This is a genomic window from Metallibacterium sp. (genome assembly GCF_054637675.1).
In genome coordinates this window covers 115,344-165,442 of the sequence record NZ_JBTSRB010000001.1, presented here as the reverse complement: position 1 = coordinate 165,442, position 50,099 = coordinate 115,344, and the positions used below count along the sequence as shown (strand labels likewise).

At 67.4% G+C, this 50,099-nt stretch carries 54 protein-coding genes and 3 pseudogenes (1 of these 57 only partly in view); 28 read left to right on the top strand and 29 right to left on the bottom strand.

The features are described from left to right. Positions 1 to 307 precede the first annotated feature (307 nt). On the top strand, positions 308 to 886 hold the full coding sequence (locus ACYDAT_RS00755) for an outer membrane protein (RefSeq protein ID WP_461448204.1): 579 nt from the start codon (positions 308 to 310) through the stop codon (positions 884 to 886). A gap of 199 nt (positions 887 to 1,085) precedes the next feature. On the opposite strand, the gene pyrF is transcribed toward ACYDAT_RS00755, so the two are convergent. Beyond that, positions 1,086 to 1,925, bottom strand: coding sequence for an orotidine-5'-phosphate decarboxylase (gene pyrF, locus ACYDAT_RS00750; RefSeq protein ID WP_461448203.1), 840 nt, complete (start codon positions 1,923 to 1,925; stop codon positions 1,086 to 1,088). 270 nt (positions 1,926 to 2,195) lie between these two features. On the opposite strand from pyrF, the gene ACYDAT_RS00745 reads away from it, so the two are divergent. The 3 genes from ACYDAT_RS00745 to ACYDAT_RS00735 all read left to right on the top strand — a co-directional run bounded on the left by ACYDAT_RS00745 (position 2,196) and on the right by ACYDAT_RS00735 (position 4,102). Beyond that, a complete protein-coding gene (locus ACYDAT_RS00745; protein WP_461448202.1) occupies positions 2,196 to 2,441 on the top strand; it encodes a hypothetical protein in 246 nt (81 codons plus the stop codon). Between the two features lie 246 nt (positions 2,442 to 2,687). After that, positions 2,688 to 3,167: a transposase gene (locus ACYDAT_RS00740; protein ID WP_461448201.1), complete on the top strand. Its 480-nt coding sequence runs from the start codon at positions 2,688 to 2,690 to the stop codon at positions 3,165 to 3,167. A gap of 467 nt (positions 3,168 to 3,634) precedes the next feature. Then, positions 3,635 to 4,102 (top strand): hypothetical protein, encoded by a 468-nt coding sequence (locus ACYDAT_RS00735; protein WP_461440121.1) that lies wholly within the window; start codon positions 3,635 to 3,637, stop codon positions 4,100 to 4,102. A 130-nt stretch (positions 4,103 to 4,232) separates the two neighbouring features. Here ACYDAT_RS00735 and ACYDAT_RS00730 read toward each other — a convergent pair whose 3' ends face one another. Then, positions 4,233 to 4,505, bottom strand: coding sequence for a hypothetical protein (locus tag ACYDAT_RS00730; protein ID WP_461440861.1), 273 nt, complete (start codon positions 4,503 to 4,505; stop codon positions 4,233 to 4,235). A gap of 49 nt (positions 4,506 to 4,554) precedes the next feature. Here ACYDAT_RS00730 and ACYDAT_RS00725 point away from each other — a divergent pair, with 49 nt between their 5' ends. Then, positions 4,555 to 4,911 (top strand): Rieske (2Fe-2S) protein, encoded by a 357-nt coding sequence (locus tag ACYDAT_RS00725; RefSeq protein ID WP_461448200.1) that lies wholly within the window; start codon positions 4,555 to 4,557, stop codon positions 4,909 to 4,911. On the opposite strand, the gene ACYDAT_RS00720 is transcribed toward ACYDAT_RS00725, so the two are convergent. From ACYDAT_RS00720 to ACYDAT_RS00705, 4 genes are all read right to left on the bottom strand, one after another. Continuing rightward, entirely contained in the window at positions 4,912 to 6,753 is a 1,842-nt protein-coding gene (locus ACYDAT_RS00720) for an SLC13 family permease (protein WP_461440124.1), read from the bottom strand. 26 nt (positions 6,754 to 6,779) lie between these two features. Further along, positions 6,780 to 7,484, bottom strand: coding sequence for a tRNA (guanosine(46)-N7)-methyltransferase TrmB (gene trmB, locus ACYDAT_RS00715; RefSeq protein WP_461448199.1), 705 nt, complete (start codon positions 7,482 to 7,484; stop codon positions 6,780 to 6,782). 2 nt (positions 7,485 to 7,486) lie between these two features. Next, the gene (locus tag ACYDAT_RS00710; RefSeq protein ID WP_461440126.1) at positions 7,487 to 8,281 is read right to left on the bottom strand and encodes a thiazole synthase; all 795 of its coding nucleotides are present in this window, start codon (positions 8,279 to 8,281) and stop codon (positions 7,487 to 7,489) included. A gap of 89 nt (positions 8,282 to 8,370) precedes the next feature. Beyond that, a complete protein-coding gene (locus tag ACYDAT_RS00705) occupies positions 8,371 to 11,367 on the bottom strand; it encodes a diguanylate cyclase (RefSeq protein WP_461448198.1) in 2,997 nt (998 codons plus the stop codon). Positions 11,368 to 11,458: 91 nt separating this feature from the next. On the opposite strand from ACYDAT_RS00705, the gene sufT reads away from it, so the two are divergent. From sufT to ACYDAT_RS00690, 3 genes are all read left to right on the top strand, one after another. Continuing rightward, positions 11,459 to 12,019, top strand: coding sequence for a putative Fe-S cluster assembly protein SufT (sufT, locus tag ACYDAT_RS00700; RefSeq protein ID WP_461440129.1), 561 nt, complete (start codon positions 11,459 to 11,461; stop codon positions 12,017 to 12,019). A gap of 159 nt (positions 12,020 to 12,178) precedes the next feature. Further along, complete coding sequence (locus ACYDAT_RS00695) at positions 12,179 to 13,372, top strand: hypothetical protein (protein ID WP_461448197.1); 1,194 nt, start codon at positions 12,179 to 12,181, stop codon at positions 13,370 to 13,372. 71 nt (positions 13,373 to 13,443) lie between these two features. After that, complete coding sequence (locus tag ACYDAT_RS00690) at positions 13,444 to 13,974, top strand: DUF84 family protein (protein WP_461448196.1); 531 nt, start codon at positions 13,444 to 13,446, stop codon at positions 13,972 to 13,974. Between the two features lie 52 nt (positions 13,975 to 14,026). Here ACYDAT_RS00690 and ACYDAT_RS00685 read toward each other — a convergent pair whose 3' ends face one another. From ACYDAT_RS00685 to ACYDAT_RS00650, 8 genes are all read right to left on the bottom strand, one after another. Then, on the bottom strand, positions 14,027 to 14,542 hold the full coding sequence (locus ACYDAT_RS00685) for a hypothetical protein (RefSeq protein WP_461448195.1): 516 nt from the start codon (positions 14,540 to 14,542) through the stop codon (positions 14,027 to 14,029). Between the two features lie 164 nt (positions 14,543 to 14,706). Next, positions 14,707 to 15,027 (bottom strand): ribosome hibernation-promoting factor, HPF/YfiA family, encoded by a 321-nt coding sequence (hpf, locus tag ACYDAT_RS00680; protein WP_461438404.1) that lies wholly within the window; start codon positions 15,025 to 15,027, stop codon positions 14,707 to 14,709. 164 nt (positions 15,028 to 15,191) lie between these two features. Further along, positions 15,192 to 16,706, bottom strand: coding sequence for an RNA polymerase factor sigma-54 (locus tag ACYDAT_RS00675; protein WP_461448194.1), 1,515 nt, complete (start codon positions 16,704 to 16,706; stop codon positions 15,192 to 15,194). A 162-nt stretch (positions 16,707 to 16,868) separates the two neighbouring features. After that, a complete protein-coding gene (gene lptB / locus ACYDAT_RS00670; RefSeq protein WP_461438406.1) occupies positions 16,869 to 17,588 on the bottom strand; it encodes an LPS export ABC transporter ATP-binding protein in 720 nt (239 codons plus the stop codon). Next, positions 17,588 to 18,220 (bottom strand): lipopolysaccharide transport periplasmic protein LptA, encoded by a 633-nt coding sequence (lptA, locus tag ACYDAT_RS00665; protein ID WP_461448193.1) that lies wholly within the window; start codon positions 18,218 to 18,220, stop codon positions 17,588 to 17,590. Before lptA ends, lptB begins: the two co-directional genes overlap by 1 nt. After that, the gene (gene lptC / locus ACYDAT_RS00660; RefSeq protein WP_461438408.1) at positions 18,174 to 18,752 is read right to left on the bottom strand and encodes an LPS export ABC transporter periplasmic protein LptC; all 579 of its coding nucleotides are present in this window, start codon (positions 18,750 to 18,752) and stop codon (positions 18,174 to 18,176) included. Before lptC ends, lptA begins: the two co-directional genes overlap by 47 nt. Beyond that, entirely contained in the window at positions 18,749 to 19,285 is a 537-nt protein-coding gene (locus ACYDAT_RS00655; protein ID WP_461438409.1) for a KdsC family phosphatase, read from the bottom strand. The genes lptC and ACYDAT_RS00655 overlap by 4 nt, the downstream gene beginning before the upstream one ends. A gap of 1 nt (position 19,286) precedes the next feature. Next, on the bottom strand, positions 19,287 to 20,285 hold the full coding sequence (locus tag ACYDAT_RS00650) for a KpsF/GutQ family sugar-phosphate isomerase (protein ID WP_461448192.1): 999 nt from the start codon (positions 20,283 to 20,285) through the stop codon (positions 19,287 to 19,289). A 120-nt stretch (positions 20,286 to 20,405) separates the two neighbouring features. Here ACYDAT_RS00650 and ACYDAT_RS00645 point away from each other — a divergent pair, with 120 nt between their 5' ends. Beyond that, positions 20,406 to 20,642 (top strand): BolA family protein, encoded by a 237-nt coding sequence (locus ACYDAT_RS00645; RefSeq protein WP_461438411.1) that lies wholly within the window; start codon positions 20,406 to 20,408, stop codon positions 20,640 to 20,642. Between the two features lie 63 nt (positions 20,643 to 20,705). After that, entirely contained in the window at positions 20,706 to 21,965 is a 1,260-nt protein-coding gene (gene murA / locus ACYDAT_RS00640) for a UDP-N-acetylglucosamine 1-carboxyvinyltransferase (RefSeq protein WP_461438412.1), read from the top strand. 24 nt (positions 21,966 to 21,989) lie between these two features. On the opposite strand, the gene ACYDAT_RS00635 is transcribed toward murA, so the two are convergent. From ACYDAT_RS00635 to purM, 3 genes are read right to left on the bottom strand one after another with little or no spacing between them, the layout of a single operon-like run. Beyond that, positions 21,990 to 22,718: a DUF3108 domain-containing protein gene (locus tag ACYDAT_RS00635; RefSeq protein WP_461448191.1), complete on the bottom strand. Its 729-nt coding sequence runs from the start codon at positions 22,716 to 22,718 to the stop codon at positions 21,990 to 21,992. A gap of 55 nt (positions 22,719 to 22,773) precedes the next feature. Beyond that, a complete protein-coding gene (purN, locus tag ACYDAT_RS00630; protein ID WP_461448190.1) occupies positions 22,774 to 23,445 on the bottom strand; it encodes a phosphoribosylglycinamide formyltransferase in 672 nt (223 codons plus the stop codon). A gap of 5 nt (positions 23,446 to 23,450) precedes the next feature. Next, positions 23,451 to 24,497 carry a phosphoribosylformylglycinamidine cyclo-ligase gene (gene purM / locus ACYDAT_RS00625; RefSeq protein WP_461448189.1) on the bottom strand — a complete coding sequence of 349 codons (1,047 nt, stop codon included), beginning with the start codon at positions 24,495 to 24,497 and terminating at the stop codon, positions 23,451 to 23,453. Between the two features lie 141 nt (positions 24,498 to 24,638). On the opposite strand from purM, the gene ACYDAT_RS00620 reads away from it, so the two are divergent. The 4 genes from ACYDAT_RS00620 to hda are packed head-to-tail and all read left to right on the top strand — an operon-like array spanning position 24,639 to position 28,066. Next, the gene (locus ACYDAT_RS00620; RefSeq protein ID WP_461448188.1) at positions 24,639 to 25,616 is read left to right on the top strand and encodes a DUF2066 domain-containing protein; all 978 of its coding nucleotides are present in this window, start codon (positions 24,639 to 24,641) and stop codon (positions 25,614 to 25,616) included. 8 nt (positions 25,617 to 25,624) lie between these two features. After that, on the top strand, positions 25,625 to 26,218 hold the full coding sequence (locus tag ACYDAT_RS00615) for a CDP-alcohol phosphatidyltransferase family protein (RefSeq protein ID WP_461438417.1): 594 nt from the start codon (positions 25,625 to 25,627) through the stop codon (positions 26,216 to 26,218). Further along, positions 26,218 to 27,369, top strand: a complete 1,152-nt coding sequence (locus tag ACYDAT_RS00610) for an AI-2E family transporter (RefSeq protein WP_461448187.1) — start codon at positions 26,218 to 26,220, stop codon at positions 27,367 to 27,369. Before ACYDAT_RS00615 ends, ACYDAT_RS00610 begins: the two co-directional genes overlap by 1 nt. Beyond that, positions 27,356 to 28,066 carry a DnaA regulatory inactivator Hda gene (hda, locus tag ACYDAT_RS00605; protein ID WP_461438419.1) on the top strand — a complete coding sequence of 237 codons (711 nt, stop codon included), beginning with the start codon at positions 27,356 to 27,358 and terminating at the stop codon, positions 28,064 to 28,066. Before ACYDAT_RS00610 ends, hda begins: the two co-directional genes overlap by 14 nt. A 36-nt stretch (positions 28,067 to 28,102) precedes the next feature. On the opposite strand, the pseudogene ACYDAT_RS00600 reads toward hda, so the two are convergent. The 6 genes and pseudogenes from ACYDAT_RS00600 to ACYDAT_RS00575 form a co-directional block, all read right to left on the bottom strand. Beyond that, positions 28,103 to 28,195, bottom strand: a pseudogene (locus ACYDAT_RS00600) (hypothetical protein); the annotation flags it as partial. 43 nt (positions 28,196 to 28,238) lie between these two features. Beyond that, positions 28,239 to 29,468: a lipoprotein N-acyltransferase Lnb domain-containing protein gene (locus tag ACYDAT_RS00595; RefSeq protein WP_461448186.1), complete on the bottom strand. Its 1,230-nt coding sequence runs from the start codon at positions 29,466 to 29,468 to the stop codon at positions 28,239 to 28,241. Continuing rightward, positions 29,465 to 30,301: an HlyC/CorC family transporter gene (locus tag ACYDAT_RS00590; protein WP_461438421.1), complete on the bottom strand. Its 837-nt coding sequence runs from the start codon at positions 30,299 to 30,301 to the stop codon at positions 29,465 to 29,467. The genes ACYDAT_RS00595 and ACYDAT_RS00590 overlap by 4 nt, the downstream gene beginning before the upstream one ends. 76 nt (positions 30,302 to 30,377) lie before the next feature. Next, entirely contained in the window at positions 30,378 to 30,902 is a 525-nt protein-coding gene (gene ybeY, locus ACYDAT_RS00585; RefSeq protein ID WP_461438422.1) for an rRNA maturation RNase YbeY, read from the bottom strand. A 6-nt stretch (positions 30,903 to 30,908) separates the two neighbouring features. Beyond that, positions 30,909 to 31,724, bottom strand: a pseudogene (locus ACYDAT_RS00580) (PhoH family protein); the annotation flags it as partial. A gap of 89 nt (positions 31,725 to 31,813) precedes the next feature. Further along, positions 31,814 to 31,973: pseudogene (locus ACYDAT_RS00575) on the bottom strand (PhoH family protein); the annotation flags it as partial. Between the two features lie 76 nt (positions 31,974 to 32,049). Here ACYDAT_RS00575 and ACYDAT_RS00570 point away from each other — a divergent pair. Both ACYDAT_RS00570 and ACYDAT_RS00565 read left to right on the top strand, forming a co-directional pair. Next, the gene (locus tag ACYDAT_RS00570) at positions 32,050 to 32,829 is read left to right on the top strand and encodes an ABC transporter ATP-binding protein (RefSeq protein ID WP_461438423.1); all 780 of its coding nucleotides are present in this window, start codon (positions 32,050 to 32,052) and stop codon (positions 32,827 to 32,829) included. Next, positions 32,826 to 33,629: an ABC transporter permease gene (locus ACYDAT_RS00565; protein ID WP_461440850.1), complete on the top strand. Its 804-nt coding sequence runs from the start codon at positions 32,826 to 32,828 to the stop codon at positions 33,627 to 33,629. The genes ACYDAT_RS00570 and ACYDAT_RS00565 overlap by 4 nt, the downstream gene beginning before the upstream one ends. Positions 33,630 to 33,633: 4 nt before the next feature. Here the strand turns inward: ACYDAT_RS00565 and miaB are convergent, their stop codons facing one another. After that, positions 33,634 to 34,977: a tRNA (N6-isopentenyl adenosine(37)-C2)-methylthiotransferase MiaB gene (gene miaB / locus ACYDAT_RS00560; RefSeq protein ID WP_461438425.1), complete on the bottom strand. Its 1,344-nt coding sequence runs from the start codon at positions 34,975 to 34,977 to the stop codon at positions 33,634 to 33,636. Between miaB and ACYDAT_RS00555 the strand changes: the two genes are divergently transcribed. The 6 genes from ACYDAT_RS00555 (at position 34,958) to ACYDAT_RS00530 (ending at position 39,974) form a co-directional block, all read left to right on the top strand. Further along, positions 34,958 to 36,019, top strand: a complete 1,062-nt coding sequence (locus ACYDAT_RS00555; protein WP_461448185.1) for a lytic transglycosylase domain-containing protein — start codon at positions 34,958 to 34,960, stop codon at positions 36,017 to 36,019. The two genes, miaB and ACYDAT_RS00555, sit on opposite strands and share 20 nt — an antisense overlap. Positions 36,020 to 36,263: 244 nt before the next feature. After that, the gene (gene petA, locus ACYDAT_RS00550; protein ID WP_461438427.1) at positions 36,264 to 36,878 is read left to right on the top strand and encodes a ubiquinol-cytochrome c reductase iron-sulfur subunit; all 615 of its coding nucleotides are present in this window, start codon (positions 36,264 to 36,266) and stop codon (positions 36,876 to 36,878) included. Continuing rightward, the gene (locus ACYDAT_RS00545; protein ID WP_461438428.1) at positions 36,878 to 38,134 is read left to right on the top strand and encodes a cytochrome b; all 1,257 of its coding nucleotides are present in this window, start codon (positions 36,878 to 36,880) and stop codon (positions 38,132 to 38,134) included. Before petA ends, ACYDAT_RS00545 begins: the two co-directional genes overlap by 1 nt. Beyond that, the gene (locus tag ACYDAT_RS00540) at positions 38,127 to 38,867 is read left to right on the top strand and encodes a cytochrome c1 (protein ID WP_461438429.1); all 741 of its coding nucleotides are present in this window, start codon (positions 38,127 to 38,129) and stop codon (positions 38,865 to 38,867) included. The genes ACYDAT_RS00545 and ACYDAT_RS00540 overlap by 8 nt, the downstream gene beginning before the upstream one ends. Positions 38,868 to 38,904: 37 nt before the next feature. After that, positions 38,905 to 39,528 (top strand): glutathione S-transferase N-terminal domain-containing protein, encoded by a 624-nt coding sequence (locus ACYDAT_RS00535; RefSeq protein ID WP_461438430.1) that lies wholly within the window; start codon positions 38,905 to 38,907, stop codon positions 39,526 to 39,528. A gap of 17 nt (positions 39,529 to 39,545) precedes the next feature. Continuing rightward, positions 39,546 to 39,974: a ClpXP protease specificity-enhancing factor gene (locus tag ACYDAT_RS00530; protein ID WP_461448208.1), complete on the top strand. Its 429-nt coding sequence runs from the start codon at positions 39,546 to 39,548 to the stop codon at positions 39,972 to 39,974. 52 nt (positions 39,975 to 40,026) lie between these two features. On the opposite strand, the gene nadC is transcribed toward ACYDAT_RS00530, so the two are convergent. From nadC to ACYDAT_RS00515, 3 genes are all read right to left on the bottom strand, one after another. Then, positions 40,027 to 40,875: a carboxylating nicotinate-nucleotide diphosphorylase gene (nadC, locus tag ACYDAT_RS00525; protein WP_461448184.1), complete on the bottom strand. Its 849-nt coding sequence runs from the start codon at positions 40,873 to 40,875 to the stop codon at positions 40,027 to 40,029. Continuing rightward, on the bottom strand, positions 40,872 to 43,208 hold the full coding sequence (locus ACYDAT_RS00520; protein WP_461448183.1) for a DUF1631 domain-containing protein: 2,337 nt from the start codon (positions 43,206 to 43,208) through the stop codon (positions 40,872 to 40,874). Before ACYDAT_RS00520 ends, nadC begins: the two co-directional genes overlap by 4 nt. Positions 43,209 to 43,289: 81 nt before the next feature. Continuing rightward, positions 43,290 to 43,556, bottom strand: coding sequence for a Trm112 family protein (locus tag ACYDAT_RS00515; protein ID WP_461448182.1), 267 nt, complete (start codon positions 43,554 to 43,556; stop codon positions 43,290 to 43,292). Positions 43,557 to 43,610: 54 nt separating this feature from the next. Here ACYDAT_RS00515 and purE point away from each other — a divergent pair, with 54 nt between their 5' ends. Beyond that, entirely contained in the window at positions 43,611 to 44,126 is a 516-nt protein-coding gene (gene purE, locus ACYDAT_RS00510; RefSeq protein ID WP_461448181.1) for a 5-(carboxyamino)imidazole ribonucleotide mutase, read from the top strand. Positions 44,127 to 44,135: 9 nt separating this feature from the next. Beyond that, a complete protein-coding gene (locus tag ACYDAT_RS00505) occupies positions 44,136 to 45,311 on the top strand; it encodes a 5-(carboxyamino)imidazole ribonucleotide synthase (RefSeq protein ID WP_461438436.1) in 1,176 nt (391 codons plus the stop codon). 59 nt (positions 45,312 to 45,370) lie between these two features. Here ACYDAT_RS00505 and ACYDAT_RS00500 read toward each other — a convergent pair whose 3' ends face one another. Then, complete coding sequence (locus ACYDAT_RS00500) at positions 45,371 to 45,949, bottom strand: superoxide dismutase (protein WP_461448180.1); 579 nt, start codon at positions 45,947 to 45,949, stop codon at positions 45,371 to 45,373. A gap of 120 nt (positions 45,950 to 46,069) precedes the next feature. Here ACYDAT_RS00500 and grxD point away from each other — a divergent pair, with 120 nt between their 5' ends. From grxD to ACYDAT_RS00485, 3 genes are read left to right on the top strand one after another with little or no spacing between them, the layout of a single operon-like run. Beyond that, positions 46,070 to 46,399: a Grx4 family monothiol glutaredoxin gene (grxD, locus tag ACYDAT_RS00495; RefSeq protein ID WP_461448179.1), complete on the top strand. Its 330-nt coding sequence runs from the start codon at positions 46,070 to 46,072 to the stop codon at positions 46,397 to 46,399. Positions 46,400 to 46,404: 5 nt separating this feature from the next. Then, positions 46,405 to 47,163, top strand: a complete 759-nt coding sequence (locus ACYDAT_RS00490; RefSeq protein ID WP_461448207.1) for an SDR family NAD(P)-dependent oxidoreductase — start codon at positions 46,405 to 46,407, stop codon at positions 47,161 to 47,163. 3 nt (positions 47,164 to 47,166) lie between these two features. Further along, positions 47,167 to 47,775 (top strand): YhgN family NAAT transporter, encoded by a 609-nt coding sequence (locus ACYDAT_RS00485; RefSeq protein ID WP_461438439.1) that lies wholly within the window; start codon positions 47,167 to 47,169, stop codon positions 47,773 to 47,775. A gap of 9 nt (positions 47,776 to 47,784) precedes the next feature. Here the strand turns inward: ACYDAT_RS00485 and ACYDAT_RS00480 are convergent, their stop codons facing one another. Further along, on the bottom strand, positions 47,785 to 48,717 hold the full coding sequence (locus tag ACYDAT_RS00480; protein WP_461448178.1) for a serine/threonine-protein kinase: 933 nt from the start codon (positions 48,715 to 48,717) through the stop codon (positions 47,785 to 47,787). A 171-nt stretch (positions 48,718 to 48,888) separates the two neighbouring features. Here ACYDAT_RS00480 and gltX point away from each other — a divergent pair, with 171 nt between their 5' ends. Continuing rightward, positions 48,889 to 50,099, top strand: partial view of a glutamate--tRNA ligase gene (gene gltX, locus ACYDAT_RS00475; RefSeq protein ID WP_461448177.1) — the 5' portion only. The gene runs 190 nt beyond the window's last position; only the first 1,211 of its 1,401 coding nucleotides appear in the window; the start codon lies at positions 48,889 to 48,891; its stop codon lies off the right edge, out of view.

Below are 50,099 nucleotides of genomic sequence, written 5' to 3'. Positions count from 1 at the left end.
GGCTCTAGCCATGCAAGAGTAGGTCACCGCCAAGGTTCCCATCCCCCAACGGGCCGATCTGTCGATCGGCCCGTCGGCTTTGCGGGGTCAGCAAAGGCAGATAGCTCGCGCGCGCAACGCGCGCAGGGCTGTCTTAGGCCTGAATATATAAACCTGCAAGTATTGAAATTAAGCTTGATGAACCTCACTCAAGTGGTTGCGGCGTATCGCGCAGGCAAGCAAGTGAGTGTTCAGCCGTCTGCTGCCAGAGTTCGCCGCCGTCGCGATCCCCACGCGGCGACGCCCCCAACAGAAGATGGAGAATTGCATGAACAAGATCTTTGCTGCCCTTGCCTTGGCTGGTGTGCTTGCGCTACCGATGGTTTCCCATGCCGAAGACAGCGGCCTGTACGTCAATGGTTCAGTAGGTCAGGCCCGGTTCGGCCAGAGCTATTACGGCCGTCATCACATGGGCTATGACGCCAATCTCGGCTATCGCTGGTCAGTAGCCCCAGCGTTTCAAGTAGGAGTCGAGGCGGGTTATGTGAATCTGGGCAACTACGGTGTACGCTCGAATTATCCGGGTATAGCACTGCCGAATGCCACACTGCATGGCTGGACGCTCGGCGGCACCGCCAAGTACGACATCACCAGCAACTGGTATGTCAGCGGCCGTGCCGGGTTGTTGCGTTGGAGCGGCCGCACGGCGGAGCCAATCGGCGCCATTCCGGTCGCTTTCAGTGGCCATGGCACGGGTTGGTATACTGGTGCAGGATTCGGCTACAACTTCAACAGCAACTGGAGCCTGGGCTTGAATTACAACTACTACCACGCCAGCAAGAGTGGCTTTCCGCTGTCGGGCAGCTTGACGTCGATCTCGGCTGAATACCGCTTTGGCGCGATGTAGCAGACGGCGTTCGGGCAACTACCGCTGCATGAGGCCCAGTCGACCTGGCGTAGCGCGGAAATGCATCGGCGGGCAGCTTACGTTGGCCCGCCGATTTCAATTCGTAAACTTTTGAACAGTTCTCTTGGACTGCTGCCGGTGCCACAGACACCGAATTTAGGTGTGATGACGAGGCCGTGGCTGGGTACGTAGCGTGATTTCAGCGCCCAGCAGTGGCTTGAATCTTGCGCCGCGCCGCGCCCAAGGTTGTGCGCAGTTGTTGCGCTGCCGCGCGCGCGGCAACGGCATAGTCATCACCGCTGCTCGCATAAAGCACCGCACGCGAAGCACTGACCATGAGTCCGGTGCCGGCGCTCGAGCATCCGCGCGTCACGACGGCTTCAGCATCGCCACCCTGCGCGCCGACGCCGGGCACCAGCAGCGGCATATCGCCGACCAGCGCGCGTACTTGCGCCAACTCATCCGGATACGTGGCACCGACTACCAGTGCGCAGTTGCCGTGCATGTTCCAGTCGCGTGCGGCGCGCAGCGCCACGTGCTGATACAGCGGCTTGCCATCGACCAACAAATCCTGCAAATCGCGTGCGCCAACATTGGACGTGCGACACAACAGAATCGCACCCTTGTCGGCGCGTTGCAGAAATGGCGCCAGCGCATCTCCACCCAGATACGGGTTGAGGGTGACCGCATCGGCTTGATAGCGGTCGAAAGCTTCGCTGGCGTAATAAGCAGCGGTCGAGCCGATGTCGCCGCGTTTGGCGTCGAGGATCACTGCGATACCCGCATGCTGCGCGTGGATATGGGCGATCAGGCGTTCGAGTGCATCCTCGGCGCGGTGTGCCGCGAAATGCGCGATCTGCGGCTTGAAGCAGCACACCAGATCGGCCGTTGCATCAACGATGCTGCGGCAGAATTCGAACAGTGCATCGGGTCGTTCTCTCAGCGCCACCGGAAAACGTTCGGGCTCAGGATCAAGGCCGACGCACAACAGGGAGTTGTTGCGCTGCCATGCGGCAGCGAGCTGTTGCATGAAAGTCATGGACTGCATATGCGTGTGTGTGCCGGGAGTTGTCCAAGGATAATCGCAGCGTGGAACGGCGACCAGCAATGCTTGGCGCCAGGCATGCGCGGATGGCACGCCACGGCACGCGTGGCGCGACGGGCCGCATCAGCGCTGCGGTATCTTCCGATTCTGAAGTTTCCCCACATCTTTCCGCAGGCCATCAGTGAGTTGGTTGCCTGAAGGCGGTGGAGTGCGCGCATCGACACTGCCAGACTGGCGAGCGTCGAGATCACCGGAGGCAGGCCGATGCGCGCAGGCGAAGTGTTGCGCAACGTATTGGCGCCGGCAGAGGTGCGGCTGGATGCGCGGCTGCGGCGCCTGTGCGGCGCGGTCGAGGCGCTGGTGCGCAGTCGGCAGGTGGTGCTGATGGAACTGGCGCGCCAGTATCCGGACGCAGCGCGTGTGGCGGCGCCGCTGAAAGCGCTGGACCGGCTGCTGTCGAAGCGGCGCCTGCAGCAGGCACGCGGTGTCTTGCATGGCGCGGCGTTGTAGCGGCTGTGGCCGCCACTGCCGGACGCTGATCGTGGTGGACTGGTGCGTGCTGAAGGAGGATGAGTCGCTGCACCTGTTCGCGCGGCGCCGCCGGTGGGCGGTCGCGCACTGCCGGTGTGGGTGAAGTGCACGGGCAGTCGCAGCTGGGCCAGGCCGCGGTGCACACGGCCTTTCGGCGCAGCTGCTGCGGTTGTTGCCCGTGGACAGCCGGCCGATCGTGCTGACCGATGCCGGATTCCGGATGCCATGGTTTCGCAGCGCCGAAGCGCTGGGGTTTGCCTGCATCGGCCGGGTGCGCGGGCTGACCCAGGTGCGTCCCGTGGGCGAGCAGGACTGGATGCCCATGCAGGCCTTCGTCGAGATGGAGGACGGCCAGTTGCCGGACTTGAGTCTGTGCGAGATCAGCAAGACGCGCGCGCAGCGGGCGTGCCTGGTGGTGTGCAAGCGGCCGCCGCGCGGACGCAAGGACCGTGGGGTGCACGGCCGATTGCGGCGCATGCGCGCGGGGCGCGCGAGCCATGGGTGCTGGCGGTCTCGCTGGCGTTTGCGGGGCTCAGCGCCGAGGAGGTCGTGCGCGACTATGCCCGGCGCATGCAAATCGAGGAGAGTTTCCGCGACCTCAAGGACCCTCGGCATGGCGCGGCCTTGCGCCATGCGCTCACGCGCAAGGCGCCGCGCATGGAAATCTTGATCCTGCTGCATGCGCTGGCCAGTGTGCTGGCGTGATGGCGCAGCCTGCTGGCGCGGCAGCAGCAACAGGACCAGCGGCTGTTGGCGCATGGTCAGGCGATCCGGCGTGCAGCGACACGCGCCACCTTGAGCCTGTGGCGTATCGGTTGGGAGTTGCTGCGACGTGGCTGGCCGCTGGATGACACCAGCGATCACGCCGCCTCGGTGAATCTTTGGCGGCCGCTACTGGCATGAGTGGCAATTATTAAAGATGTGGGGAAACCTCGGCCACCGGTGGGTTGACGTAGACATAACTGGCGGCCAGAGCCGGCTGTACGGTGGCGCAGCAGCCACGGGTAGGCGCTGAATCCGACCAACGAGACGAACACCGCCAGATAGCCGAGGGGCCAGCAGCGCATGGCGATCTGGCAAACCGTGCATGCGCTCACCGGCAAGCAGCGCCCTCAGCGCAAGCGCAACCGCTCGGCAGGTCGCCGCCCAGATTCAGCAGCAGCCCACCGAGCATGCCGATCCCCGCGCCCAGCCACTCCACGCGACGCGACTGCTTGCCGAATGCTGCGGAAAAAATCGCCGTAAACATAAAGACGCTGGCGACCGCCACGGCTGCCAGTCCGAAGTCGACATTCTTGCGCGGCGTAACACACCAAGCCATTGCCGAAATCAGGCAGCAAGATGCCGATGGTGGCGGCAATGCGCCACTGCAGGGCGTTGGGGCGCTGCGGCGCGACGCGCCGCGCAGGTGCAGCCATGCGTGCAATGCCGCCGCCGGCGATCAAAAACGCAGCGCAGCCATGACAAAGGGCAGGAATCCCTGCAATGCAATGCGGATGGCGAGATTGGTCGAGCCCCAGATCAGATATACCTGCCAGCAGGACGAGCAAGGTCTGCGCAGAGCGTGGCGCGGAAGGCGCGGGCATCGGCTGGAGCACATCGGACCGGGCGTCATGGCCGGCGTTGCGAGGAATGCGTGACGCGGAGCCCCGACGCAGGCAGCGGGACATGTCGGCGCACGTGCGCCCAATAACAAGGCCGGCTTGCGCGCGTTGATCCAGTGCGGCCGCCGAGACCGCGTGGTCTATCCGCGTACCGCGCGGTATAACCTCATGGCAATTGGTGGTGCTCGCTCTTGACCACCACGAACTCGCCTTCGATCACCGCGCCGCCATCCTCTGGCGCGACGTGACGCGGCACAGTCTGGCGCGGGCGGATCATGCGTCGCACCAGCCAGACGAGGCCGAACAGCAATGCCGCAGCAACGACAATCACCGCGCCGAACAGCAGCGCGATCACCGCCAGCGTGGCCAGCGCCAGCAGCCACAGCGTACGTGCCAGCGCGCTGCGCGGCGGATTGATGATGAACACACGCGAACGCATAGCGAAGGCTCCGTGCAAAAATGGCAGTTTGGCGAATGGCGAGAGGCGCATGGTGCACCAAACCGATGAACGGCGCCTGTGTCTTTGGCACGAAATTCCCGATGGCGGTGCACTGGCACTGGATGCGCTGTCCGCGCTGGACGGCGCCGATGTGCTGCTGATGCGTGCTGGTGAGCGGGTTGCGGCATTCTTCAACGTTTGCCCGCACGCCGGTCGGCGCTTGGACTGGGCGCCGGGTGAGTTCCTGCTGCGCGACGGCGTGCTGACCTGCGCCGCACACGGCGCCAGCTTTGCCACCTTGAGTGGCGCGTGCCGCGGCGGTCCATGCCGCGGCGAGGCGTTGAAGTCGGTGGCGATCGAGCGCCGCGGCGATGAGCTGTGGCTGGCGGTGGTTGATGCGGGCTAGTTAAAACGCCTTGTACAGCAAATCCACACCGACGATGGTGGTGACCAGATACGCCAACGTCAGCGGCAGACCGACGCGCAGGTAGTCCTTGCCGCGATAACCGCCAGGGCCGGCCACCATGGTTAGCGCCGGATGCGCGGAGCTGATCAGAAACGTGTTCGACACCGACATCGCGGTGATCAGGATATAAGCCGTTGGATTACCGCCAGTGGCCAATGCGATGTTGATCGCGATCGGCACCATCACCACGGTCGCGCCCACGTTCTGCATCACCTGCGACAACCCCAGCGCCAGCACCGCCACGCTGGTCTGGATGCCCCATTGCGGCAGGTGGCCGATGTGTACCATCAACTCCTGGCCCAGCCACGAGCCGGCGCCGGTCTGGTCCATGGCCCAGCCCAGTGGCATCAGGCTGGCGGTGATGAAGATGGTTTTCCAGTTGACCGAGCGATAGGCCTCGTTGGGCGTGATCACGCCGGTAGCGAGCATGCCCGCGGCGCCGACCCAGAACGCCACCTGCAGCGGCAACAGTTCGGTCAGCGCCAGAAATTTGGCCAGCAGGAAAAAGAACAGCGCCTCGCGGATCTTGCCCGGACGCGCCTCTTCCTGCGGCACGTCGGTGACCACGACGATGTCGTGTTCCTCGCGCGGCGTGGTCAAGTCGGTCCAGGCGCTGTGCAGCACCAGGGTGTCGCCGCCGCGCAGACTCACGTTGCGCACATCGTCGCGAAACACCTTGTCGCCGCGATTCACCGCCAGCACCGAAATCCCATAGCGCTTGCGCAGGTGCAAATCGTTGACGGTCTGCTTGATGAAGCGCGAGCTGGGTGGTACCACCGCCTCGGAGATGCCCGCGCGCGCGGCGTTGAACATGTCCGACAACTGACGCAGACGTGGCGACACGCGGCACTGGTGCGCGCTGGCGAAGTTGCCGATGGAGTCGCGCGGACCCATCACGCCCAGCACCGTACCCACCCAGATCATGCTGTCGGCGGGCGGCGACAGCCGCGATTCGTTGCCGGTCTTCATCGCCAGAATCAGCGGCGCCTCGGGCAGCGCTTCGGCCTCGACCACGCTCATGCCCACCAGCGGACTGTCGGCGGTGACGGTCAGTTCCAGCACATCGCCATCGATGCCGTAGGTCTCGGCGAAGTAACTTTCGGTGCGCGTTGGCGTGGTGGTGCTGGTGTCCTCCGGCGCGTGCTTGAACAGTTTGTCGGTGAACAGCCAGAAAAATCCCACGCCCATCACCGCCAGCACCACGCCGATCGGGGTGACGGTGAACATGCCGAACAGCGGAATGGTGTTGGCGCCCGGTGGCAGATTGCGGTTGGTGCTTTCGATCAAGCCGTTGAGGATGATCAGCGGCGTGTTGGCGATCAGCGTGGTGTTGGTGCCGGTCAGAATCACGCAGGCCATCGGCAGCAGCAGCTTGGACAGCGGTACCTTGCTGCGCGTGGACACGCGCGAGGTCACCGGAATCATCAATGCGGCCAGCGCCTGGCTGGGGATGATCGAGCTCAGCGCCGTGGTGACGCTGTTGATCACCACCAGTAGCCGCCACTGCGCACCCTGCGCGGCCTTGAGGATCACCGTGGCCACGGCATTGAGCGCGCCGGTGCGATCGAGGCCGACGCCCATGATCATCACCGCCAGAATCGCCTGCACGCCGGAGTTGGCAAAGCCCTCGAACACCTGCTGCGTGGGAATCAGCCCGGTGACGCCGATGACCACCAGCACCAGGATCGCGGTGATGTCCGAGCGCACCCACTCCAGCGCCAGCATCAGCACGGTGAACACCACCAGGCCAAGAACCAGAATCATTTCCGGCGTGAGCTGCATGACCCCTTGCACGTCGATCGCTTCCTTCAGTCGGCTTGATGGCGGTACAGGAAATCCCACACGCCGTGGCCCTGACGCAGGCCGCGTTGCTCGAAACGCGTAGCGATGCGCCAAGCCGGCCGTGGCGCGGCCATTCCGGCGCCAACGCAATTGCTCCAGCCCGGCGCGGCGTCCAGCACCGCGAGCATGTGCGCGGCATAGTCGGCCCAGTCGGTGGCCAGGTGCAACAGCCCGCCCGGCGCGATGCGACTGGCCAGCAGGGCGACGAATTCCGGTTGGATCAGGCGGCGCTTGTGGTGGCGCTTCTTGTGCCATGGGTCGGGGAACCAGATGCGCACTTCGTCGATGCTGGCTGGTGTCAATTCGTCGCGCAGCACCTCGACAGCATCGTGCGCGTAGAGGCGTGTGTTGCCTGCATTCGCGGCTGCCAGCGCGTTGAGCAGACGTCCGACGCCTGGGCGATGCACCTCGATGCCCAGATAATCGCGCGCGGCATCGGCTGCGGCACTCGCGGCCATGGCTTCGCCGTTGCCGAAGCCGATCTCCAGCACGCGCGACGCATGGCGCCCAAATAACTGATCGAGATCGCGCGGCTGGCCGGTGTAGTCGACGCCGTAGCGCTGCCAATGCTGCGCAAAGGCGCGCTGCTGCGCCGGGGTGATGCGGCCTTCTCGGCGCACGAAGCTGCGGATCGGCCGCGCTTGCGCGCCCAAGGTATTCGCAGCTTGCATGCTCAGCCGACCAGCCCGTCGATCGGGCTGGACGCGCTGGCATAGCGCTTGCGCGGAATGCGTCCGGCACGGAACGCATCGCGTCCGGCCTGCACCGCGGCGCGCATCGCGCGCGCCATCAGCAGCGGATCGCGCGCACCGGCAATCGCGCTGTTCATCAGCACCCCATCGCAGCCCAACTCCATGGCGATCGCCGCATCCGATGCCGTGCCGACGCCGGCATCGACAATCACTGGCACCTTGGCGTTCTCGATGATCTCCAGCAGCGTGTAGCGATTCTGGATGCCGAGGCCCGAGCCGATCGGCGCCGCCAGCGGCATGATCGCCACGCAGCCGATGTCTTCAAGGCGCCGCGCCAGAATCGGATCGTCGCTGGTGTACACCATCACCTCGAAGCCTTCCGCCACGAGTTGTTCGGCGGCGGCGAGCGTTTCGATCACGTTCGGAAACAGCGTGCGCTGATCGCCCAGCACTTCGAGCTTGACCAGGGTGTGGCCGTCGAGCAGTTCGCGCGCGAGACGGCAGGTGCGCACGGCCTCGGTGGCGTCATGGCAGCCAGCGGTATTGGGTAGCAGGGTGTAGCGCGTCGGCGGCAGTGCATCCAGCAGATTGGGCTGCGTTGCGTCCTGCCCCAGATTCATGCGCCGCACGGCGAAGGTGACGATCTCGGCGCCGGCGGCCTCGGTGGCCAGGCGCGTCTCGCGCAAGTCTCTGAATTTGCCAGTGCCGGTGAGCAGGCGCGAGTTGAAATGACGCGCACCGATCTGCAGTGGGTCATCACAGGCATGGGCAGGCATCGGCGCGGGCTCGGGTAGTGCAAAGGTCACCCATTGTCGCGCAGCCGCACGCGGCGCGGAACATGCGCCAGGCACGCGGCGGCATGCGCTCAGCCGGGAGCCAGCCAGCGCAGCACGCCGGCATGGACCAGACGCTCGATATCGGTGGCCGGCGCGGTCAGCAGCATCGGCGTGGCCTGCGCGCCGGGCACCAGCGCCGCGGTGGCGTCGCGGCCCCGGCTCTTGACCCGGTACATGGCGAAATCAGCCAGTTCGATGCTGCCGCCGAGGTCGCGCTCGCGCAGCGTCGGCAGTAGCGGCCAGTGCGAGATGCCCAGCGAGCAGGTCACCTGCACATCGCCGAGCGAGGGGTCATTGAAGCGGTGCGCGCGCACCGCGAGACGAATGCGCTCGCCCAGCGCCAGCGCGCGTCCCGCGTCCAGCCCCGGCAACAGCAGCAGGAATTCCTCACCGCCCCAACGCAAAGCCATATCCTGCGGTTCCTTGAGGCGCTGGATCAGCGTCGCAACCTCGCGCAACACGACATCGCCCACACCGTGACCGTAGCGGTCGTTGATGCGCTTGAAGTGATCCAGATCAATCAGGATCACGGCCAGTTGCGGCAGGCAGCGCAGTTCGTGCCAGTTCTGCGCCAGCAAGCGCCGATTGCCGAGACCGGTGAGCGGGTCGCTGAGGCTTTCAGCGGTCAGTGCATCGTTGGCCTGACGCAGGCGCTGATTGACGCGGTGCAGTTCCTCGGTGCGCTGTGCGATTAGCGCTTCCAGCCGCTGCTGTTGCAGTTTCTGGCGACGCCACCGCCAGCGCGCGGCCAGCAGCAGCAGTGCCGCCAACAACAGCCCGGCCAGGACTTGCAGCCAGCGCCATTCATACCAGTGCGCGGGAATCACGATCTCCAGCGTCGCTGGCGCCGACCATATGCCTTGGTCGACGCGTGCCTGCACGGCGAAGCTGTAGCGCCCCGGCGGCAGGTGCGTGTACCAGGCCACGCGGCGCGTGCCGGCCGCGACCCAGGCGTTGTCATAGCCGGCGAGGCGATAGCGAAAATTCAGCGCCGCGGCGTTGTTCAGATAAGGCGCGGTGTATTCAATCTCGATGTTGCGCTCGCCCAGCGGCAGGCGCGTCATCGCGCCCGTTACGTACCAGGCCTGCGCGTGACGCAGGCGTTCGATGCGCGGTGTGCCCGGTTCCGGCGGCGCGCGCACGGCGGCCATGTCCAGCGCCAGCGCGCCGTTGATCGATGGCAGCCACAGGGTGTCACCGACGCGCAGCATGCGTCCAACGCCGCCGCCGTTGCAGCAGCGCGTGCGCTCCTCGCTGCCGATGCGGTTGTTGCCGGTCAACACCGGCTGCGCGCGGATACTTGGCACTGCAGCCAGCGGCTGCAGCAACGTGTGTAGCGGCACGCGCCACACTCCCTTGATGCTGGAGAAGTAGACCTCGCCGCCGTGCGACGTGAAAGCCCATGCGTTGTCGGTGGGCAGGCCATCTTGTTGCGTGAGCAGGCGCAAGTGTCCGTTGCGCAGCACGCCGAGCCCGGCATCGAGGGTGGTCAGCAGCAGCGTGTCGTGATCGAGCCAGCCCAATGAAGTCACGAAATGTCCGCGCAGCGGCTCCGCCCACGCGGGCGCCGCGATGCGCCCGGCGCGCAGTTCGCGCACGCCGTCCTCGGTGCCCAGCAGCAGTCCACCATCGGCCAGCGGCAGCAACGCGCGGATGCGCGCATCCGCGCTGCCGGGGCTGGCGCCGTAGCGCGTCAGCGTGCCGGTTTGCAGTCGGTACAGGCCGCCCTGGGTGCCGAACCAATACGTTCCGCGCGGGTATTCGGCGATCAGGTTGATTTGCCAGGCACGCAGCGGTGCCAGCGCTGGTGGCCTGCTCAGCTTGCCCCGATGCCACAGCGCCACGCCGCCGCGCGTGCCGATCCACAGCGCGCCCTGCGCGTCACGATACAGCGAATACACGCTGGGATTGGGCAGGGCGCCGGGTGGCACCAGCGTCGTCACCTTGCCATCGGCCAGCTTGCTCAGGCCGCCGTTGGTGCCGATATCGATGCTGCCGCCCGCGCCGGCTGCCAACGTCCACACGAACGGATCGTCGAGGCCGGCATCCTGCCCGTAGCGTGCGGTCCAACTGTTGGCCACGCGATACAGCGATTGCGTGTGACTGCCCAGCCACAGGCTGCCGTCGCGATCCTCGAAGATCGCGTCGATCCATGGGTTGGGCGGAAATGTCCCCTTGTCGATCTGCTCCAGCCGGCCATCGGGATAGCGCCGGTACAGCGCGGCGATGCTGCCGATCCACAGGTTGCCGGCGCGATCGCGCAGCAGGCTCTGGATGTCGAGCGTGGCGAGTTGCGGCAGCGCCGCCTGCGCGCTGAAGCGCTGGCCGTCGAACTGCAGCAGACCGGCGCTGGTGCCCACCCAGAGTTGCCCTGCATCCCAGGCCAGCGCGGTCACGCGACGGCTTGCGCCAGCAGGCAGCGCGAAGCACTGCGTATGGCCCGCGCGGTTGCGGCACAGCCGGTTCAGGCCGCCGGCCCACAGCACACCGCCATGGTGCAACAGCGCGAAAAACGGCCCCTCGAGGCCCGGTATCAGTTGCAAGCGGCCGTTGCGCCAGGTACCCACGCCGGCCGCCGTGGCCAGCAGCGGCTGCCCCTGCGCGTCACCGCGGATGGCGTAGATCGCCGCGCTGGGCCAATGCTCGAAACCGCCGCGATATTCGCGCACCAGATTCTGGCCGGTGCCAAACCAGACCGCGCCCGCGGCATCGGCCCAAGCGGCATCGACCATGCTCAAATCGACCCCGGTGTTGCCACGCTCGTACCCTTGAAAGTGCTCGCCGTCGAAGCGTGCGACGCCGTTCTGCGTGCCCAGCCAGAGGAATCCATCGCGGTCTTGGGCAATGCTCAGCACGCTGATCTGCGGCAACCCGCGCACGTTGCTCCAGTTGTTGAGCACGTAGTCGCGGAAGCGCGTGTTCGCGTCCAGCGCGTGGCTGGCCGGTGCCGGCAGCAGCAACACCAGCAGCAGCGCGATCCACGCCAAGCCACCGCCGCAGCCGGCGGCACGGATGGGCTGGGGCAAGCGTTCCTGTCTGGCGGCGCCGGGCATCGTCACGAACCGTTTGCGACTGGGGGCATAATAGCCATGGTCGAATTCATGCAAAGCCCATGCCGTGAGCGGATACAGTCCCAGCAGCGAACCCTTCACCCTGCAGCGCGATTGCCCCGCTGTGCATGTGCCGCATGGTGCCGCGGTGACCCTGCCGGCTGGGCAGACGGGATACATCACGCAGGCGCTGGGCGCCAGCTTCACCGTGGTGGTCGATTACAACCTGTTCCGCATCGCCGGCAAGGATGCCGATGCGCTGGGCAAAACCCCGCCGCCACCGATCGAGGTTCCCGCTGGCGCCGGTGATGCCGACATCGAGCGGCTGGTCTGGGACCAGTTGCGCACCTGCTTTGATCCGGAGATTCCGGTCAACGTCGTCGAGCTGGGGCTGGTGTACGACGTCAGCCTGACGCCGCTGCCCGAGGACGCCGGGCGCAAGGTCGCGGTGCGCATGACGCTCACCGCACCGGGCTGCGGCATGGGCGACATCCTCGTCGATGACGTGCGCAGCAAGCTCGAGCTGATCCCCACGGTGCGCGAAACCGACGTCGAGCTGGTGTTCGATCCACCCTGGAACCACAGCATGATGTCCGACGCGGCACGTCTGGAAACCGGCATGCTGTGAGCGCTGCGTCGGCGCATCATGCGCCGCTCCCGTCCGCGCGCCGCACTGTTGCCTTTCTGTAGCAGTGCGCGCGAAACCCGCGCGCAAGCTTGCCGCTGCATGCGCCGCGGCCTAGCGTGATCGCTGCCGCATCGGCGGCGACTCGTGGGAGTGCGTGTCATGCGTGCAGCGCTTGCATCTGCGTTGGCTGTTGCCCTGTCTGTGCCGCTGCTGCTGCATGCCGCGGCGCCGCGCGTCACTGCGGCGCCGCTCAATCAGGTCTGGATCGATCTGGCCACCTTCAGCGGCATGGGCATGCCGGGCATGGGCGCGGCGGGTGGCAATCCCATGCAGATGCTGGGGCGCATGCTCGGTGGCGGCCGCGCCGGCAACCGTTTCGGCAACACGCAAAGCGGCACCGCGGGGCAGTGGATGGACGTCACCGTATTCACCCGCCGCAATCCCGCATTGGACAGCGCTACGCACGCCATCCCGGCCGCGCTGAAACTGGGCGAGAGCCTGCGTCTGCAGGCGCCGCGCGTTCGCGCCGTTGCCGAGCGCGACACCGATGCCGTGGTGGAAGCCGACTACGAGCGCCCGCGCGGCAAACTGCTGCTGTACTGGGGCTGCGGCGAGCAGGTGCGCGCCGCGCAGCCACGCGTGCTGGACATGGCCACGGCCGATCCCAGGGACGTCGCTGCGTTTTTTGTCGTGCGGCGCGCCACGCAACGCGGGGCGCACAGCGCGGCCGGGCGCCCGCAGTGGCCCAACCCGGCCGACGAGCGTTTGCTGCCAGAGGGCGCCAGCATCGTCGGCGCACATGCATTCAGCGGCAAGGGCATCGTCGAGAGCCTGCGCTTCAGCATCCCGCGTGAGCACGACTTGCTGCCACCGATCGCACTCAAGCAAGCGCAGCGCAACGGCGCCACGCTGCTGAGCTGGCAAGCCATGCCGCAGGCGCGTGCGTTTTTCCTCGGCGCCATGGGCGCACGCACGGACTCCGGCGGCGCCGCGGAGATGGTGTTGTGGACCTCCAGCGAACGGCCCGAGACCGGCTTCGGTCTGGTCGATTACCAGCCCAATCGCGCCATCGACGGCTGGCTCAAGGACAAGGTGTTGCTTGGGCCGGCCACGCGCGAATGCGCGATCCCCAAGGGCGTGTTCGGCGACGGCGCGATGCTGCGCATGATCGCTTATGGCAACGAATTGAATCTGGCGCACCCGCCACGCCCGGTTGACGCCAAGACCGCCTGGCAGCCCGAGTGGACCGCGAAGCTGCGCATCAAATCCGTGCACACCGCGCTGCTGGGCATGACGTCCGCACCCAATGCGCAGGATCTGCTGCGCGAAGGATTGCTGGGCGGCGAGGAGTAAGGTCCGGGGCATCACATTCCGGTTATTGCCAGTCACAATCAGGCCATCGTCCGTGTGATGGGAGTGGCGCAATGCAGCTCGCCTTGGGCAGCACCAATCCAGCCAAGCGCCGCGCGGTGCTGCTGGCCACGGGTTGTGAGCCGATCTGCGTGTCGGTGCCCTCGGGTGTCGCGGGCCAGCCATTGAGCGCGGACGAAACCTTGCACGGCGCCATCCTGCGCGCACGCGGCGCTCTGGCTGCGGTGCCGGGCGCGGACATCGGCCTGGGCCTGGAAGGCGGCGTCGATTTCGATGCGCGGCACACGCGGCAGTGGGTTCTGCTGTCGGTGTGCGCGGCGTGGGATGGCTGCGACTTGTATGTGGCGCGCGGCGTCTCCATGCCGCTGCCGCAGGCCATCGGCGCGCGCCTGCAAGCCGGCGGCATCGAGTTGGCTGCGATCATGGATGCGCTTGGCGGCACCATGGCCAGCAACCACAAGGACGGCGCCTACGGCCTGCTCAGCGGCGGCAGGATCACCCGCGCCGAGGTGTTCCGCGATGCCGTGATCGCCGCGCTGGCGCCGTTTGGCAATGCGCTATATCGCACGCAAGCAGGCGACTGATCGCGCCCGCCGGCCCGAGTCTTGTCAGTGGTGCGGTTGCCAGTGCGATTTGCTATGCGCGCTGCCGTTGCAAAATAGCCCGCGCGCGCGTTCTTGCGCGTGCGCTGGCGGCCAGAACCAAAAACGCAGCCGCAACGACGCAGAGCACGATGGCCGCCCATCGCCACCAAGGATCATGTTCGAGCCGCGAGGTCAATTGCAGCACACCGAGTATCGTGAAGCTGAGGCAAAAGTATCCGCGCTGCGCGCGTTGGTCGCATGCCGCTGCGTCGGCACGATCGGGCCTTGGCGTCAACGTCACCATCGCGCCGAATGCCGCCGCCGGCAGCAGAGAAATGGGCGGCTGGAATTTCGTGGAGCCCAGACCCTGTGCCCACCAATCGACCAGCATCAGGGCGACCAACGGCGGTGTCGCAAGGATCAGCAGCAGGCTCAGCGTGCGCATCGATCCACTGATCCGCAGCCAGTTCCTGCGCAGTTTGGGGATGGTGAGCAGCCAAAACGCCACGGCGCCGAAGCCCGAGACGATGAGCAGGATTTCAACCGGCGCGCGCGGATCGGGATGCATGCGATGGACCCCGCCACGCGGCGGGGCGCGGCGCATGGGCGGGCAGGCTACCGCGCGTAACGCTGCGCGCGCAAATTCAGCGGCTATCGGTCGGCGGCTACAAATTGGAGCTTGCGGATGCAGCAGCGGTGGCCTTGCGCCGCTGCTGCGATGGCGCGCGCGGTTTACTCGGCGCGCAGCTCGCGCCCTTCCTCGCGGTGGTGCGCGGTGAGTTTTTCCTTGTACTTGCGCAACTGCGCGACCAGCTTGTCCAGCAGTGTATCGATCGAGGCGTACATGTCGCCGTCGCTGGCCTCGGCGTGCAGGGTGCGACCGGATACAGCCAGCGTGGCCTCGGCGCGGTGCACAAGTTTTTCCACGGACAGGACGACGGCGAGCGAGGTGACGTTGTCGAAGTACTTGTCCAGCTTGTTCAGCCGGTTTTGCACATGGTCGCGTAACGCCTGGGTAATTTCGATCTGATGGCCGCTGATCTGGATTTGCATGGTGCTCTCCGTGGTGTCGTGATGATCGGGCGCAAACCGCTGCGGCGCGCCCCGGCGCTCGGCGGGGTGGCCGGAAACCGATACGCTCTGCGGCTTCTCGTGCCGTGACGCGATACCAGTTGTGTCGGTGCCACGAATGATGTGTGGGGATGCTCCTTGCCGGTTCAACCGGCGCGTTGTCGCTCGGACGAGCTGGGAATGCGCAAGGCCTCGCGGTATTTCGCCACGGTGCGCCGCGCGACCTGAATCCCGCGTTGGTTCAGCTCCGTGGCCAGCGCCTGATCGGACAGCGGCCGGCGCGGGTTTTCATCGCCGACCAGCTTGCGGATCAGCGCCTGCACGGCGGTGGCGGAGGCCGCGCCGCCATCGTCGGTGGATACACCGCTGGAAAAGAAATACTTGAACTCGAAGGTGCCGCGCGGCGTGTGCAGATATTTGCGCGTGGTCACCCGCGAGATGGTGGATTCGTGCATGCCGACTTCCTCGGCGATCTCGCGCAGCACTAGCGGGCGCATGGCCTCGGGGCCGAAGTCGAGGAACGCGCTTTGCTGGCGCACGATGGCCTCGGCCACGCGCAGCAAGGTGTCGGCGCGCGCCTGCAGGCTCTTGATCAGCCAGCGTGCTTCCTGCAACTGGCCCTTGAGGTAGGCCGCGTCCTCGCGCCGCGCGCGCGCGATCAGCCCGCAGTAGTGGCGATTGAGGCCGAGCTTGGGCTGGTTGCCGGAGGCCAGACGCACGCGCCAGCGGCCGTGCTCGCGCAGCACGTAGGCATCGGGCGCGACGTATTCCACCGCGGGCGCGCCCAGTGCCGCGCCGGGGCGCGGATCGAGCGTGCGGATCAGCGCCGCGGCCGCGGCCACGGTTTCGGGCGGCGCCTGCAGGCTGCGCGCGATGCGCGCGAAATCGCGCTTGGCCAGCGTCTCCAGATGCTCCGCGATCATGGCTTGCGCCAGGTGCAGGTGTTCGGTATCCGGCGCCAGCCCGCGCAGTTGCGCGCTGAGGCATTCGCGCAGGTCGAGGCTGGCGACGCCCGAGGGATCAAGCTGCTGCAAGCGATGGCGCACGGCTTCGATTTCGTCGAGGCCAACCGTCGGCTCGCGCAGCGCGGCCTGCACGGATGCAAGGCCTTCACGCAGGTAGCCGTCCTCGTCCACGGCGTCGATCAGCGCCAGCGCGATGGCGCGATCACGCGGTGACAGGTTCAGCAGGTTCACCTGGTGCAGCAAGTGCTCGTGCAAACTGACTGGCGCGGCGTCTTGCGCCTCGAAGCCGTCGTCGTCGTGGCTGGCGCCGTTGCCGTAGGACGTGGCGCCGAATTCCTCACCGTCCCAGACGTCAGTGCCGCGGTCATCGCCGCGGTCATCGCCGCGTTCGTCGCGGCGTTCATCGGCGCCACGATCATCCTGACCAGCGCCATCGCCACGCGTTTCGCCAAATTCGACATTGTCGGTGGTATTGGCGGCAGGCGCAGCGACCTCGGTGGCCGCGACGTCGGTGGCGTCCAGCTCGGACTCGGGCACGCCATCACCGTCCAGTTCAAGCAGTGGGTTGGACTCCGCCAGCTCGCGCAGTTCGGTTTCCAGTTCCAGCCGCGAGAGCTGCAACAGGCGGATGGCCTGCTGCAGTTGCGGCGTGAGGGTGAGCTGCTGGTGGAGCCGCAGCTGCAGGCCTGGCTTCATGCGTGCCTTCTGCGTGTGAGTCCCGCCTGCATCCTAGCGCCCGCGACGCACGCCAGCCAGCGCTGCGCCGCGCGCGGCTTGTCGCGATGGGTTTGCGGAATTGCGCAGACCACGGCTGGCTGGATGTCGGCCTGGGATGGGTACGCTGCGCCGCGCCCCACCTCAGAGCCTGAATTCGTTGCCCAGATATACCTGACGCACTTGCGCGTCGGCAAGAATGTGCTGCGGCGAGCCGCGCGCGAGCACGCTGCCCTCGTTGAGGATGTAGGCGTGGTCGCAGATGCCCAGGGTTTCACGCACGTTGTGATCGGTGATCAGCACGCCGATGCCGCGTTCCTTCAAGTGACGCACGATGCGCTGGATTTCGCCGACCGAGATCGGGTCGACGCCGGCGAAGGGTTCATCCAGCAGCATGTAGCGCGGCTGCGCGGCCAGCGCGCGCGCGATCTCCACGCGCCGGCGCTCGCCGCCGGACAGGCTCTGGCCTTGTTGCCCGGCGAGGTGCGCGATCTTGAGTTCATCCAGCAGCGCTTCCAGCATCTGCTGGCGCTGCGTGCGATTCATGTCCTCGCGCAGTTCGAGCACGGCGAGGATGTTCTCGGCCACGTTCAGGCGCCGGAACACCGACGGTTCCTGCGGCAGGTAGCCGATGCCGAGGCGTGCGCGCGCGTGCATGGGCAGGCCGGTGATGTCGCGTTCGTCCAGACGGATCGTTCCGGCGTCAGCCTGCACCAGCCCGACGATCATGTAGAAGCACGTGGTCTTGCCGGCGCCGTTGGGACCGAGCAGCCCGACTACCTCACCTTGCTGCAACTCGAAATCGAAATCGCGCACCACAGCGCGACCGCGGAAGCGCTTTTGCAGACCTCGCGCGCTGAGCATCAGGGTTGGCCGCCGCTGCCGGCATGCGCGGGTTGTGCGGCGGGCGATGCGAGCGTAGTCGGCTTGGCTGGTTTGGCCGGCTTGGGCGCGACGATCTTGTCATGCGGCTGGAAGATCAGATGCACTTGGCCGCCGCTACCGCCTTCGCCCTGCATCGCGCCGGTACTGGTGTTGTACACCAGCCGGGCGCCGCTGTAGCTGCCGCGGCCGGGCTGGTCAACGTGCGCATCGCCGATCAGGATGGCGGTATCGGTGGCGGGCGAGTAGTCGATGGTGCTGGCCGTGGAGTGCATTTCGCCGCCGCCGTCGAGCTGCTGCGAAAGCCGCGCCGGGCTGCCTTTCAGCACCACGCGCGTGACCTTGTTGTTGACGTCGGTGTACACGGTGCCCTTGAGTGCGACGCCCTTCAGCGTGCCTTGCTGCAGCGTGACATTGCCCAGCAGCGTGGTGATGTGCTGATTCTGTTCGGCCTTGAAGCTATTGCTGTTGACCAGCAGCGGTTGCTGGCGATCCGACTTCAGCGCCTGCGCCGCAGGGGCCAGCAACAGCGCGAGCAGGGTCAGCGCGGGCAGCAGCGCGCGCCGATCAAGGCGCAGGGTGCGTCGCGGGCAGGAAGGTGCCGTGTGCGTCATCGAGCAGCTCCAGGGTGCGGGTGGCGGTGTTGGCGCGAAAGCCGATACCTACGAGTGTAGCGTTGGGCTGCTGAATCTCGGTGCGCGCGGCGCTGGCCAGTCGGTGCTCGCGTGGCCAGGCGGTGATGTTCTGACTGGTGATGGTGCTGGGCGGGCCGCCGCCGGTGGCCGGTTGCAGCATGTGCACATCGCCCAGCAGCTTCAGCTCGGTGCCCTGCGCATTGACCCAGCCGAAGCGCGAGTGGCCTTGCCAGGCCGGGCCGTTGTTTTGCGGCAGGATGAAGCGCGGCGCGTTGATGTACAGCGCGTCGTCACCGTTGCGGCGGTCGAGTTGCGGCGCCTGCAGGAACAGCGCCGGACGACCATCGTCACCCAGCGCGGTGAGGTGGAAATCATGCAGGGTATAAGACGAGCGCGGCGGCCCGGCGAAGGTGCTGGGCGGCGGCGGCGGGGTCAGCCACCACAGTGCGAGCTGGGTCAACGCCGCCGCCACGCCCAGCACGAACAGCGCCAGCAGCATGCGTCGGCTCATTGCCAGCGCGCCTGTTCGACGGCGCTCAGGTCATGCGCGAGCAGCAGCAAGTCGCAAACCTCGCGCACCGCGCCCGCGCCGCCGCGCCGTTGCGTGTGCCAGTGCGCCGCGGCCGCGGCCCACGGATGCGCGTTGGCCACCGCGACCGCCAGCCCGGCGCTGCGCATCGCGGCGATGTCGGGCAGATCGTCGCCGACCATGGCGCAGGCGCTCAGCGGCAGGCTCAGCGCGCTGGCGATTTCACTCAGGCAGGCGCGCTTGTCCTCGCGTCCCTGATACAGATGCACGATGCCCAGTTCGCGCGCGCGCAGGGCCAGCGCGTGGCTGACGCGCGCGGTGATGATGGCCACCGCGATGCCATGGTGCTGCAGCAGTTTCAGTCCGAGTCCGTCGCGCACGTGAAACACCTTCAGCTCGCGCCCGTCCTCGGCGTACCACAGGCGCCCATCGGTGAGCGTGCCGTCCACGTCCAGGACCAGCAGGCGCACTTGGCGCGCGCGCGCCAGCACGGTGTCGGGGATGGCTGCGCCCACTTCAGACCACCTTGGCGCGCAGCAGATCGAGAAAACTCACCGCGCCGACCAGACGCTCGCCATCGACCACCAGCAGCCCCTGGATCTTGTGCGTTTCCATCAGTTGCGCGGCCTCGCCGGCGAGGCGTTGCGGCGCGATGGTGCGCGGCGCGCGCGTCATGAGCTGCGCCAGCGGCGTGCTGCGCAGATCCACGGTGTGATTGTCCAGCGCGCGACGTAGATCACCGTCGGTGAACACGCCGAGCAGGTGTCTGCGCTCATCGACGATGGCGGTCATGCCCAGACCCTTGCGGCTCATTTCGGTCAGCGCATCGTTGAGGCTGGCCTCGACGCGCACCGCGGGTACCGCGGCATCGCGGTGCATGACATCCTCGATGCGCAGCAGCAGGCGCCGGCCGAGGCTGCCGGCCGGGTGCGAGTAGGCGAAGTCCTCGGCGGTGAAGCCGCGCGCTTCCAACAGCGCGATCGCCAGTGCATCACCCAGCGCCAGCGCCGCCGTAGTGCTGGCGGTGGGCGCGAGGCCCAGCGGACAGGCCTCGGCCGGGACGCTGACATCCATATGCACACTGGCCTGACGCGCCAGCGTCGAGTTCGGCTTGCCGGTCATGGCCAGCAGCGGAATGCCCTGCCGCTGCAGCAGCGGCATGATGATGAGCAATTCCTCGGTCTCACCCGAGTAGGACAGTGCCAGCAACACGTCGCTGGCGGTGATCATGCCGAGGTCGCCATGGCTGGCCTCGCCCGGATGCACGAAGAACGCCGGCGTGCCGGTGGAGGCCAGGGTCGCGGCGATCTTGCGCGCGATGTGTCCGGACTTGCCCATGCCGCTGAGCACCACGCGCCCATGCGCGCCGAGAATGATGCGACAGGTGGCGGCGAAGGCGGCATCGACGCGCGGCGCCAAGGCGTGCAGCGCGCTGGCCTCGGTGAGGATCACGCGCCGCGCGCTGGCGATCAGCGCGGCGTCATCGGTTGCATGGGCGTGCGATTTCGCAGACACGGGCGAGTCCGTAGACGTGGGGCGGCGGTATCGGGCGCGAACGCGATCCGCTACCATGTACCGCTTGCATTCTAACCCTTCGCGCGCGCGCGGCCGCTGCCCGACGCTGGCCTCATTCCCATGCACCCCGAGCAGATTCAGACACTGATCGAGCAAGGCCTGCCCGGCGCGCGCGCCGAGGTCATCGGCCCGGATGGCGTGCACTTCGAGGCGCGCGTGGTCTGCGCCGCGTTCGCCGGCAAGCTGCCGCTGGCCCGCCACCGCATGGTCTACGCCACGTTGGGCGAGCTGATGGGCGGTGCCATTCATGCGCTGAGCCTGAAAACCCTTACCCCCGAGGAGGCTGCGCGTGCTTGAGCGAGACGCACGCGCATGCGTAGCGGGAACGCGCATTATCGCCAGCCTGGAGCACTGAGATCCATGGCGAAAATCGTGATCAGCGGGGGCTCGCCCCTGCACGGCGAAGTCCGCGTGTCCGGCGCCAAGAACGCCGTGCTGCCGATCCTCGCGGCCACGCTGCTGGCGGATGGCCCGGTGGTGATCGGCAACGTGCCACATCTGCACGATGTCACTACGACCATGGAATTGCTCGGTCAGATGGGCGTGCAACTGGTGGTGGACGAGCACATGCGCATCCATGCCGATCCACGTGGCGCGACCAATTTTTTCGCGCCCTATGATCTGGTCAAAACCATGCGCGCCTCGATCCTGGTGCTGGGGCCGCTGGTGGCGCGCTTCGGTCAAGCCGAGGTTTCGCTGCCGGGCGGCTGCGCCATCGGTTCGCGTCCGGTTGATCAGCATCTGCGCGGATTGGAGGCGTTGGGCGCCGAGGTCACGGTGGAAAACGGCTATATCAAGGCGCGCGCCAAGCGCCTGCGTGGTGCGCGCATCGTCATGGATGTGGTCACCGTGACCGGTACCGAAAACATCATGATGGCGGCGGTGCTAGCGCAGGGCACCACGATCATCGACAACGCCGCGCAGGAGCCCGAGGTGGTCGACCTTGCGCATTGCCTCAACGCCATGGGTGCGCGCATCGAAGGCGCGGGCACCTCGACACTGGTGATCGAGGGCGTCGAGCGTCTGCACGGCGCCGAGTACAACGTGTTGCCGGATCGCATCGAGACCGGCACGTTTCTGGTGGCCGGCGCGATCAGCGGCGGCAAGGTGCTGGCCAAGCGCGCGCGCCCGAACACGCTGGACGCGGTGCTGGCCAAGCTCGAGGACGCCGGCGCCGACATCAGCACCGGCGCGGACTGGATCAGCCTCGACATGCATGGCCAGCGCCCGCGCGCGGTCAACATCACCACCGCGCCCTACCCGGCGTTTCCCACCGACATGCAGGCACAGTTCACCGCGCTCAACTGCGTGGCCGAGGGCGTCGGCGTGATCACCGAGACGGTGTTCGAGAACCGCTTCATGCACGTGCAGGAACTGCAGCGCCTGGGTGCCGACATCCGCATGGAAGGCAACGCGGTCGTCATCCAGGGTGTGCCGAGCATGAGCGGCGCGCCGGTGATGGCCACCGATCTGCGCGCTTCGGCCTCGCTGGTGCTGGCCGGGCTGGTGGCGCAGGGCGATACCACGGTCGATCGCATTTATCACATCGACCGCGGCTACGAGTGCATCGAGGAAAAACTCGCCGGCCTCGGCGCGCATATCCGGCGCCTGCCGGGCTGACACCGAGCCGGCGCGTACCGTGCGCTACTGCGGCGCGTGCTCCAGCTCCAGCAGATAGACGGTGCCCTTGCCATCGCGCTGCTCCATGCGCACCGGCGCCAGCAGCGGCGGCGCGAACCACGCGCGCAAGCCGTTGTCGGCATCGCTGCGCTGCACCGCATACGCTTGATAAGCGCCGGCTGGCACCCGCACCGCCACCGGCGCGGTGGCGATGGCGTAGTGCTGCTGCGAAACGCGATCGGGCATGGCTACCGGCAACACCACTGTGCCGCGTGCGCCAGCAGCCACATGCAGCGCCAGCATCAGCACCGCCAGATTGCGATCGACCGTGCCCGGCACGGCTGCGTAGTGCTGCTGCGAGCGTCCGTTGCGCACGGTGATCAGGCGGCTGGACCAATCGAAAGCGGTGCTGCGCGTGATCGACTTGAACGCGCTCTGCATGTGGTAGCGATAGCCCAGATCCTGCACGGCGTCATCGTGCCAACGGAAGCGCGAGGACTCGCTGACATCCAGTCCGAGCAGCGCGGCCAGTCCGGCGCTGCCGCGCGTGACGTTGCTGAACACGTACTCGCCGCTGCTGGCGTGGCTGAGGCTGAGCGTGGCCTGGCCGATGGCGTCGCCGTCACGCAGCACGCGGTATTGCGCGCTGAAGGGTGCCGGCGCAGCGGCCTGCGCGATGACCGCCAGCGGCGCCAGTGCGAGCGCCAGCAGCAGCGCCAGCAGTCGTGATGCGGGGGTTTTCAGCAAGTGCATGGTGGTTCATCCGGCAAAGTGGGGCGAGCTTGCCGCGCGCTGGCTGAATCCGCGCTCAAGCAAGGCTGACATCGTCCTGCAGTTGCAGCGGTGCGTGCAGGATCTGGCCAGCGCACAGGATCGCCGTGCCCTGCATGCGACAGCGCCCGCTGGCCACCGCCGTCACTGCGGCCACCAGCAGGTGGTGCTCCAGCGGCAGCAGGCGCGCGGCCAGACTGTGCGGCGTGTCCGCTGCGGACACGGGCATGCGCACCTGCGCCAGCACCGGGCCGCCGTCGAGCTCGGCGGTGACGAAATGCACGCTGGCGCCGTGCTCGACATCGCCGGCATCGAGCACGCGCTGATGCGTATCCAGCCCCGGATACTTCGGCAGCAGGGATGGGTGGATGTTGAGCATGCGTCCCAGCCACGGCGTGACGGCAGCGGCATCGAGGCGGCGCATGAAGCCGGCCAGCACGATCAGATCGGGCTGCGCGGCGGCCACCGCGGCCATGAAGGCGCGGTCCCAGGCGGCGCGGTCGCCACTGCCGCGGCTCTCGCTGGCATGGGTGGCGATGCCGGCGGCGCGCGCACGGGCCAGTGCCGGGGCGTGCGGGCGATTGCTGGCGACCAGCGCGATCTCGGCGTGCAACTGACCGGCAGCGATGGCCGCGCGCAGCGCATCGAAATTGCTACCGCGGCCGGACACCAGCACCGCGAGACGCGCCGTGCCTGGCGTGCGCGGCACGTGGCTCACCGGCGCGCGATATGCACGCGCGGCTGTCCGGCGCGCGCGGGCACGACTTCGCCAATGCTCCAGTGCGCAAGTCCGGTGCGCGTCAGCCATGCGCGGGCGGCTGCGACCTGCGTCGCATCCACCAGCAGCACGAAACCGATCCCGCAGTTGAAGGTGCGCCACAGCTCCGTATCGCTGAGCTGCCCGGTTTCGGCCAGCCATGTGAATAGCGGCGGCAGCGGCCAGGCGCTGGCGTCGATGTCCAGCGCCAGCGCATCGGGCACCACGCGGATGATGTTTTCGCTGAGGCCGCCGCCGGTGATGTGCGCCATGGCATGCGGCGGCAGCTCGGCCAGCAGTCGCAACATGGGCTTGACGTAAATCGCGGTGGGTGCCAGCAGCGCGTCGGCCAGGCTCACGCCGCCCAGATCCAGCGTCCACGGTTTGCCGGCGCGTTCAAGAATGCGCCGGATCAGCGAAAAGCCATTGGCGTGCGCGCCGCTGGCGGCGATGCCGATCAACACGTCGCCGGCGCGCACGCGGCTGCCGTCGAGTAGCGCGCTCTTTTCCACCGCGCCGACGCAAAAGCCAGCCAGGTCGTACTCGCCGGCCGCGTACATGTCCGGCATCTCCGCGGTTTCGCCACCGACCAGCGCGCAGCCGGCCTGCTCGCAGCCGCGCGCGATACCGGCGATGACGCGCTCGGCCACATCCACATCGAGTTTGCCGGTGGCGAAGTAATCCAGAAAAAACAGCGGTTCGGCGCCCTGCACCAGCACGTCATTGACGCACATCGCCACCAGGTCGATGCCGATGCCGTCGTGGCGGCCCAGCTCCTGTGCCAGCTTCAGCTTGGTGCCGACGCCATCGGTGCCGGACACCAGCACCGGCTCGCGCCAGCGGTTGCCCAGCTCGAATAACGCGCCAAACCCGCCCAGACCGCCCAGCACTCCGGCGCGCAGGGTGCGCGCCACGTGCGGCTTGATGCGCTCGACCAGCGCCGCGCCGGCGTCGATGTCCACGCCGGCGGCGCGATAAGTGAGGCGGTCAGGCTCGGAACTCATGATGATCCTGGAGGCGCGGGCAGGGGGAAAATCAGCGCGTCATGATAGCAGCGGCTTTGCGCATGTTCGCGGCTTGCATTGGACGTCGCCGCCGCGATTGGGCAGACTGCCGAGGCTTTGTCCGCTGTGTACGGAGGCGCCATGCGCGCGATGTGGTTGGTTGTGCTGCTGTTGGTTTGCGTCGCATGTGGCGGCGTGGCGCGCGCGTCCGACGCGCTGTATCACGCCACCGTGCCGGTGGCCGACACCACCAGCGCGACGCGCAATCAGGCCATCGTGCGGGCCGCGGCCGCGGTGCTGGCACAGCTCAGCGGCAATCCGCGGATCATGGCGCTGCCAGATGTGGCCGCGGCGCTGAGCGACGCTCCGGCGCTGGTCAATGATTACCGCTACACGCGAGGCCCCGCAGGTGCGCTGATGCTGGAGGTAGGCTTCGATCCGCAGGCCTTGCTAGGTCTGGCGCGGCAATTGGCGCTGCCGATCTGGCCGGCGCCGCGTCCGCCGGTGCTGGCCGAGATCAGCATCAACGGGCAGGCACTGGACGCCGCCACGGTCGCGCCGCTGCTGGCGGCAGGCGCCGCGCGTGGCATCGAGTTCGTGCTGCCGCGGGCGGGTGCGCCGGCGGCCACAGCGCTGCTGGCCGCGGATCCGGCGGCCCTCGATGCGCTGGCGCGCCAGTACCGGACTGGTCTCGCGCTGATCGGCAACATCACGCCCAGCGGCGGCAGATGGACCCTGGTCATGGGCGCTGCCAGCAAGACCTGGCAGGCGCCGCCCGGCAACATGGCGGACGTGCTCGTTGCGGCCGGCAACACTGCCGCGGATCGTCTGCTGGCGCGCTTCGCGGCCGCGCCCGGCGTGGCGTCCGGTGCGCCCGAACACCTGTGGGTAGGCCACCTGCGCGACGCCAAGGACTACGCTGCGCTGATGGCGCTGCTGCGCCGCGATCCGCGCATCCGCGAGGCACTGCCGATGCAGGCTTCCGGCAACAGCCTGATGCTGGCGTTGCGGCTGGATGCGCCGCTGACCACGGTCGCCGCTGACCTGGCCGCCAGCGGGCATCTGGTGAACGCCGCGGCGCAGCCCGGCGCCGATGTGACCCTGGACTGGGTGCGCTGAGGCCGCCCATGCAGCGTGCTGACGCCTCGCCCATGGCCGCCACGCGCTGGCGCCACCTGCCCAATCTGCTGAGCGTGCTGCGCTTGCTGCTGGCGCTGCCGGTGGCGTTGGCGATCGGCTACCGCGATTACCCCACGGCACTGGTGCTGGCGGCGCTGGCGGCGCTGTCCGACGCCATGGACGGGTTTCTGGCGCGACGCTTCCACTGGCAGAGCCAGTTCGGTGCGGCGCTGGATCCGCTGGCCGACAAGTTGCTGCTGGTTGGCTGTTTCATCGCACTGACCTATGTCGGCGTGGTGTCGCTGGAGCTGACCCTGCTGGTGCTGGCGCGCGACGTGGTGATCGTCACCGGTGCAGTGGCCTGGCGTGTGCTGCTGGGGCCGCTGACGCCGCGCCCGAGTCTGCTGTCCAAGCTCAACACGTTGGCGCAGATCACCTACGTGCTGGCGGTGCTGCTGACCCTGGCCTGGTCGCAGGCGGCGCTGCCGCTGCGCGGGCCGGCGTGGGCGGTGGGTGCGCTGACCGTGGCCAGTGGCATCGATTACGTACTGCGCTGGGGCGCGCGCGCGCGCCGCACCTGGCGCAACAAGGAGCGACGCTGATGCGTCCGGAAGCCCTGTACCGGCTGCAACTGATCCTGCTGGCCGCGGTCATCGGCTATCTGCTGTGGCTGCTGGAGCCGGTGCTGACGCCGTTCGCGCTGGCGGCGCTGCTGGCCTATATCGCCGATCCACTGGCTGACCGCCTGCAGCGCCACATGTCGCGCACGCTGGCGGTGACGCTGGTGTTCGCGGTGTTCAGCCTCGCGCTACTGGCCTTGTTGGCGCTGCTGGTGCCGCTGCTGGAGTATCAGTTCGCGCGCGCGGTGGCGGCACTGCCCGCCGCACTGGTGTGGTTCCGCGACAGCGCCGCGCCGTGGCTGCAGCAACACTTGCACCTGGCACCGAAAACCTTCGATCCGCAGCACGTCATCAGCCTGCTGCAGCAACATTGGCAGCAGGCCGGCGGCTTCGCCGCCACGCTGCTCGGTCCCGTCACGCGCTCGGGTCTGGTGTTGCTCGAATGGGCCACCGATCTGGTGCTGGTGCCGGTGGTGTTCTTTTATCTGCTGCGCGATTGGGACACGCTGGTGGCGCGCGTGCACGAGCTGCTGCCGCGCACCCTGGAGCCGACGCTGACGCGCCTCGCGCGCGAATCCGAAGCGGTGCTGGGCGCGTTCTTCAAGGGCCAGTTGCTGGTGATGCTGGGGCTGGGTATTTACTACGCGCTGGGCCTGAGCCTGGTGGCGCAACTGAGCCTGGGGCCATTGATCGGCCTGCTGGCCGGGCTGGTCAGCTTCGTGCCGTACCTGGGCTTCATCACCGGACTGATCGTGGCGCTGATCGCGGGCGCGGTGCAGTACGGTGACTGGCTGCATATCGTGCTGGTGCTGGTGGTGTTCGGCGTCGGCCAACCGCTGGAGGGTTACGTGCTGGTGCCGCGCATGGTCGGCAACAAGATCGGCTTGCATCCGGTGGCGGTGATGTTCGCGGTGCTGGCTGGCGCCCAGTTGTTCGGTTTCTTCGGCGTGCTGATGGCATTGCCGGCGGCGGCGGTGGCGGTGGTGCTGCTGCGCTACGCGCACGAGCACTACCTCGCCAGCGCGCTGTACACGCGGCAGGAGGCTGCGCCCCACGCAGGCGGCAAGCCCGTGCCGGATGCGAACGCGCCCGCTGCGGGCAAGCCCGGAACCGACCCGCATGAAACCGACTGAGGCGCGACAAATGCCGCTGGCGCTGCGCTGGCCGCCGCGTCAGCGCTTCGAGCATTTCCGCTGCGCCGCCGGCGACGCCCCTACCCTGGCCGCGGTGCAGGCGCTGGCCGCCGCGCCATCGGCACCGTGGGTGCTGTTCAGCGGTCCGCCCGGCAGCGGCAAGACGCACCTGTTGATCGCCGCCTGCCAGGCCGCGCAGGCGGCCGGGCGCCGCGCGCAGTACCTCAATGCCGCGCGCATGCTGGCCGATGTCAATGCGCTGCGCGCGCTCGGTGGTGCCGAGCTGCTGGCGCTGGACGACGTACACGCCCTGGCGGGTAATCGCGATGCCGAGCACGCGCTGTTCGATCTGTACAACCGCCTGCGCGCCGAGCAGGCCAGCCTGCTACTGGCTGCGGCCCAGCCGCTGCCGGCGCTGGCGCTGGGCTTGGCGGATCTGCGTTCGCGTCTGGGCGCTTGCGTGCAGTCAACACTGAGCGCGCTGGACGAAACCGCGCGCCGCGCGCTGATGCAGGAATGGGCCAGCGCGCGCGGTTTGCAAGTGGAGCCGGCGGTGCTCGACTGGCTGTTCGCGCGCGCGGCACGTGATCTCGGCAGTCTGCACGCCTTGTTCGAGCGCATGGACCGCGCCGCGCTGGCCGAGCGCCGACGCATCACCATCCCGTTCCTGCGCGCGCTGCTGGCCGAGCGCGACTGAGGCGCTCGACTGCAGCCAGCGCGCGCGCTCGAGCCACCAATGCAACCCGCCGCACGGCATCAGCGTGAACACGATCAGCGCGGGATAGGCCCAGGGCTGGTCGAGTTCGGGCATGTGGCGGAAGTTCATGCCAAACTGCTAGCCGGTGAGCAGGATTCTGGCTGAGGCGCGTTCAGCGCGCCGCGCGCGGCCGCCACAGTGTCCACGCCACGGCCAGATTCAGCGGCAGCGCGAACAGTATCCAGTGCAAATTGGCTTGCACCATCCACGGCGCGAGCCTGGTCAGCAACCCCAGCACACTGAGCGCGGCCAGCAGCAGCGCCAGATAGCATGTCCAGCGCCGCGGTGCGCGGCGCGTGCCGATGCCGCGCAGCAGCGGCCACAGCAACAGCAGCAGCGCTGGGTCGAACTGCAGCAGGTTTGCGTTGGCCCACGCCGCGCGGTGCGCGGTCAGCGTCCACAGCGCCAGCATCAGCACACCCGCCATGCCGCCGAGCAGCGCATAGAGGCCAGCGGCGCTGGCGCCCGCCCAGCGCGCCACAGCACCAGCACGTGCACGCGCGCCCCACAGCAGCAGCGCCGCCCATGCCGCGCCGATGCCCAGCAGCGGCCAGCGCAGCGCCGGCGGCGCCGGCGGCGGCGCGGAAACGTCGCCGGCGTAGATCAGGCGCGAGGAAGTCACCAGCGGCTGCGTGCCGCCGTGGCCATCGGGCACGCGCACACGTTGCAGCAGATCGGACAGGGTCGCCGGCAGAAAACTGTCCTGCCATAGCGTCAGCGGCCGGTCGGCGCGCGGGCCGAGCCCGAGATCCACCAGCAGCATCAGCGGCAGATCGTGCGCCAGCATGCGCTCGGACTGGCTGCGAAACGTGCGCCCGGTGGCCGGTTGCTGTGTCTGCGCCTGGATCGCTCCGCCCAGCGCGCGATTGAGCGCGTCGCGCACGCGCGTCGCGCAGTTGTCGTCGAAGTAGTCGTAGCGGTACTTGCGATGCTGCGGCAGATCATTCCACAGCAGGAAATCGCGCAGCGCCGAAGCCTGCGCCGGGGTGAAGGCGAGTTTCTCGATGCGCACCGCGCGCCCGGCGTCGATGTAGCTGGTGACCTCGGGGCCGGCGTACTCGGCGTCCATGCTGTACAGCATGTGGCCGCGGATGAACTTGAGGAAGAAGTCGTGCGTGTCGAAATCGAATACGCCGTAGTTGAAGCTGATCGCCTCGCCGCTGCGGGTGTCGCGCAGGATGATGGCGACGTGGCCGAAGCGCTCCCAGTACACGCGCCCGGGGCCGTAAGTGACGAGTTCGACTTGCAGATCGCGCCCCGACGCGCTGCTGATGCCGGCGCGCGCCAGCGGCGCCAGCGCGAGCAGCAGCACCAGCATGAGCAGACGCCGCAGCGGCTTCATGCCGGGCGCGTCACGCGCACCTGCAACACGCGCCGGTCGTCGGCGGCGGTGATGCGGAAGGTGTGGCCATCGAGCACGGTTTCCTCGTCGCGCTCCGGCAGGTGGCCGATGGCGTCGGTGACCAGGCCGCCGACGGTATCGAAATCCTCGTCGGAGAACTGCGTGCCGAAATGTTCGTTGAAGTCCTCGATCGGGGTCAGCGCGTCGACCAGAAAACTGCCGTCGGGCTGTGCCTGGATTTGCGGAGCCTCCTCGGCGTCGTGCTCGTCGTCGATCTCGCCGACGATTTGCTCAAGCACGTCCTCGATGGTGATCAGCCCGGCCACGCCGCCGTATTCATCGACCACCACGGCCATGTGGTTGCGGGTCAGACGAAACTCGCCCAGCAGCACGTTGAGGTGCATCGACTCGGGGATCAACGCGGCCGGGCGCAGCAGGCTGGACAGCGAGAAATCGACGCTGCGATCGTGAAAACGCAGCAAATCCTTGGCCAGCAGCACGCCAAGAATCTCGTCCTTGTCCTCGCCGTGCACCGGAAAGCGCGAGTGGCCGGACTCGGTGACCGTGGCCAGCACCTGCGCGAAGCTGGCGTCGGCCGGGATCATCACCATTTGCGCGCGTGGCACCATGGCATCGGCCACGCGCAGGCCGCTGACTTCCAGCGCGCCCTCGACCATGGCCAGGGTGTCACGCGTGATCAAACCGTTGCTGGCCGCGAGGCGTAGTTCTTCGAGCAGATCGGCCTGGTTGCGCGGCTCGCCCGCGAGCATCTGGCCCAGCCGGCCCCAGAAAGAGCGCCGCACCGGACCGCTGGTACTCGGACCTTCGTTCATTGCCTGTGTGTACCACGCCCACGCGGGGCAGGACGCAGAAGGATAGCGGAAAACCGCGCGTCGGCGCCATGCGCGCTCAGCGCGGCCGGTATGGATCGGGAATGCCGAGCCCGGCCAGCGCGGCGGTTTCCAGTGTTTCCATGCGCGCGGCCTGGCGCGGCCGCAGGTGGTCGTGGCCGAGCAGATGCAGCACGCCGTGGATGCTCAGATGCGCGTAGTGTGCGGCCAGCGGCTTGCCCTGTTCGCGCGCCTCGCGTGCCAGCACCGGGGCGCACAACACCAGATCGCCGAGCAGCGGCAGATCGACGCCCGCAGGCAGCTCAGCCGGGAACGACAGCACGTTGGTGGCGTAATCGCGGCCGCGATAGCGCCGATTCAGCGCGCGGCCCTCGCGCGCGCCGACCAGGCGCAGCGACAGCTCGGCCGGAGCGCGATGCGCCGCGATCGCCAGCGCCGCCGCGACCCAGCGCCGGAACGACACCGCTGCCGGCAGGCCGCGGCGCGGCGCGGCGTAGCCAAGGTGCAGCGTGAGTGCCGGGACCCGGGCATTGCGTTGGGGTGCAGGTGTGCGCGCAATCGTGCGAGGAATGCCTGGCGCCATCGTGCGTCAGTCCACAGCGCGGGCTGCCAGCGTGCCGGTATCGCCCTCGGCGCGCTGACGCTGCTGTGGCCGGGTCCCGGGTCCTGGGTCCCCGGTCCCGGCTTCGAGTTCCTCCACCGCCGCATACGCCCGCACGATGCGCGCCACCACCGGGTGCCGCACCACGTCGCGCGCGCTGAAGAAGGTGAAGCTCACGCCTTCGACATCACGCAGCACCTCGACCACGTGGCGCAGGCCGGAGCGCACGCTGCGCGGCAGGTCCACCTGGGTGACGTCGCCGGTGATCACCGCCACCGAGCCGAAACCGATGCGCGTGAGGAACATCTTCATCTGCTCGACGGTGGTGTTCTGCGCCTCGTCGAGGATCACGCAGGAATCGTTGAGCGTGCGCCCACGCATGTACGCCAGCGGCGCGATCTCGATGACGTTGCGCTCGATGAGTTTGGCGACCTTCTCGAAACCGAGCATTTCGTACAGCGCGTCGTACAGCGGACGCAAATACGGATCGACTTTCTGGCTGAGATCGCCGGGCAGGAAGCCCAGCTTCTCGCCGGCCTCGACCGCCGGGCGCGTGAGCACGATGCGCTGCACGCGGTTTTGCGCCAGCGCCTCGACCGCGCTGGCCACGGCGAGATAGGTTTTGCCGGTCCCGGCCGGGCCGATGCCGAAGTTGATGTCGTGGCGCGCGATGGCGTGCAGATAGCGCGCCTGGCTGGGCCCGCGCCCTCGGATCAGACCGCGCTTGACCTTGATCGCCACGTCCTGCGCCTGCTCGGCGAGGCTGGCGGCGTGCTCATCGAGACTGGCATCCTGCAAGCGCAGGTTGAGCTGATGCTCGTCCAGCGCCGCATCGGCGGTCTCGGCGTACAGACGCTTGATGAAGCGCTCGGCGGTCAGCGCCATCTCGGGCGCGCCGATCACGCGGAAGGCGCTGCCGCGGCTGGCGATCTCGATGCCGAGGCGCAGCTCGATCATGCGCAGGTGCGCGTCCAGCGGCCCGGCCAGATTGGCGAGGCGTTCGGCGTCGTCGGGTTCGAGCTGGAAATCGCGGGCAACGGTGGATACGGACATGCGCGCAAGCATAGCGCGTGAGCTTGTGCGTTTTGAGCATGCAAGGCGGGCACGCGCGCCGTGGCAACATTGCGCCATGCCTGCGTTCAACTCTGCGCGTGCCCCAGCCGCGCCACCCGCGCTCGAAGTGCGCGATATCGCCAAGCGCTACGCCGGGAAAACCGCGGTGCGCGGCATCTCGTTGCGCATCGAGGCGGGTGAAATCGTCGGCTTGCTCGGGCCCAACGGTGCCGGCAAGACCACCACGATCAACATGATCCTCGGCCTGCTCGCGCCCGACGCGGGACAAGTCATGATCGCCGGGCTGGATCTGGCGCGGCAGCGCGCGGCGGCGTTGGCGCTGGTCAACTTCCAGGCCAGCTACGCGCCGCTGCCGGGCAATCTGACGGTGCGCCAGAATCTGCTGTTTTTCGGGCGTCTGTACGCACTGCCAAGTGTGGCGCGGCGCGTGGACGAGCTGCTTGAATCCTTCAAGCTGACGGCGCTGGCGCGCACGCGTTGCGGTCTGCTGTCCAGCGGCGAGCAGGCGCGCGTGGCGCTGGCCAAGACCCTGCTCAATCGGCCGCGCCTGCTGCTGCTGGACGAGCCGACGTCCTCGCTCGATCCGGCCACCGCCGACGACTTGCGCCAGATGATCCGCGACCTGGCCGCGCGCAACGGCTGCGCGGTGCTGTGGACCTCGCACAACATGCTCGAGGTCGAGCAGGTATGCGACCGCGTGCTGCTGCTGGCGCGGGGTCGCGTGCTGTTGCAGGGCGATCCGCGGCGACTCGCCGCCGAGCATGGCGACGCCTCGCTGGAAGCCTTGTTCATCCGCATCGCGCGCGAGCCGCTGGCCAGCGGGGAGGGCGCATGAACCCACGCCGCGTCAGCGCCATCGTGCTGCGCCAGATCGACCTGATGCGCTCCAGCCCCACGCGCGTGGTGCCGCTGGTGGCCTGGGTGGCGATCGACATCGTGCTGTGGGGCTTCATCACCCGCTATCTGGGTTCATTGAGCGCGCACGGGCCGGATTTCACCCTGACCCTGCTGGGCGCGGTACTGCTGTGGGATTTCTTCGGTCGCATCATGCAGGGCGTAACCACGGCATTTTTCGAGGACGTGTGGTCGCGCAGTTTTCTCAACCTGTTCGCCAGTCCGATCAGCGTCAGCGAGTACGTGGCCGGTCTGGTGGCCACCAGCATCCTTACCAGCCTGATCAGCCTGCTGGTGATGCTGCTGCTGGCGCGTTTCGCCTTCGGCCTGTCGCTGCTGGCCTTCGGCCTGCCCGCGGCCGGATTTCTGGCGGTGCTGTTCCTGTTCGGCATCGCGTTGGGCATTTTCGCCAGCGCCGTGGTGCTGCGTCTGGGACCGGCCTCGGAGTGGCTGGTGTGGCCGATTCCGGCGCTGTTGTCGCCATTCGCGGCGGTATTTTATCCGTTGCATGTGCTGCCGCAGTGGATGCGGGCGGTGGCGCACGTGCTGCCGCCGGCTTATGTGTTCGAGGGGCTGCGCGCGCTGGCGGCGGGGCGCGGCGTCGAGCCGGGCACGCTGTTGCTGGCCGCGCTGCTGGCGCTGTTGCAGATCGCGCTGGCGCTGGGATTTTTCGTGCGCGTGTTTCGTGGCGCGATCCGCAGCGGCCTGCTGGCGCGCTACAGTGCCGAAAGCGTGTCTTGATGCCTTACGCGGCGCTGCTGACGGTTTCGGCCATGCGCCCGCGCAGCGAGTTGCTGAGCGCGGCGGTGATGCTCACGTCCACGAACTGGCCGCGCAGGCGCGCATCGCCCGGGAAGTTGACGGTGCGCATGTTCTCGGTACGGCCGCTGAGCTCGCGCGGATCCTTGCGACTGGGGCCCTCGACCAGGATCGTCTGCACGCTGCCGATCATGGCCTCGCTGTAGCGCTTGGCGTTGGCGTTGAGCAGCGCCTGCAGACGCGCCAGGCGCTCGTGCTTGACCGCATCCGGCGTGTCATCGGCAAGGTTGGCGGCGGGCGTGCCGGGGCGGCGCGAGTAGATGAAGCTGTAACTCTGGTCGAAGCCGATGTCCTCGACCAGCTTGAGCGTTTGCGCGAATTCGGCCTCGGTCTCGCCGGGGAAACCGACGATGAGGTCGGTGCTCAGGGTGATGTCCGGACGCACCGCGCGCAGCTTGCGGATCCTGTGCTTGAACTCCAGCGTGGTGTAGCCGCGTTTCATCGCCGCGAGAATGCGATCACAGCCGGATTGCACCGGCAGATGCAGGTAATTGGCCAGCTTGGGCACGTCGCGGTAGGCCTCGATCAGGCTGTCGGAAAACTCCAGCGGGTGCGAGGTGGTGAAGCGGATGCGGCCGATACCGGGCAGGTGCGCGAGGGTGCGGATCAACCGCGCCAGATCAGCCGTGCCGCCGCCGTGCAGCGCGCCGCGGTATGCGTTGACGTTCTGCCCGAGCAGATTGACCTCGCGCACGCCCTGCTCGGCGAGACTGGCGACCTCGGCGATGACGTCGTCGAACGGCCGGCTGATTTCCTCGCCGCGGGTGTAGGGCACCACGCAGTAGCTGCAGTATTTCGAGCAACCTTCCATGATCGAGACGAACGCGCTGGGGCCATCGCTGCGCGGCTCGGGCAGGCGGTCGAATTTTTCGATCTCGGGAAAACTGATGTCGACCTGGGCGCGACCGCTGCGCCGTCGCGCGTCCAGCAGCGCGGGCAGGCGGTGCAGGGTCTGCGGGCCGAACACCACATCGACATAGGGCGCGCGCGCCAGCAGCGCCTCGCCTTCCTGGCTGGCGACGCAGCCGCCGACGCCGATCAGCAGCCCGGGACGCTCCTGCTTGAGCTGCCGCCAGCGCCCGAGTTGGCTGAACACCTTTTCCTGCGCCTTTTCGCGGATCGAGCAAGTGTTGATCAGGATCACATCGGCGGCGGCCTCATCGGTGGTCAGCTCAAGACCCTCGCTGTCGCCGAGTACCGCGGCCATCTTCGCCGAGTCGTACTCGTTCATCTGGCAACCGTGAGTTTTGATGAACAGTTTGCGCGCCATGTTGCACCTCGAAACAGCCAAGCATGGTAATGGCGCGGCACCCGCGTCGCCAGCGGTAGGCTTGGCAGCGCGCGGTGCCGCGGGCAGACTGCGCGCCATGGGGACGTATTTGCGCAAGCGTTGGTGGTTGTTGCCGCTGCTGGCCCTGGGCTTGTCGGGCGCATCCAGTGGCGCGCAGGCGGCGGTGCTGTGGCGCTGCGTGGGTCAGCAGGGCGAAACCGTGTTCAGCTCCAGCCGCGTCGGTTATCGCGATTGCAAGGCGCTGCATGACGAGAGTGTGCAGACCATGTCGTCGGCGCGCGCGGCGCGGGTGCCGGTCCAGCCTGCGACCGGGCGGTCAGGCGCGCAGTCGAATGTCGCGCATGTCGAGCCGGCACAGCCGGTGGTGGCGACGCTGAGCCCGGCGCGGGTGACCACGCTGCCGCGCATCCAGCGCAACGCGCGCGTGCTGCGCGGCACGGTGTACAAGGTCACTCTGGCGAGCGGTGCGGTGGAGTACACCAATGTGCGTCCGCTCGGCATCCAGGCGCGGCGCGTGGATGCGCTGTTCACTTATATCTCGGTCTGCTACGCCTGCAATCCGCACTCAAACATTGACTGGCACACGGTGCCGCTGCACCTGCACGCCTATGCCAGCGAGATCGACACCGCGGCTGCGCGCTACCGCCTCGATCCCGCCCTGCTGCGCGCGGTGATCCATGCCGAGAGCGCGTTCAATCCCTACGCGATGTCCGACAAGGGCGCGCAGGGGCTGATGCAGCTGATGCCGGGTACGGCCAGCGACATGGGCGTGCGCGACGTGTTCAACCCGGCGCAGAACATCTTCGGCGGGGCGCGCTATCTGGCGCAACTGCTGCAGGATTTCGGCGGCAACACCACCCTGGCCACGGCGGCCTACAACGCCGGCGCGGCGGCAGTGCGCAAGTACAACGACGCGGTGCCGCCCTACGACGAAACCCAACTGTACGTGCGCCGCGTGCGCATTCTCAAGGACCGTTACGACGCCGCCGAGCGCGGCGTGCCGCTGGCGCAGAACGGCTGAGGCAGGCCCGCCCGCGTTGGGCAATCCGGTAGCGTTGAAGTGACGCGGGGCAGGATCAGCAATCCCGGCCAGCGCACATCACCCGTGGCGCCCGGTGCAGTGGCGCATGCGATGCGTTTTGGCGCTGCGGCGCAGCAAAACTCGTGCCTGCGCGCATTGTATGCAGATGAATGCTTTGGCTAAACTAACTAGGTTTTTAACGTCGGTTCATTATTCAGCCATGACCCATACACCTGATTCCGCGATGACCCATCCTGATGAGAAACATGACGAGGTCGATCACGACAGGCGACGCTTTCTCACCGTGACCACGGCCGTGGTCGGCGGCGCGGGGGTGGTCATCGCCGCGTTGCCTTTCATCAAGTCGTGGGAACCCAGCGCGCGTGCCTTGGCTGCTGGTGCGCCGGTCACCATCGACATCAGCAAGGTCGAATCCGGCCAGATGGTGCGTTTTGCCTGGCGCAAGTTGCCGATCTTCGTGGTCAACCGCACCAAGGAACAGTTGGCCGATCTGCCTGGCCTTGATCCGCGCTTGCGTGATCCGGAATGCAAGGAAACCAGCCAGCAACCCTCGTACTGCCAGAACACCTGGCGCTCGATCAAGCCCGAATGGCTGGTGATGATCGGCATTTGCACGCACCTGGGCTGCGTGCCGGATTACTACGGCCAGATCAAGCCCGAGCCGTTCGACCCGAACTGGAAAGGCGGCTTCTTCTGTCCCTGCCACAAGTCGCGCTACGACGTTGCCGGACGCGTGTTTGATGGCGTGCCAGCGCCGCTGAACATGGTGATTCCGCCCTATCACTACATCGACGACGTGCATGTGCGCATCGGCGTGAATCCCAAAGGAGCCGCGTGATGGCCGCTGCACCGGATGCCTGGAAACCCAAGAACAGGGCGCTGCGCTGGATCGAGGATCGCCTGCCGATCCTCGGCTTCCTGCGCGAGCACACCGTCGAATACTACGCGCCGAAGAATTTCGACTTCATGTACTTTTTTGGTTCACTGGCGCTGCTGTTGCTGGTCAACCAGATCGTCACCGGAATTTTCCTGGCGATGAGCTTCAACCCCACCGCGGCAGGGGCCTTCGCCTCGATCGAATACATCATGCGCGATGTCGAGTGGGGCTGGCTGATCCGCTACATGCACGTCACCGGCGCCTCGCTGTTTTTCGTGGTGATCTACCTGCACATGTTCCGCGCGCTGATGTACGGCTCGTACAAGCAGCCGCGCGAATTGCTGTGGGTGATCGGCATGCTGATTTATCTGGCGCTGATGGCCGAGGCGTTCATGGGCTACGTGCTGCCGTGGGGGCAGATGTCGTTCTGGGGCGCCAAGGTGATCATCTCGCTGTTCGGCGCCGTGCCGGTGATCGGCAACAAGCTGGTGGAATGGATCATGGGCGATTTCCTGCCCTCCGGCGCCACCCTCAACCGCTTCTTCGCGCTGCACGTGATCGCGCTGCCGCTGGTGCTGCTATTGCTGGTGGTGCTGCATCTGGGCGCGCTGCACACCTCGGGCTCGAACAACCCCGATGGCATCGAGATCAAGCAGCACAAGGGCGCCGACGGCAAGCCGCTGGACGGCATCCCGTTCCACCCGTACTACACGGTGAAGGATCTGGTCGGCGTGGGTTTTTTCCTGCTGCTTGCGGCGTTCATCATCTTTTTCCAGCCGACCTTTTTCGGGCTGTTCCTGGAGCATGACAATTACGTGCCGGCCAACTCGCTGGTGACGCCTGCGGCGATCCACCCGGTGTGGTACTTCACCCCGTTCTACGCGATGTTGCGCTCGGTGCCGAGCAAGGGTCTGGGTGTCATCACGCTGTTTGCTGCGATCGCGGTGCTGTTCTTCCTGCCGTGGATCGATCGCGGCAAGGTCAAGGCGATGCGCTATCGCGGCGCCAGCTACAAGATCGCGCTGGCGATCTTCGCGCTGACTTTCATCTGGCTGGGCAAGATCGGCATCGGCGAGAGCACCTGGATCGGCGATACCTACATCGCGCGCGCGCTGACCGCCGCGTACTTCGCGTTCTTCCTGTTCCTGTGGGCCTATACCTACTTCGGCTGGGAACGCACCAAGCCGGTTCCCGAGCGGGTGACGATGCATGAATAAGCGCATGTTTTCTGGATTGCTGCTGGCGCTCGCGCTGATCTCCGGCCCGGTGCTGGCCCAGGAGGCCACGCCAGCGCTGTATGAGGCGCACGTCAACGTGCACGACATGGCATCGGTGCAGCGCGGCGCGCGCATCTTTTTCAACTACTGCGCCGGCTGTCATTCGCTGCAATACATGCGCTACTCGCGTATCAGCCATGACCTGGGGCTGAGCGAGCAGCAGGTCATGACCAACCTCGATTTCAACGGGGTCAAGTTCGGCGACCACGCCATTTCCAGCATGCCCGCCGCCGATGCCACGAAGTGGTTTGGCAAGGCGCCGCCGGACCTCTCGCTGGAAGTGCGTGCCAAGGGCGCGGATTGGGTCTACAGCTATCTGAAATCGTTCTATCTCGACCCCACGCGTCCGGTCGGCTGGAACAACACCGTGTTCCCCAACGCCTCGATGCCCAATCCGCTGTGGGAATTGCAGGGCGTGCAGACCGCCGTGTACGCGCCATCCATGCCGGACGAGGATGCCAGGGTCGACAAGCTGGATCTCAACCAGCCCGGACTGGAAACGCCCGAGCAGTTTGATCGCACCGCGCGCGACGTCACCGCATTTCTCACCTACGTGGCGGAGCCCAATGTCTACGAGCGCGAGCGCGTCGGCGTGTGGGTGCTGCTCTATCTGGTGGCCTTCTCGTTGCTTGCCGTATTTCTGAAACGCGAGTATTGGAAGGACATCCATTGACCGTCGCGACACAGACGTGACGCTGAGAGGGGGCTCCATGGCGCAGAATCCGCGCATGCGCAACGTGCTGACGTTGTACACGCTGTCCGACGATATCCAGTGTCATCGCGTGCGCCTGGTGCTGGCGGCCAAGGGGGTCGCCTACGAGCGCGAACCAGTCGATCCGAGCAAGCCGCCCGCCGAGTTGGCCGAGCTGAATCCCTACGCCAGCGCGCCGACCCTGATCGACCGCGACCTCGCGTTGTACGAAACATCGGTGATCTGCGAGTACATCGACGAACGCTTTCCGCATCCGCCGCTGATGCCGATCGATCCGCAGTCGCGCGCGCGCCTGCGCCTGGTGCAGACGCGCGTCGAGCGCGAATGGTTGCCGATGGTGGCTGCGATCGAGGGTGGCGGACGCCATGGCGAGACGGGGCGGCGCCAGCTGCGTGAATCGCTGCTGGCCTCGGTGCCGCTGTTCAAGATGGCCAAATTCGTGTTGAACCACGAGATCAGCCTGGCCGATTGCCTGGTCGCTCCGCTGATCTGGCGCCTGCCCGCGTTGGGCATTGATCTGCCGCGCAGCGCCGCGCCGATCATCGACTACGGCGAGCGCCTGTTTGCCAGCCAGGGTTTCGCGCGCAGCCTCACCGCCGACGAAAAGGCGCTGCGGCAGTGAGTGAATCCGCTGTTCCGATGAGTTCCAGCCGGCCTTACATGCTGCGCGCGCTGGTGGAGTGGATCAACGACAACGGCCTGACGCCGCATCTGCAAGTGGACGCGCGCGCGTCCGGCGTGCGCGTACCGGTCTTTGCGGTGCGCGATGGCAAGATCACGCTCAACATCGCGCTGCGCGCGGTCGCGCATTTGCAGATGGACAACGACGCGGTCAGCTTTCAGGCGCGTTTTGGCGGCGTCAGTCACAGTGTGTACGTGCCGATGGCGGCCATCGAGGCGGTTTACGCTCGAGAAAACGGGCAAGGCATGGTGTTTCCGCCCGAGCCGCAAGCTGGCGATGTGCCCGCCGCGGCGCCGGCCACCGCGGGTGCTACCGCCACATCGCAAGCCGAAAGCGCCGCGGCCACGCCGCCGAAAAAGCCGCCGCATCTGCGTGTGATCAAGTAATCGGACTGACCCGCGCGTTCGCCTTGTGGCGACGCGGATCAGGCGTGCGCGCTCACTCCAATACGCGCAGCGAGAAATCCACAGCGTGCACGTGCTTGGTCAGCGCGCCGATCGAGATGAAATCGACGCCGGTTTCGGCGACCGCGCGCAGTTGCTGCAACTCGATGCCGCCCGAGGCTTCCAGCGGCACGCGCCCGGCGCCGCGCTGCACGGCGCGGATCATGTCGGCCAGGGTGAAGTTGTCCAGCAGGATGCGATCGGGGTGCAGCGCCAAGGCCTCATCGAGCTGTTGCAAGGTCTCCACTTCGACCTCCAGTGGAGCGTCGGGGTGCAGCGCGCGCGCGGCCGTCATCGCGGCGTTGATGCCACCCGCGGCGGCGATGTGGTTTTCCTTGATCAACACCATGTCGAACAGACCAACGCGGTGGTTGCCGCCGCCGCCGCAGCGCACCGCGTATTTTTGCGCCAGACGCAGACCGGGCAGGGTCTTGCGCGTATCCAGGATGCGCGCGTGTGTGCCCGCTACCGCGGCAACATGACGTGCGGTGGCGGTGGCGGTTCCGGAGAGGGTTTGCAGAAAGTTGATCGCGCAGCGTTCGGCGCTGAGCAGGGCGCGGCCATGGCCCTCGATGACGCACACCGTGATGCCCGGTTGCAGGGCTGCGCCATCGGCGAGGCGCCAGATGCAGCGCACCTTGGCATCGAGCGCACGCAGACAGGCCTCGAACCAGGGCGCGCCGGCGAGGATGGCCTGTTCGCGGCAGATCAACTGCGCGCGCAGTGGCACATCCGGCAGCAGGCTGGCGGTGAGATCGCCGCTGCCGAGATCCTCGGCCAGCGCGCGCGCAACATCACTCTCAATGACTGCTGCTTCCTGAGGGCGCAGCGTACTGTGACTCATGCGCCGCCTGGATCGGGCGCAGTCTGCGCGCTGCGCAGGCGTTCAACGATGGCATCGAGGGCGCGATCGAATAGCGGCACTTCCTCAAGCAGCACGGCACGCCCGGACTCGATCTCGGTGGCGAGTTGCGCGGCGGCCTTGTCCGCTACCTTCAAGCCGCGCCGGTTGACGAACAGATAGCGGCCGCTGATCGGGCTGATCCACGACAGCTTGGCGCGCTCACGACTGCCATCGTCGCCGTTGAACTCGAACCAGCAGCCGCTCTTCAACGCGCGCACGGCATCCAGCGCCTCGCTGCTCGCGGCGGGCTCGGCTTCGGTGCTGTCAGGCTGCACGGCGGCCAGCGGGATGACGGGCTCCGGCTCCAGCGCCGGCGGCAGGGCGGTTTCGATGTCCTGATCGGCTTGCCGCGCGCGCGTGGCATCAGATGCATTGGCAACGGGGCCGACGGAGGCCTCGCCCAGCAGCGGCCGATACAAGGCGTTGAGCTGTTCCAGCAGACGGTTCTGGTCGGGCTCCTGCAGCGCGACCGTGGCCAGGCCTTGGCGCAGGCCGCGTTCCAGCTCGGGCAACAGCGCGCGCAGGCGCTGCCTGGATGCGGCATCCGGCTTGGGCGTGAAGCTCCACAGCAGATCGTCCATGAAGTGCAGCGCGGCGCGATATTCGGGCGATGCAGCGCCCTGGCGCAGCAGCACCAGTACCAGATAATTGGCCCAGGGGCGTGTCAGCAGGCTGCGCACCAGTTGCGGAGGATTTTGGTCCTGCAGGCGATCCAGCACGGCATTGGCGGCGCTGCGGCGTGCGTGTTCGAGCTTTTCGCGCCCGCGCGCGGCTTCTGCGGCGCGCAGCTCGGTGAGTTCGGCGCGCTTGCGGTGGGTTTCGAGTTGCGCGCCGAACTCCCTCAGCAGGCGCTCGAACACACCGATGTCGTCGTCGAAATCCTGCAGCAGTCGCTCGACCACGGCGCGTACATCGCCGAGCAGGCGCAGATCGGGGTCGGACTCGCGCGACCAGCCCTTGGCCGCATCGGCGAGGGTGTCGAGCAGGCGCCGTGCCGGATGCGCGCGCTGCGCGAACAGGCGCCGATCGAGGATCGCCACCTTGAGGTAGGGAATCTGCAGGCGTGCCAGCAGCGCCTGCATCTCGGTCGGCAGGTTGCGGTCCTGCAGGATGAACTCGAACAACATGCTGACCAGATCGATGGTGTCCTCGTCGGCCTCGGACACGCGCGCGCGCGCCTGACCGCTGATGCGCGAGACCTGATCGAGCAGATCGGCCTTGACGTGGCGCACCTCGCCGAGGGCCTCATTGGCGCTGCGTGCGGCCAGGTTGGCGCGCGCGATCTCGGCCTGAAGCAGGGTCAACGCGCCGAGCAGTTCGGCGGGGCCGGGCAGGGGCATCGCGTTGCCCGTGGGGTATCCAGCGCCGTAATTGCCGCCAGCCGGCAGGGCTGTGCCCATGCCCGTTTCGCCGGGCGCGCGGCGCGCGGCCAGCAGGCTGCTGAGCTGGGTGAGCAGGTCGGCCTGCGCAACCAGATCCTCGCTGGAGGTGTTGTGTCCACCGCCACGTACGGCGTTGGCCGTGACCATGTTCGCGGCGCTGTTCCCGCTGCCGCCGCGACTGGCTGCGGGCTGGCGGATCTGCGGCAACACGCCGGCCTGCGCCAGGCTGAGATTGAGTTCCTCGTACATGGCCTCGGCACCGCTCATCACGTAGCGGTCGAACAGCTTGTACACGATCAGCTTCACACGCATGCCGGTTTCGAGATCGCGCAGCGCCAGTCGAAATGCCTGCGCCAGTGCGCCCGGATCGAGCGGCCCCAGCGCATTGTCGAAACGCAGCCCGCCGGCCAGCACCGCGAGGCGTTCGTTCAACGCGAACAGATTGCGCGCAAGGCGCTGCTCGGCCTTGCTGGCCATGCTGCTGACCGCTAGCGACTCCTCCAGTTCGGCGTCCTCGACCAGGCTCAGCTCGCCACGCGCCGCGCCGTTCTCGGTAAGCGTGCGGCGTTCGCGCAGACGCCCGGCGCCGAGATCGGCGAGGCGTTTGCCGATGTCGTCGATGAACATGCGCTCGATCAGACCACGCTTCTTGCGCAACTCGCGCATGCCGTCGAAGTACTCGACCTGCAACGCGTTGCTGGCGGCTTTCTCGGCCAGATCGAACAGCGCGTCGTCGAGGTTGTCGAACAGCATCGCGATCAAACCCTGCAGATTTCGCGACGCAATCGTGCGCACGCTGTTCATCAATTCGCCCGGACGCTCGTTGCTGTCGCCGCGGCGCGGGGCTATGGGCACAACCTTGGCGGGCTTGGTGTCTTCGGGGGCGTTCATGACTGCAACAGGCGAGTGGATACGGGGTGACATTTTCTTGCAATTCCGCGCAAGCAATGTGACCGCAGTCACGCGATGGTGTCAGCGTGGGAAATCGTTCAGTTGCGTGGTGCCGATGCCCTCGTCGCCGAGCAGTACCGGGATGCCGTCATCGACGCGATAGACAAGCTTGCCGTCGCGCGTGATCAGGCCTTCGCGCAGCGGCGCCTCCAATGCGGCGCCGGTGACGCTGTGCACCTGGCCCGCGGCAATGGCGCGGTTGAGCGCATCGAGTTCGGCGCGCGTCAGCGGACGCAGCGGCGTCTTGCTGAGCGGGCAGACGAGAATGTCGAGCAAGCGGGAATCCATGATGCGTGGCCGTGCGGGGCGCGTGTACGATAGCCTTTTTATCGAGGCTGGCCAATGCCCGAGACAGTACCCAATGCGCGTGTCGGCGTGGTGATGGGCTCGCGATCCGACTGGGAAACCCTGCAGCACGCCGCGGCGACGCTGGAGCAACTCGGTATCGCGCACGAAGTTCAGGTGGTATCCGCGCACCGCACGCCGGATCTTCTGTTTGCCTATGCCGAACAGGCGTCGGCGCGCGGGCTGGCGGTGATCATCGCCGGCGCCGGCGGCGCCGCACACCTGCCGGGCATGCTGGCGGCCAAGGCATGGCTGCCGGTGCTGGGCGTGCCGGTGCGGTCGCAAGCGCTCAACGGCATGGATTCACTGCTCTCGATCGTGCAGATGCCGGCCGGCGTGCCGGTGGGCACGCTGGCCATCGGCCGCGCCGGGGCGATCAATGCCGCGCTGCTGGCGGCCTCGATCCTGGCGCTGCACGACGCGGCGCTGCGCCAGCGCCTGATCGACTTTCGCCGCGCGCAGACCGACGCGGTGTTGGCCGCGCTCGATCCGCGCGCGCCTGACAAGAATTGAGGGCACCGTGTGAGCCGACGCCTGCCGGTCATCGGCATTCTCGGTGGCGGTCAGTTGGCGCGCATGCTGACGTTGGCCGCGGCGCCGCTGGGCGTGCGCTGCAGCGTGGTTGATGGCAGCGCCGATGCCTGCGCCGGACAGATCGCGCCGCTGCGCGTGGCCGACTGGCGCGATCTGGCCAGCATGGAGCAATTCGCCGCCGCGGTGGATGTGGTGACTTTCGATTTCGAGAACGTACCTGCGGCCACCGCCGAATGGTTGCGCCAGCGTGTGCCGGTGTATCCCAGCCCCGAAGCGCTGGCCGTGGCGCAGGATCGGGTCAGCGAGAAGACCCTGTTCCGTGCGATCGGGCTGGATACGCCAGCCTTCACCGCAGTGTCCACGCGCGCCGAACTGGATGCCGCGGTCGTGCGCATTGGCGTGCCGTCGATTCTCAAAACCCGGCGTCTGGGTTATGACGGCAAGGGTCAGTTCCGGCTGCGCAGCGGTGCTGATGTCGACGCCGCATGGGCGGCGCTGTGCGCGCAGGCCACGCCGCACGGTCTGGTGCTGGAAGCCTTCGTGCCGTTCACGCGCGAGCTGTCGGTGATCGCGGTGCGCGGCCGCGACGGTGGTTTCCGCGCCTGGCCGCTGACGCAGAACTGGCATCACGAAGGCATCCTGGCGCTGAGTTTCGCGCCGGCCCTGGTTTCCGCCGAGTTGGCGGCGACAGCCCTGGAAAAAGCGCAGGCGCTGGCCGAGAAGCTGGATTACGTCGGCGTGTTCGCGCTGGAGTTGTTTGAACACGAGGGTCGGCTGCTGGGCAACGAGATGGCGCCGCGTGTGCACAACTCGGGGCACTGGACCATCGAGGGCGCAGTCACCAGCCAGTTCGAGAATCACGTGCGCGCGGTGCTGGGTTTGCCGCTGGGCGCGACCGCGCTGCGCGCGCCCAGCCTGATGTTCAACTGGATCGGGGCATTGCCCGAACCGGTGGCCGGCGCGCTGGCTCTGGCCGAGGTGCACTGGCACGACTATGGCAAGGAATCGCGTCCGGGGCGCAAGGTGGGCCACGCCACCATCAGCAGCGCCGACAGCGCGCAGTTGCTGGCACGTGCGCAAGCACTGGCGCAGGTGCTGGGCCGCGCGGCGCAACTCGCGCCTGCGCTGCCGGTGTTGCAGGCTGGCATGCAGCACAACGCATAGCAACGTGCCCGGATGTGGCGCGGCTTGGCCACGACCGTATCCGGGCACGGCGCGCTGGCTCAGCTCATGCGGCTGGCGGCGTGTTCCCAGTTGACCAGCTTCCAGAACGCTTCGAGGTACTTGGGGCGCGCGTTGCGATAGTCGATGTAGTACGCGTGCTCCCACACATCGCAGGTCAGCAGCGCGCGGTCGGCGCCGGTCAGCGGCGTGGCGGCGTTGGAGGTGCTGGCCAGACCCAGGTTACCGTCGGGGCGTTGCACCAGCCACGCCCAGCCGGAGCCGAAGGTGCCGATCGCGGTCTTGCTGAACTCCTCGCGGAATTTCTCGATCGAGCCGAAGGCCTTGATCAGCGCGTCGGCCAGCTTGCCGCTGGGATCGCCGCCGCCCTTGGGCGAGAGTGACTGCCAGTAGAAGCTGTGATTCCACACTTGCGCGGCGTTGTTGAACAAGCCGCCGCTGGACTTGCGCACGATCTGGTCGAGGTCCATGGCCTCGAACTCGGTGCCCTTGATCAGATTGTTGGTGTTGGTGACGTAGGCCTGGTGATGCTTGCCGTAGTGGAAATCGAGGGTTTCCGCGGAAATGTGCGGTTCGAGCGCGGCGCGGTCGTAGGGAAGCGTGGGAAGTTCGATGGCCATGTGCTGCTCCTGTTGGCGGGGGGGGTGAGGAATGCCGCGCGGGAAGGGAGCCAAGGCTCGGCGCTGCTAGACTGCGCGCCCGGTGCGGCTTGAATCAGAGCCTAGTCTAACGGTGCTGCGATGGATGTGAATGATCGGATCAAGGCGGTGCTCGACGCGCACCCGCTGGTGCTGTTCATGAAGGGCACGCCGCAATTTCCGATGTGCGGCTTTTCCAGCCGTGCCGCGCAGATGCTGCGTGAGGTCGGCGCGCCGTTTCACGCGGTCAATGTGCTCGAAGATCCCGAGCTGCGCGCCGCGCTGCCGCGCTACGCCAATTGGCCCACGTTTCCGCAGTTGTTTCTGCACGGCGAGCTGCTGGGCGGCTGCGATATCACGCTGGAACTGAAGGTCTCGGGTGAGCTGCAGCGGCTGGCGCAGGAAACCGCACTGCGCGGGAATGCGGCTTGAACCACGTGCCGATGCAGCAGCGAGTGCCTATGCTGGCGCCGGATGCGCTGGTTGGGCGCGCGGTGCTGCTGGTCGGCGCTGCCGGCGGTTTGGGTCGTGCCACCGCGCTGGCTTGCGGGCGTGCCGGCGCGACCGTGGTGTTGTTGGGTCGACACGTGCGCGCGCTGGAAGCGCTGTACGACGAGCTGTTCGCGGCCGGCGCGCCGCAGCCGGCGATTTATCCGCTGAACCTCGAAGGCGCCACGCCGCGCGATTACGCCACCCTGGCGGAGACCCTCGCGCGCGACCTGGGCGGTGTGGATGCGGTGGCGTTCACCGCCGCGCGCTTCGATGGTCTCGCGCCGCTGGAGTTGGTCGAGCCCGAGGTCTGGCTGAGCCAGATCCAGGTCAATCTGAGCGCGCCGCTGCTGATCGTGCAGGCGCTGCTGCCACTGCTGCGGCAGCGCGCGGATAGCGCCATCGCCTTCGTGCTGGAGGATCCGGCGCGCATGCGCCGCGCGCACTGGGGTGGCTATGGCGTGGCCAAGTGCGCGCTGGAGGGTTTGTTCGCGATCCTCGCCGAGGAGCATCACGAAGGCCCGCTGCGCGTGCATGCGCTGCTGCCGGCGCCGATGCGCACGGCGCTGCGCCGCCTGGCCTACTTCGGCGAGCATGGCGAGGCACAGCCCGAGCCGACCGCCACGGGCGCGGCGCTGGCCGCGCTGTTGGGCCCCGCGGCCGCGCCGCTGCGCGGGCAAGTGCTCGATTTGCGCGCGCCGGACTGAGCCGTGGATACGCATGTCAACGCGCTCTCGGCGGGCATCTTGCTGTTCCTGATCATGGACCCGCTGGGCAATATTCCGCTGTTCCTCAGCCTGCTCAGGAACGTCACGCCCAAGCGCCGGCGCTGGGTGCTGGTGCGCGAGCTGCTGATCGCGCTGGGCGTGCTGTTTGCATTTCTGCTCGGTGGCGGTTTCATCCTGCGCGTGCTGCAACTCAAGCAGGAGTCGGTAAGCATCGCCGGCGGTCTGGTGCTGTTCCTGATCGGCGTGCGCATGATTTTCCCGCCCAAGGAAGGCGTGTTCGGCGCCAGCGGCGAAGGCGAGCCGTTCATCGTGCCGATGGCGATTCCGTCCGTGGCCGGGCCGAGCACCATGGCCGCGCTGCTGCTGCTGACCAACCAGCATCCCGGGCGTCTGGGTGCGTGGAGCCTGGCGCTGTTCGCGGCGTGGCTGGCCACGGCGGCGATCCTGTTGTCCTCGACGTATCTGTTCCGCTGGCTGGGCGAGCAGGTGCTGACCGCGCTGGAGCGCCTGATGGGCATGTTGCTGGTGGCGCTGTCGGTGCAGATGTTCCTGGGTGGCGTGGTGGCCTACCTGCGCGCCGCCGGGGTCTGAGCCCGCCTCTCAGGCGTTCGGCGGCAGGATTTCGAGGATGCCCAGCGCCTGGCAGGCGCGCGCAAAATCAGCCACGTCGGCCACGTCCACGCCGACTTGTCCAGCGATGACAGTCAGTGTCGTCGGCTGGCGCATCAGCGCCGTGGCGATGCGGAAGTGACGCGGAAATTCGCGTTCGATCTCGGGCCAGCGCGTCAGGCGCAAGCGGTCGTCCGCGCGGGCGCCATCAGGCAGCGCACCGGGATTGGAAGTCAGTGCCACGAACCAACGCAGCCGCGACAGCGGCTGTCCACCCACGGCGCGCGCCGTGGCCAACGCGTTGGGCGCGGGCTGGCACGCTGCGCTGAGTGGCCGCGTCAGCAGTGGCGCCTGCGGCCGCAGTGCGCTGTCGCCATACCAGCGGTCAGTCTGCGGATCGAGCAACAGGCTGCGACCATCGGATTCAATCAACAGTGGTGTCACGGCGCCGCCGCCCAGCAGCCAGTCGGCCACGCTGGCCTGCGCGGAAGTTTCGGTGTGTGTGATGACGGTGGGCGCGCTGTCGGTGATGGGCGCCGTCGATGGTCGGCGCCCGCCCGCGCCGGCTTGGGTTTGCGCCGGGGTGGTTGCTTGCGGGGCACTGCCAAGGCGAGCGCGCACCTGCTCCAGCACCCGCGCCAGCGCGTCCGCCTGCACTGGCAGATCAAGGCTGAGGCGCGCATCGCGCAAGCCCGTGCCGGTGGCCTTGGCGCTGCACGCCACCGCGTGACGGCCAGCGCCGACCAGCTTGAGCCAGGACATGTGCCCCCACACGCTGTCGGCATCGACCAGCACCAGATCCGCCGTGGCCTCGTCGTCGAGGCGCCAGTGCGTGGCCTCGCCGCGCAGACCGCGCAGCAGCGCGGCGATGTGCGCGGCGCCGGATTCCTCGAAACTGGACAAAGCCAAACCGTAGGTGCTCATGGTGACGTCAACCCTTGCATGTCAGGTGCGAGCGCGCCGGGACACACGGATCGCGAATGGCGGCGATTGTGAGCTGGCCACAAGCCGCGTCAATCGGAAAATGCACCGATCAGCGTAAACAATCGCAACGCCGGCTAGACTTCGTGACCGCTGTTGACCATCGAATATCCCATGTCTGTACGTACCCGTTTCGCCCCCAGCCCCACTGGTTACTTGCACATTGGCGGTGCGCGCACCGCGCTGTATTGCTGGCTGGAAGCGCGGCGACGCGGTGGCGCGTTCGTGCTGCGCATCGAGGATACCGATCGCGAGCGCAGCACCGACGCGGCGGTGCAAGCCATCCTCGATGGCATGCGGTGGCTGGGCCTGGACCACGATGAAGGCCCGATCTTCCAGACCCGGCGCATGGCGCGCTACGAGGAAGTCGCGCAAGGCTTGCTCGGTGCCGGCAAGGCCTACTGGGCCTATGAGAGCAAGGACGAGATCGAGGCGATGCGCGCCGCCGCCATGGCGCGTGGCGAGAAGCCGCGCTACAACGGCCACTACCGCGATCTCGGCGCGCCGTATCGCGACGATCCCAACCGTGTGCTGCGCTTCAAGAATCCGCACGGCGGCAGCGTGGTGTTCGACGATGCCGTCAAGGGCCGCGTCGAGTGGCGCAACGAGGAGCTGGACGATCTGGTGCTGATTCGTTCGGACGGCTACCCGACCTACAACTTCGCGGTGGTGGTGGACGACATCGACATGCGCATCGACGAGGTGATCCGCGGCGATGATCATGTCAACAACACGCCGCGGCAGATCAACCTGTATCACGCGCTGGGCGCGGTGGTGCCGCGTTTCGCGCATCTGCCGATGATCCTCGGGCCGGACGGGCAGAAGCTGTCCAAGCGCCACGGCGCGGTCAGCGTGATGCAGTACCGCGAGGATGGATTCCTGCCGCACGCGCTGCTGAATTATCTGGTGCGGCTGGGCTGGTCGCACGGCGATCAGGAGATTTTCTCGCGCACCGAGATGATCACCCTGTTCGACATCAGCGCGGTCAATCAGTCGGCATCGCGCTTCGACCTGGCCAAACTGAGCTGGCTCAACCAGCATTACCTGAAGACCGGCGATCCGGCCGCGCTGGCGCCGGAGTTGATCTGGCACTTGCAGCGCGGCGGCATCGATCCGCGCCGCGGCCCCGCACCGGAAGACGTGATCGTGGCATTGCGCGAGCGCGTGCAGACGCTCAAGGAGATGGCCGAGCGCGCGCGCATCTGGTACGCGCCGATCCGCGCATGGGACGAACAGGCCGTGGCCAGGCACCTCGGCGCCGCGGGCGCGCGCGACGCGCTGCAGGCCGTGCAGGCGCGCTTCGCCGCGCTTCCGGCGTGGACGCC

Excerpts from the sequence above, each read along its gene's own strand:
- ACYDAT_RS00690 (WP_461448196.1), top strand. The coding sequence starts at position 13,444 with ATGCAGCTCGCCTTGGGCAGCACCAATCCAGCCAAGCGCCGCGCGGTG.
- purM (WP_461448189.1), bottom strand. The coding sequence starts at position 24,497 with ATGAGTTCCGAGCCTGACCGCCTCACTTATCGCGCCGCCGGCGTGGAC.
- ACYDAT_RS00540 (WP_461438429.1), top strand. The coding sequence starts at position 38,127 with ATGAATAAGCGCATGTTTTCTGGATTGCTGCTGGCGCTCGCGCTGATC.
- ACYDAT_RS00645 (WP_461438411.1), top strand. The coding sequence starts at position 20,406 with ATGCACCCCGAGCAGATTCAGACACTGATCGAGCAAGGCCTGCCCGGC.
- ACYDAT_RS00570 (WP_461438423.1), top strand. The coding sequence starts at position 32,050 with ATGCCTGCGTTCAACTCTGCGCGTGCCCCAGCCGCGCCACCCGCGCTC.
- ACYDAT_RS00675 (WP_461448194.1), bottom strand. The coding sequence starts at position 16,706 with ATGAAGCCAGGCCTGCAGCTGCGGCTCCACCAGCAGCTCACCCTCACG.
- ACYDAT_RS00745 (WP_461448202.1), top strand. The coding sequence starts at position 2,196 with ATGCGCGCAGGCGAAGTGTTGCGCAACGTATTGGCGCCGGCAGAGGTG.
- ACYDAT_RS00730 (WP_461440861.1), bottom strand. The coding sequence starts at position 4,505 with ATGCGTTCGCGTGTGTTCATCATCAATCCGCCGCGCAGCGCGCTGGCA.
- ACYDAT_RS00610 (WP_461448187.1), top strand. The coding sequence starts at position 26,218 with ATGCGTCCGGAAGCCCTGTACCGGCTGCAACTGATCCTGCTGGCCGCG.
- ACYDAT_RS00740 (WP_461448201.1), top strand. The coding sequence starts at position 2,688 with ATGGTTTCGCAGCGCCGAAGCGCTGGGGTTTGCCTGCATCGGCCGGGT.
- ACYDAT_RS00635 (WP_461448191.1), bottom strand. The coding sequence starts at position 22,718 with ATGCACTTGCTGAAAACCCCCGCATCACGACTGCTGGCGCTGCTGCTG.
- ACYDAT_RS00500 (WP_461448180.1), bottom strand. The coding sequence starts at position 45,949 with ATGGCCATCGAACTTCCCACGCTTCCCTACGACCGCGCCGCGCTCGAA.
- lptA (WP_461448193.1), bottom strand. The coding sequence starts at position 18,220 with ATGACGCACACGGCACCTTCCTGCCCGCGACGCACCCTGCGCCTTGAT.
- lptB (WP_461438406.1), bottom strand. The coding sequence starts at position 17,588 with ATGCTCAGCGCGCGAGGTCTGCAAAAGCGCTTCCGCGGTCGCGCTGTG.
- ACYDAT_RS00535 (WP_461438430.1), top strand. The coding sequence starts at position 38,905 with ATGGCGCAGAATCCGCGCATGCGCAACGTGCTGACGTTGTACACGCTG.
- ACYDAT_RS00555 (WP_461448185.1), top strand. The coding sequence starts at position 34,958 with ATGAACAGTTTGCGCGCCATGTTGCACCTCGAAACAGCCAAGCATGGT.
- ACYDAT_RS00685 (WP_461448195.1), bottom strand. The coding sequence starts at position 14,542 with ATGCATCCCGATCCGCGCGCGCCGGTTGAAATCCTGCTCATCGTCTCG.
- ACYDAT_RS00530 (WP_461448208.1), top strand. The coding sequence starts at position 39,546 with ATGAGTTCCAGCCGGCCTTACATGCTGCGCGCGCTGGTGGAGTGGATC.
- ACYDAT_RS00620 (WP_461448188.1), top strand. The coding sequence starts at position 24,639 with ATGCGCGCGATGTGGTTGGTTGTGCTGCTGTTGGTTTGCGTCGCATGT.
- hda (WP_461438419.1), top strand. The coding sequence starts at position 27,356 with ATGAAACCGACTGAGGCGCGACAAATGCCGCTGGCGCTGCGCTGGCCG.
- hpf (WP_461438404.1), bottom strand. The coding sequence starts at position 15,027 with ATGCAAATCCAGATCAGCGGCCATCAGATCGAAATTACCCAGGCGTTA.
- trmB (WP_461448199.1), bottom strand. The coding sequence starts at position 7,484 with ATGCAAGCTGCGAATACCTTGGGCGCGCAAGCGCGGCCGATCCGCAGC.
- ACYDAT_RS00755 (WP_461448204.1), top strand. The coding sequence starts at position 308 with ATGAACAAGATCTTTGCTGCCCTTGCCTTGGCTGGTGTGCTTGCGCTA.
- ACYDAT_RS00545 (WP_461438428.1), top strand. The coding sequence starts at position 36,878 with ATGGCCGCTGCACCGGATGCCTGGAAACCCAAGAACAGGGCGCTGCGC.
- pyrF (WP_461448203.1), bottom strand. The coding sequence starts at position 1,925 with ATGACTTTCATGCAACAGCTCGCTGCCGCATGGCAGCGCAACAACTCC.
- ybeY (WP_461438422.1), bottom strand. The coding sequence starts at position 30,902 with ATGGCGCCAGGCATTCCTCGCACGATTGCGCGCACACCTGCACCCCAA.
- ACYDAT_RS00480 (WP_461448178.1), bottom strand. The coding sequence starts at position 48,717 with ATGAGCACCTACGGTTTGGCTTTGTCCAGTTTCGAGGAATCCGGCGCC.
- lptC (WP_461438408.1), bottom strand. The coding sequence starts at position 18,752 with ATGAGCCGACGCATGCTGCTGGCGCTGTTCGTGCTGGGCGTGGCGGCG.
- ACYDAT_RS00565 (WP_461440850.1), top strand. The coding sequence starts at position 32,826 with ATGAACCCACGCCGCGTCAGCGCCATCGTGCTGCGCCAGATCGACCTG.
- ACYDAT_RS00720 (WP_461440124.1), bottom strand. The coding sequence starts at position 6,753 with ATGCAGCTCACGCCGGAAATGATTCTGGTTCTTGGCCTGGTGGTGTTC.
- ACYDAT_RS00695 (WP_461448197.1), top strand. The coding sequence starts at position 12,179 with ATGCGTGCAGCGCTTGCATCTGCGTTGGCTGTTGCCCTGTCTGTGCCG.
- ACYDAT_RS00725 (WP_461448200.1), top strand. The coding sequence starts at position 4,555 with ATGGTGCACCAAACCGATGAACGGCGCCTGTGTCTTTGGCACGAAATT.
- ACYDAT_RS00615 (WP_461438417.1), top strand. The coding sequence starts at position 25,625 with ATGCAGCGTGCTGACGCCTCGCCCATGGCCGCCACGCGCTGGCGCCAC.
- purE (WP_461448181.1), top strand. The coding sequence starts at position 43,611 with ATGCCCGAGACAGTACCCAATGCGCGTGTCGGCGTGGTGATGGGCTCG.
- murA (WP_461438412.1), top strand. The coding sequence starts at position 20,706 with ATGGCGAAAATCGTGATCAGCGGGGGCTCGCCCCTGCACGGCGAAGTC.
- ACYDAT_RS00520 (WP_461448183.1), bottom strand. The coding sequence starts at position 43,208 with ATGAACGCCCCCGAAGACACCAAGCCCGCCAAGGTTGTGCCCATAGCC.
- ACYDAT_RS00515 (WP_461448182.1), bottom strand. The coding sequence starts at position 43,556 with ATGGATTCCCGCTTGCTCGACATTCTCGTCTGCCCGCTCAGCAAGACG.
- ACYDAT_RS00590 (WP_461438421.1), bottom strand. The coding sequence starts at position 30,301 with ATGAACGAAGGTCCGAGTACCAGCGGTCCGGTGCGGCGCTCTTTCTGG.
- petA (WP_461438427.1), top strand. The coding sequence starts at position 36,264 with ATGACCCATCCTGATGAGAAACATGACGAGGTCGATCACGACAGGCGA.
- grxD (WP_461448179.1), top strand. The coding sequence starts at position 46,070 with ATGGATGTGAATGATCGGATCAAGGCGGTGCTCGACGCGCACCCGCTG.
- miaB (WP_461438425.1), bottom strand. The coding sequence starts at position 34,977 with ATGGCGCGCAAACTGTTCATCAAAACTCACGGTTGCCAGATGAACGAG.
- nadC (WP_461448184.1), bottom strand. The coding sequence starts at position 40,875 with ATGAGTCACAGTACGCTGCGCCCTCAGGAAGCAGCAGTCATTGAGAGT.
- ACYDAT_RS00710 (WP_461440126.1), bottom strand. The coding sequence starts at position 8,281 with ATGCCTGCCCATGCCTGTGATGACCCACTGCAGATCGGTGCGCGTCAT.
- ACYDAT_RS00595 (WP_461448186.1), bottom strand. The coding sequence starts at position 29,468 with ATGAAGCCGCTGCGGCGTCTGCTCATGCTGGTGCTGCTGCTCGCGCTG.
- ACYDAT_RS00735 (WP_461440121.1), top strand. The coding sequence starts at position 3,635 with ATGCCGATCCCCGCGCCCAGCCACTCCACGCGACGCGACTGCTTGCCG.